This is a genomic window from Bacillus sp. A260 (assembly GCF_009861435.1).
In the GTDB taxonomy this organism is placed as follows: Bacteria; Bacillota; Bacilli; order Bacillales; family Bacillaceae_G; genus Bacillus_A; species Bacillus_A cereus.
Map to the genome: position 1 here is coordinate 32,501 of NZ_CP046398.1, position 47,500 is coordinate 80,000.

Consider the following 47,500-nt stretch of genomic DNA (forward strand, 5'->3'; position numbering starts at 1 on the left):
GTAACTATAACGGTCCTAAGGTAGCGAAATTCCTTGTCGGGTAAGTTCCGACCCGCACGAAAGGTGTAACGATTTGGGCACTGTCTCAACCAGAGACTCGGTGAAATTATAGTACCTGTGAAGATGCAGGTTACCCGCGACAGGACGGAAAGACCCCGTGGAGCTTTACTGTAGCCTGATATTGAATTTTGGTACAGTTTGTACAGGATAGGCGGGAGCCATTGAAACCGGAGCGCTAGCTTCGGTGGAGGCGCTGGTGGGATACCGCCCTGACTGTATTGAAATTCTAACCTACGGGTCTTATCGACCCGGGAGACAGTGTCAGGTGGGCAGTTTGACTGGGGCGGTCGCCTCCTAAAGTGTAACGGAGGCGCCCAAAGGTTCCCTCAGAATGGTTGGAAATCATTCGTAGAGTGCAAAGGCATAAGGGAGCTTGACTGCGAGACCTACAAGTCGAGCAGGGACGAAAGTCGGGCTTAGTGATCCGGTGGTTCCGCATGGAAGGGCCATCGCTCAACGGATAAAAGCTACCCCGGGGATAACAGGCTTATCTCCCCCAAGAGTCCACATCGACGGGGAGGTTTGGCACCTCGATGTCGGCTCATCGCATCCTGGGGCTGTAGTCGGTCCCAAGGGTTGGGCTGTTCGCCCATTAAAGCGGTACGCGAGCTGGGTTCAGAACGTCGTGAGACAGTTCGGTCCCTATCCGTCGTGGGCGTAGGAAATTTGAGAGGAGCTGTCCTTAGTACGAGAGGACCGGGATGGACGCACCGCTGGTGTACCAGTTGTTCTGCCAAGGGCATAGCTGGGTAGCTATGTGCGGAAGGGATAAGTGCTGAAAGCATCTAAGCATGAAGCCCCCCTCAAGATGAGATTTCCCATAGCGTAAGCTAGTAAGATCCCTGAAAGATGATCAGGTTGATAGGTTCGAGGTGGAAGCATGGTGACATGTGGAGCTGACGAATACTAATAGATCGAGGACTTAACCATATAATATGTAGCAAATGTTATCTAGTTTTGAAGGAATATACCTTCAATAGTTTGGTGATGATGGCAGAGAGGTCACACCCGTTCCCATACCGAACACGGAAGTTAAGCTCTCTAGCGCCGATGGTAGTTGGGACCTTGTCCCTGTGAGAGTAGGACGTCGCCAAGCAACTAAAAACACAAGTCATTTGACTTGTGTTTTTTTGTATTGTTAAAAAGAATGGGAAAGAAGTAATGGAAATACAAACACGTTGCCCAAGAGTTAATCATATTATATAAAAGATGGGTGTATATTTTTCTGTAAATTGTTAAGGATTAGAAGTATAAAATAGGTTCACTTAAATAGGGAGGGAAGATTATGAAATTACAAAGTGAAGTTTGTATTGTTTGTGAGACAAAAAGAAAAGAAGGTATATATGTTTATAATAATTTAATATGCCATGAATGTGAAAAGGATATGGTGAATACAGAGACAGATGATCCGAAATATATATATTATTTAAAGCAGCTTCGAAAATTAGAAGTATCATATTTTTAAATAGGCATATGCCTATTATTTTTTTTGTTCTGTATAATAGATAGAGAATGAATAATAAGGAAGAGATGTAGATGAATCAAAATCGTATGCCTTTATATGAGGCGTTAATAGAGTTTAAAGAAAGAGGGCCGTTATCCTTTCATGTTCCTGGTCATAAGAATGGTTTAAACTTCCCTCAGGAGGCAATAAGAGAGTTTAAAGGTATTCTATCTATTGATGTAACTGAATTAGCAGGACTAGATGATTTGCATAGTCCGTTTGAATGTATAGATGAGGCACAACAATTATTGGCTGAAGTTTATAATACAAAGAGAAGTTATTTTTTAATTAATGGTTCAACAGTCGGGAACTTAGCAATGATTTTGTCTTGTTGCGGGGAACATGATATTGTTCTTGTACAAAGAAATTGTCATAAATCAATTATTAATGGTTTAAAACTTGCGGGAGCAAATCCCATTTTTTTAGATCCATGGATTGATGAAGCTTATAACGTACCAGTGGGAGTTCGTAATGAAATTATTAAGAACGCAATTGGAAAGTATCCAAATGCGAAAGCACTTATTTTAACGCATCCTAATTATTATGGTATGGGGATGGATCTAGAGGCAAGCATCGCTTTTGCACATGCACATAAAATCCCTGTTTTGGTAGATGAGGCACATGGGGCACATCTATGTTTGGGAGAACCATTTCCGAAGTCAGCATTAACATATGGTGCAGATATTGTAGTTCATTCTGCACATAAAACATTACCCGCAATGACAATGGGTTCCTATTTACATATAAATAGTCATTTAGTAGACGAAGATAAGGTTACTACTTATTTAAGTATGCTACAATCTAGTAGTCCATCGTATCCAATTATGGCTTCCTTGGATATAGCACGCTTTACAATGGCGCGTATAAAAGAAGAAGGTCACAGTGAAATTGTTGAGTTTTTACGAAGATTTAAGGAACAATTACGTTCTATTCCCCAAATCACCATTTTAGAATATCCGTTGCAAGATGAGTTAAAGGTCACCGTACAAACTCGTTGTCAGTTATCAGGGTACGAATTACAGTCTGTATTTGAAAAGGTCGGTATATATACAGAGATGGCTGATCCGTACAATGTCCTATTTATTTTACCCTTACAAGTAAATGAGGGATATATGAAGGTTATAGAGATGATCCGAGTAGCATTGCAACATTATGAGGTGAAAGACAAGAGGGAATCTATTCGTTATACTTATAATGGTGAATTCTCTCTTTTACCGTATACGTATAAACAACTAGACGGATATGAAACAAAGATAGTATCTATAGAAGAGGCTGTTGGAATGATAGCGGCGGAAATGGTGATTCCGTATCCACCTGGAATTCCATTAATTATGTATGGAGAGAGAATTACTTCAGAGCATAAAGAGCAAATTATGTATTTAGAAAGAGCAGGAGCTCGTTTTCAAGGTAATACGAAATATATGAAAGTGTATGATATAGAAAGTAGGTTTTAGGATGAAGGGATTATTTGTAACAATTGAGGGCCCAGAAGGTTCAGGTAAAACAACGTTAATTAAAAGCTTATTGCCATATTTTGAACAAAAAGCACAGAAGGTAATGGCGACAAGGGAACCAGGCGGTATTGCAATTTCTGAGGACATTAGGACGATTTTACATAAACAAGAATATACGATGATGGAAGCACGTACAGAAGCGCTTCTTTATGCTGCTGCGCGCAGACAACATTTAGTAGAAAAAGTTATGCCAGCACTTAATGAGAACTACCTCGTGTTATGTGATCGTTTTATAGATAGCTCTTTAGCATACCAAGGCTATGCAAGAGGATTGGGTATGGATAAGGTATTTGAAATAAATCGTTTCGCAACAGAGGACTGTATGCCTAGTTTAACAATTTATCTAGACATTGAGCCTGAGGTTGGTTTGGCTCGGATTGAAAAAGATGCAGGACGTGAAGTAAATCGACTAGATATGGAAGATATCTCTTTCCATAAACGTGTGCGCGAAGGGTATTTACAAGTTGTAGAACGTTTCTCGGATCGTATTGTATTGGTAAATGCTGATCAACCGATGGAAAAACTTATAGAAGAAGTTGTTCAGATTATAGAAGATAAATTGTTATAATAGAAGGAAAGAATGAAATAAGTGAGGTATGCATTATGACGAAGACGTGGGAGCAGCTTTCTGCTATACAACCCATCGGTGTAAAAATGTTGATGAATAGCATTGCAAAAGAGCGTATATCCCACGCTTACTTGTTAGAGGGAGGGAAAGGGACAGGAAAGTTTGCGACAGCAATTCAAATGGCAAAGAGTTTCCTCTGTTCTGAGCGGAATGGAGTAGAGCCCTGTCATGTATGTACAAACTGTAAGCGAATTGATTCAGGTAACCACCCTAACTTACATATTGTAAAACCAGACGGATTATCTATTAAGAAGCAGCAAATTCATGATTTACAAGAAGAGTTTTCAAAAACAGGATTAGAGGCAAATAAAAAATTATATATTATTGAGCACGCAGATCGTATGACAGCAAATGCGGCAAATACACTTTTGAAATTTTTAGAAGAACCAAGTAGTGATACAACTGCTATTTTACTTACTGAACAAAGTCATCAAATTTTAAATACGATTTTATCTCGCTGCCAAGTTGTTACGTTTAGACCGTTACCTACGGAATCTTTAATTAGAAGATTACAGGATGAAGGGATTACAGCATCTTTATCGACACTTGCTGCTCAACTTACAAATAGTTTTGATGAAGCTTTAGCTTTATGTAGTGATGAATGGTTTGCACAAGCACGAGCTTTAGTGATAAAATTATGTGAAGCGCTCGAAAAAGATAAAACCTCTATTTTTTTTGTACAAGAAAAATGGGGAAAACACTTTGGAGAGAAAGAACAATTACAGCAAGGTTTAGATATGTTACTCCTTATTTATAAGGATTTATTATATGTTCAACTTGGAGAAGAAGATCGTCTTGTTTTTCATGAGCAGAAAGAGATATTTGAATCGTTTTCCTATGCTCAGAAGCGCATTGTATCAGCTCTCTTTAATATATTAGAGGCAAAAAATAGAATCAACGCTAATGTAAATGCGCAGCTTGTGTTCGAACAGTTAGTGTTGCGGTTGCAGGAGGGATGACCGTTTTGTATGATGTAGTAGGTGTTCGCTTTAAGAAGGCCGGAAAGGTATATTACTTTGATCCAAACCAGTTCGATATCTCTGAAAATGAGTTTGTCATTGTAGAAACGGTAAGAGGTATTGAATACGGAAAAGTAGTTATTACCAAAAAACAAGTTGATGAAAACGACGTTGTATTACCGCTAAAAAAGGTTATTCGTATTGCAAATGAAAATGATCGTACCATTGTTGAAGAGAACAAATATGCTGCCAAAGAAGCATATCAAGTCTGTCAACAAAAGGTAGTAGAGCATAATCTTGATATGAAACTTGTAGATGTAGAGTATACATTCGATCGTAATAAGATTATTTTCTATTTTACTGCGGATGGTCGGATCGATTTCCGCGAACTAGTGAAGGACTTAGCCGCAATTTTTAGAACAAGAATTGAACTAAGACAAATTGGTGTTCGTGATGAAGCGAAGATGCTAGGTGGTATTGGTCCATGTGGTCGTATGCTTTGTTGTTCTACTTTTTTAGGGGATTTTGAACCTGTATCCATTAAAATGGCAAAGGATCAAAATTTATCATTAAATCCTGCAAAAATCTCTGGTTTATGTGGTCGCTTAATGTGTTGCTTAAAATATGAGAATGATGAATATGAGGCAGCAAAGGAACAACTTCCTGATTTAGATCAACGTATACAAACCCCGCATGGTACTGGCCGTGTTATCGGATTAAATATTTTAGAAAGATTAATTCAAGTGGAACTAGTAGACAAGGAACGGATAGTAGAATATACGTTAGATGAGTTAGTGAATAAAGGGGTCGTTTCGAGTCAAACCACAGATTAATGAGGTGGGTGCTTGTGGAGAAAAAAGATATTTTTGAATCGGTTTCTAGTATGGAAGAGCAAATTGGACATTTATATAAACAGTTGGGAGAGTTAAAACAGCATCTTGCAGAGTTGTTGGAAGAAAACCAGCATATAAAAATGGAAAATAACAATTTGCGACACCGTTTTGAAGAAGTGCAGAATAAAGAAAAACAAAAAACTCAAAAACGTAAAGAAGTGAAGCCGAAAACAGATATTGGTGAAGGCTATGACAATTTAGCCAGACTATATCAAGAAGGTTTTCATATTTGCAATCTACATTATGGAAGTGTACGTAAAGAGGGAGATTGTTTGTTCTGTCTTTCATTCTTAAATAAAAAGTGAAATTACCTTTCCAATTATAATTGGAAAGGTAATTTTTTATACATGAAATAGGGTAGGTTAAGGGTAAGAAAAGGAGCAGTATATGAATTTATATGAAGATGAACGTTTAGATTACTTATTAGCACAAGACATGAAGATTATACAAAGCCCATCAGTATTTAATTTTTCTTTAGATGCCGTTTTACTCGCAGATTTTGCATGGGTACCAATTCAAAAGGGGAATTTACTTGATTTGTGTACAGGTAACGCGGTTGTTCCCCTTCTATTAAGTACAAGAACAAAAGGAAATATTACTGGTGTGGAAATTCAAGAACGCTTATATGATATGGGAGTAAGAAGTGTTCAATACAATGGGTTGGAAGAAAGAATTCACCTCATACATGGAGATTTGAAAGATATGCCAGAGAAACTTGGGCGTCATCAATATGATGTTGTTACATGTAATCCACCATATTTTCAAACACCTCAAACTTCAGAGAAAAATATGAATGAACATTTAGCGATAGCTCGTCATGAAATTATGTGTACATTAGAAGATGTTGTATCTGCAAGTAGTCAGTTAGTAAAACAAGGTGGGAAAGTAGCGTTTGTACATCGTCCAGGGCGATTACTAGACATTGTCACATTAATGCGTAAATATAAAATTGAACCAAAGCGTGTGCAATTTGTTTATCCTAAGGTTGGAAAAGAAGCAAATACATTGTTAATTGAAGGAATTAAGGATGGAAATGCAGATTTGAAAATTTTACCGCCTCTCGTTGTATATGAGAACAATAACGAATATACAAAGGAGCTACGTTCAATTTTATATGGAGAAGAATAAGCACTTTTTTTATGTGGTAGAGTGCTCTGATGGAAGTTATTATGCTGGATATACAAACCATATAGAAAAGAGAATTCAGACTCATAATAGTGGCAAAGGGGCTAAGTATACACGCGTCAGGCTTCCTGTCGTTTTAAAATATGTAGAGACCCACGATGATAAGCGTACAGCTATGCAAGCGGAGTATTACTTTAAGCAATTAACGAGAAAACAAAAAGAGGCATATATGCAAAAAGGAGAACGCTATGTGGCAACAAAAAAGCTTTCAACAAAATGAAAAGGGAGTTTTATATTTAGTACCAACTCCTATTGGAAATCTAGAAGATATGACATTTCGTGCAATCCGAATTTTAAAAGAAGTTGATTTAATTGCTGCTGAAGATACGAGACAAACGAAAAAACTTTGTAATTATTTTGAAATTGAAACACCTGTCACGAGTTATCATGAGCACAATAAAGAAGTAAGTGGGAAGAAACTATTAGAGAAATTAGAGGATGGAAAGAATGTAGCACTTGTTAGTGACGCTGGTATGCCGTGTATTTCTGATCCAGGTTACGATATTGTCGTTGAGGCAGTAGCTGAGCAATATCATGTAATTCCGCTTCCTGGAGCAAATGCAGCCCTTACAGCATTAATTGCATCCGGTCTTGAAACAAAGCAGTTTTATTTCTATGGTTTCTTGCAGAGAAACAAAAAGGAACGGAAGATGGAGTTAGAAAAGCTACGTTATGTACAAATTACAATGATGTTTTATGAAGCACCTCATCGTTTAGATGATACTTTAATTTCGATGCAGGAAGTGTTGGGAAATAGAGAGATTGTATTATGTCGAGAGTTAACGAAAAAATTTGAGGAATTTATTCGAGGAACAATCGAAGAAGCAATTGAGTGGACGAAGCAAAATGAAGTACGTGGTGAGTTTTGTATTTTAGTAGCTGGTTCAACAGAAGAACCTGCTCCAGAAGAACAATGGTGGGAATCTCTTTCGGTATATGATCATATTGAATATTATATAAATGAAAAAAGTATGAATTCAAAAGAAGCGATTAAAACAGTCGCTAAAGATCGAGATTTGTCGAAAAGAGATGTATATCAAATCTATCATGTCGATAAAAAATAAGCTTCTCATAATTGAGAAGCTTATTTTGCTGTTTCGATATAATCTTGAAGTTCGTTTAAGATTTGCTCAGCGCCTTCTTTGCTTAAGATGATTTTACCTTCAGCTAAAGAAAGGTTACCGTCAGATACTTCACCAGTTACTTGGCAAGTCATGTTTGGTTTATATTTCTTTAAGATGATTTTTTCGTCATCAACATAGATTTCAAGAGCGTCCTTTTCTGCAATACCTAAAGTACGGCGTAATTCGATTGGAATTACTACACGACCTAATTCATCAACTTTACGAACAATACCAGTAGATTTCATAATTTTTTTCCTCCTAAATAAATAGTTTATAAGTTTCGAGTCTATTTTTAGATTCGTCATTTTTCGACAAAATACCCTATGGACATATGATACCAATCATTTACATTTCCGTCAATTCTTAAATTCTATATTTTTTAAAAAGATTTATAGATTTCTTATTTCTTATATATAATAGATTGAGAGGAAATTCCACAATTATTTACATTATTTTCTGAAAAAATAATAAATTAAAAGTGGATATTGTATATTTTTTTGAAATATGAGCAATAGATGATAAAGATATTGAGCATTAAGACCTAAATTGAAAATTAGGTTGGCGTAAAGAAGATAAGTTAGATTTGGGCTGCTCGTAAAAGCCCAATTAACGTGGGCTAATAATTAGTGGGGAGGAACAAAAACCCTACTGATTAAAGTTTCACTTTATATATGAGTTTTTGATATACTGTTTATAAATACATATGAGGTTATTCGGGAGGTCCAAAACAATGACAGAGGAAAATAAGTCCTTTTATATTACTACCCCAATTTATTATCCAAGTGGAAAATTACACATTGGACATGCTTATACGACAGTAGCAGGAGATGCGATGGCACGATATAAGCGTATGCAAGGTTATAATGTGCATTATTTAACAGGAACTGATGAACATGGACAGAAGATCCAAAAGAAAGCAGAAGAGTTAAATATTACGCCACAGGCATATGTTGATAACATTGTTGCAGGAATTAAAGAGCTTTGGGAGAAGATGGATATTTCTTATGATGATTTTATTCGTACAACTGAAGATCGTCATAAAGATGTTGTCGAAAAAATCTTTAAACAATTAGTAGATCAAGGTGACATTTATCTTGATGAATATGAAGGTTGGTATTCTGTACAAGATGAGACGTTCTATACAGAGCATCAACTAGTAGAGCCAATTATGGAAGGCGACAAAGTAGTTGGAGGAAAAAGCCCAGATAGTGGTCATGATGTAGAACTTGTTCGTGAAGAATCTTATTTCTTTAGAATGGGTAAATATGTCGACAGACTATTAAAGTTCTATGAAGATAATCCACATTTCATTCAGCCGGAGTCTCGTAAAAATGAAATGATTAATAATTTTATTAAACCGGGATTAGAAGATTTAGCAGTTTCTCGTACTTCATTTGACTGGGGAGTTCGTGTTCCTGGTAACCCAAAACACGTTATTTACGTATGGGTTGACGCATTATCTAACTATATTACGGCGTTAGGTTATGGAACAGCAAATGAAGAGAAATATAAAAAATTCTGGCCTGCAGATGTGCATTTAGTTGGGAAAGAAATTGTTCGTTTCCATACAATTTATTGGCCGATAATTTTAATGGCATTAGATTTACCTCTTCCGAAGAAAGTCTTTGCTCATGGCTGGATTTTAATGAAGGATGGAAAGATGAGTAAGTCAAAAGGAAACGTAGTAGATCCAGTTACATTAATCGATCGTTACGGATTAGATGCATTACGTTATTACCTACTTCGTGAAGTTCCATTTGGATCTGATGGTGTATTTACACCAGAAGGATTTGTGGAGCGTATTAATTTCGACTTAGCAAATGACTTAGGTAATTTATTAAATCGTACAGTAGCTATGATTGATAAGTACTTTAACGGAGAAATCCCTGCATTTAAAGCAAATGTGACGGAATTTGATGAAACGTTAGTAGCGTTTGCACAAGATACTTTGAAAAAAGTAGAAGAAGCAATGGAGAATATGGAGTTCTCTGTAGCGTTAGGATCTATTTGGCAACTAGTTAGTCGTACGAATAAATATATTGATGAAACACAACCATGGGTATTAGCAAAAGATGAGAATGATCGTGAAAAGTTAGCCTCTGTAATGGCTCATTTAGCAGAAGTACTTCGTCAAACAGGTATTATGCTTATGCCATTCTTAACAGTAGCACCAAGCAAGATGTTTGCTCAGCTTGGCCTTACTGATGAAGCTCATAAATCTTGGGAAAGTCTATCTACAATTGGCTGCATTCCAGCTGGAACAAAAGTAGAAAAAGGAAACCCAATTTTCCCTCGTTTAGAAATGGAAGTGGAAGTAGAGTACATTAAAGAACAAATGAAAAGCTCTGCTCCTAAAGTAGAAGAGAAAAAAGAAGAAGAACCGAAGGCAGAAGAAATTACAATTGATGATTTCTTTAAAGTAGAATTACGCGTAGCTGAAGTACTATCTGCTGAACCTGTGAAAAAAGCAGACAAGCTGTTAAAAATTCAACTAGACTTAGGTACAGAAAAGCGTCAAGTTGTTTCTGGAATTGCAAAATTCTATTCGCCGGAAGACTTAAAAGGTAAAAAGGTTATTTGTGTAACAAACTTAAAACCTGTAAAATTACGCGGTGAATTATCGCAAGGTATGATTTTAGCGGGTGAAGAGAATGGCGTATTGTCATTAGCATCAATTGACCAAAATCTACCAAATGGTACAAAAATCAAGTAATTAAGACAAGAAAAGAGATGTTTCACGTGTAACATGTGTGAAGCGTCTTTTTTCTTTTTACACTCTCTATTTTTGCATTAAGATTGTAGTATTGTTATCGTTAAGTTATTAAAGAACTTATTTTTGTAGAATAAACTTGATTTCAATATAAAAGGAGTTATGTATTATGTTGTTTGATACACATTCACATTTGAATGCAGAGCAATTCGAAGGAGATTTGCAAGAGGTTATTGCCCGAATGAAAGAAGCGGGAGTTACTTATACAGTTGTTGTTGGTTTTGATGAAGTAACGATAAAAAAGGCGATGGAATTAGCTGAAGCCTATGATTTTATTTACGCTGCGGTTGGGTGGCACCCAGTTGATGCAATCGACATGACAGAAGAACATTTAGCTTGGTTAGAAGAACTTGCTTCTCATCCTAAAGTCGTTGCACTTGGAGAAATGGGCTTAGATTATCACTGGGATAAGTCTCCAAAAGAAATACAGAAAGAAGTATTCCGTAAACAAATTGCATTAGCGAAAAAAGTAAAATTGCCGATTATTATACATAACCGCGATGCAACTCAAGATATTGTTGATATTCTAGAAGAAGAGAATGCAGCTGAAGTAGGAGGCATTATGCATTGCTTTAGCGGCAGCGTAGAGGTAGCAGAGCGATGTGTTGATATGAACTTTTTAATTTCGTTAGGTGGACCAGTTACATTTAAAAACGCTAAGAAGCCGAAAGAGGTTGCTACGGAGATTCCATTAGAGAAATTGTTAATAGAGACGGATTGTCCGTATTTAACACCGCATCCATTTCGAGGGAAACGAAATGAACCGAGTTATGTAAAACTCGTGGCAGAAGAAATTGCGAATTTAAAAGGAATTTCTTATGAGGAAGTAGCAGAAATGACAACTAAAAATGCAAAAGTTTTATTTGGTGTTGAATAAAAAAGAATGGGGAAACCTGTTCTTTTTTATTTTGAGAAAAACTAGTAGAAGTGATGAAGAAAATAAATGTGAATGATGAAGTGTTACAATAAGGACAGAGAACAAAGATTTTTCTATTCTATTTTTTAAAATATAAGAATGGGGAAAATAATAATGGAAAAGTCGTCATTTTTTTGTTTTACTAAGTAGAGACGAAATGAGTGTGGAGGCAAGCATGAAAATAAAAGAGATTATCGTTGTAGAAGGTAAAGATGATACAGTTGCGATTAAGCGTGCTGTTGATGCGGATACAATTGAAACGAACGGTTCAGCAATCGGTGATCATGTTATTGAGCAAGTTAAATTAGCGCAGCAAAAAAGGGGCGTTATTATTTTCACAGATCCGGATTATCCTGGAGAGCGTATTCGAAAAATTATTTCTGACAAGGTTCCTGGCTGTAAGCATGCCTTTTTACCGAAGGAAGAAGCGCTTGCTAAAAGGAAAAAGGGTGTTGGGATCGAACACGCTTCTAATGAGTCGATTCGCCGCGCTCTAGAGAATATACATGAAGAAATGGAAGCTTACACAAGTGAAATTAGTTGGAGTGATTTAGTCGATGCAGGCTTAGTGGGCGGAGAAATGGCAAAGAGCCGCAGAGAAAGAATGGGTAAGCTATTAAAGATTGGTTATACAAATGCAAAACAGTTACATAAACGATTACAGATGTTTCAAGTTTCAAAGGAATCATTTGCAGAAGCTTATAAGCAAGTAATACAGGAGGAAAAAAAATGAAGGATATCGCAACGCCAAATCGTACAAAAGACATTGTTGAAAAGTATGGATTTTCATTCAAAAAAAGTTTAGGACAAAACTTTTTAATTGATACAAATGTATTAAATCGTATTGTCGATCATGCAGAAATTGGTTCAGAAAGTGGTGCAATTGAAATTGGACCAGGTATTGGTGCATTAACAGAGCAATTAGCAAAGCGTGCTAAAAAAGTAGTGGCTTTTGAAATTGATCAAAGACTATTACCAATTTTAGATGAGACGTTAGCGCCATATGGTAACGTTACAGTTATTAATAAAGACGTACTAAAAGCAGATGTACATGAAGTATTTAATGAGCAATTTGAAGAAGGGCAAGATGTAATGGTAGTAGCTAACTTACCATACTATATTACAACGCCAATTTTATTTAAATTGCTTGAAGAAAAGTTACCAGTTCGTGGATTTGTTGTTATGATGCAAAAAGAAGTTGGAGATCGTTTAGCTGCTAAACCTGGAACGAAAGAGTATGGTTCTTTATCGATTGCTATTCAGTATTATACAGAAGTTGAAACAGTTATGACTGTACCGCGTACAGTGTTTGTACCACAGCCAAATGTTGATTCTGCAATTATTCGCCTTCTAAAGCGTCCGAAACCGGTTGTAGAGGTGACAGATGAAACATTCTTCTTTGAAGTAGTACGAGCAAGTTTCGCACAGCGCCGTAAAACTTTGATGAATAATTTATCAAATAATTTAAATGGTTTCCCGAAAGATAAGGAATTATTGGATCGAATTTTAACAGAAGTAGGAATTGATCCAAAGCGAAGAGGCGAAACGCTATCTATTGAAGAGTTTGCAACATTAAGTAATGCATTAGTTCTTCATAAATTATCATAAGAATATGAAAGGGACAGTTCAAGTTGAACTGTCCCTTTTGTCACCTTTCTCTCTTTAAATTCATACTTTAAAAACAGGTAAGATGGCCTAATGAGTTTGGAGGTAGGAGAATGGTTTTACATGTTGGAGAATTAGTGGAACGATATTCTCATAAGAGGGATATTCTTTTTCGTATTATAGAAATAAAAGGCGAGATAGCTATATTGTTTGGAGAGGAAATTAGACTGGTGGCGGATGCGCCACTTGAAGATTTAATTAGTATAGATCAAAGAGAACATAAAAAAAGGGTGAAGCGTGAGAAAGAAACAATGGAGCGCACGTATCGTTTGTTTCAACAAGATTATGTACTGATGAAACAAAGGCATGAACATACTTCAACTGGTGGATACACAAGTGAGGTGAATTATTTTCAAATGCCGGGACGTGTATTGCATATAGATGGAGACCCTTTATATTTGCGCAAGTGCTTAGATTTATATAATAAAATTGGCGTTCCTGTTCAAGGTATTCATTGTAAAGAAACGGAGATGCATGAAAAAGTAGTAGACTTAATAGATCACTTTCGCCCAGACATTCTCGTTATTACAGGGCATGATGCATATACAAAATCAAAAGGAGTGAAGGGAGATTTAGCGGCATATAGGCATTCAAGACATTTTGTACAGGCTGTTCGTGAAGTGCGAAAAAAATATCCATCATTGGATCAACTTGTTATTTTTGCTGGGGCATGTCAATCACATTTTGAGGCACTAATTCGTGCAGGGGCCAATTTCGCTAGTTCACCATCTAGAATTAATATTCATGCACTAGATCCTGTATATGTAGTTGGTAAAATTAGTTTTACTTCATTTATGGAGAGAGTCAATGTATGGGATGTCGTACGTAATACAATTACTGGTGAAAAGGGACTAGGTGGAATTGAAACGAGAGGGATTTTACGAACGGGATTACCTTTTCAACATTACGAAGAGTAAGCAGGATACATATGTATCTTGCTTTTTTGTATGGAAGGATTTAAATGAATTTGGATAAAAAGAGGTAAGAACGTGCAGACTACGTAATGATACTTTTACAATATAGTATTTCTTCTATCTATTCAAACGCAGGATGATATTAGCTGTGAATCGCGGTTAATAATTAGGATAGATATATCGTGCTTTAAGTGTTCAATCTAAATTACAGCGAGGTGTAGCGAAGTATATGTCAAAACGTTTAGATGAAATTAAAAGCGAATTAGATCACCATCTTGGACAGCGACTTATGTTAAAAGCAAATAGTGGAAGAAGAAAAACTGTGGAGCAATCAGGTGTACTAGCAGAAACATACCGTTCCGTTTTTGTTGTACAATTAGATCAACAAGAAGATGCGTTGCAACGTGTATCTTATAGTTATGCAGATGTTTTAACAGAGACAGTAGAGTTAACATTTTATGGAGACCCTCATAATGAGGTCATTTTATAATTTGTATATCATTACATATATTCCCATAAATGAAAAGCTATATTATTTTGCATACTAACTATACCGTAGCAAAATAAGGAGGGACTCTGCATTGAGTAGACGAAGAGGTGTCATGTCAAACCAGTTTAAAGAAGAGCTAGCAAAAGAGCTTGGCTTTTATGATGTTGTTCAGAAAGAAGGATGGGGCGGAATTCGTGCGAAAGATGCTGGTAACATGGTGAAACGTGCTATAGAAATTGCAGAACAGCAATTAATGAAACGAAACCAGTAGTTGTAAGATACTTTCTATGCTACGGTAGCCGAGGAGACATTCCTCGGCTTTTTGTACTCTAAAAGGTGCCATCATTTTACATAAGTAGTTTCATTCTGAATGCTTTTCGTTATAATTAGGGAAGTGTCATCGTCTTACTATAAATTTATGGTAAAATAAACGATAAAAGATTGAGTACATAGAGTGGGTGAATAGATTGAAGCTACTAGTGAAAGCACCAGCAAAGATTAATCTGTCGTTAGATGTACTGGGAAAAAGACAAGACGGATATCATGAAGTGAAAATGATTATGACAACCATTGATTTAGCAGATCGTCTAGAACTAACGGAATTAGCAGAAGACCGTATTGAAATTTTATCCCATAATCGGTATGTCCCAGACGACCAACGAAATTTAGCTTATCAGGCAGCGAAATTATTAAAAGAGAAGTTTAATGTAAAAAAAGGTGTATCTATTACTATTGAAAAAACGATTCCAGTAGCAGCTGGATTAGCAGGTGGAAGTAGTGATGCAGCAGCGACATTACGTGGTCTTAATAAATTATGGAATTTAGGGCTTACAATTGATGAGTTAGCAGAGCTTGGCGCAGAAATTGGATCAGATGTATCGTTCTGTGTATACGGAGGCACAGCAATTGCCACTGGAAGAGGAGAGAAAATTGAGCATATAAAGACTCCGCCTTCTTGTTGGGTTATTTTAGCGAAACCACATATAGGTGTATCTACTGCTGATGTGTATGGAAATTTAAAGTTAAATCGAGTTACACATCCGAATGTAGATAAAATGGTTGATGTCATAAATTCTGGTGATTATAAAGGAATTTGTGATACTGTTGGTAACGTTTTAGAAGATGTAACATTTGGAATGCATCCTGAAGTTGCCCGTATTAAATCACAGATGAAGCGATTTGGAGCGGATGCTGTATTAATGAGTGGAAGTGGTCCAACTGTATTTGGACTTGTACACCATGATTCACGAATGCATCGCATTTATAACGGATTAAAAGGATTTTGTGAACAAGTCTATGCGGTACGTTTATTAGGAGAGCGAGAAACGCTTGAATAAAGACGTATAATACGTTATGATTTGTTTAGAATATTCGTGATTTGAGGTGAGAGTATGAAAATTAGAAGAAGTACAAGATTAGTCGATATGACTTATTACTTGCTACAAAACCCTCGTCAGCTAGTATCTCTCACTTTTTTTGCTGAAAGGTATCAATCGGCTAAGTCTTCCATTAGTGAAGATTTAGTTATTATTAAGCAAACGTTTGAACAACAAGGGGTCGGCACATTGCAAACGATACCAGGAGCAGCAGGAGGAGTGAAATATATACCGTATATAAGTGAAGAAGAGGCAGATCTAATTATTGATGAGCTTTGTGGCTTATTTGAAAACCCAGATCGTATTTTGCCTGGCGGTTACTTATACATGACAGATTTATTGAGTAATCCTCGCCATATTAATGGCGCAGGTCGTTTGTTTGCTTCTGTTTTTGCTAGGCAACCAATTGATGCAGTTATGACGGTGGCAACGAAGGGGATTCCACTTGCTTATGCAGTGGCAAATTACTTAGATGTACCAGTTGTAATTGCAAGGAAAGATAATAAGGTAACAGAAGGTCCGACTGTTAGTATTAACTATGTGTCGGGTTCTTCTAAACGAATTCAAACAATGACGTTAGCAAAACGCAGTCTTCCAGAAGGGTCGAATGTTTTAATTATTGATGACTTCATGAAAGCTGGCGGAACAATTCAAGGTATGATGAGTATGTTAGAAGAGTTCAAGGCTAATGTTGTTGGTATTGGTGTATTAGTAGAATCCACAGATATTGAAGAACGACTAATTAATAATTTTGTATCATTAATTCGTCTATCGGAAGTTGATGTGAAAGAAAAAACGATTCAAGTGGAAAAAGGGAATTATTCTCTTGCGCCATTTGATGAAGGGCTTGTAGAGGCGGAATAAAAGATAGAGCAGATAGCTCTATCTTTTTTTATTTTATTTATAGATTATAAAATAGATGGACAAACTGCCTTTCGTACACTATTTTTAAAGAGTAAAATAAATAATAAAAGGGTGAAAAGTATGAAAGTTGTTCAAACAAGCAAGGCACCACAAGCAATTGGACCTTATTCACAGGGGATTATTGTAAATAACATGTTCTATAGCTCAGGACAAATTCCATTGACGGCAAATGGGGAGCTTGTAACAGGAGATGTAACAGTACAAACAGAACAAGTATTTCAAAATTTACAAGCGGTATTAGAGGAAGCAGGTGCTTCATTTGATACAGTCGTAAAAACAACAGTATTTTTAAAGGACATGGATGATTTTAATGCTGTGAATGAAGTGTATAGCTCTTATTTCTCTACTCATAAACCAGCTCGATCTTGTGTGCAAGTAGCAAAATTACCGAAAGATGTTTCCGTTGAAATTGAAGTAATCGCCCTAGTTAAGTAACCTTTTGTAAGCGATAACCTCCACTAATCTCTATATTCAACTACTTTAAAAATTTTTATCTTAAAAATTTTTAAAAAATTAAAGGGAAAATAGAAAATTTGTGGAATTTATACAAATATATCGCTTATTTAGAAAAGGGTGGTGAACACAAGATGGAAGTGACTGACGTAAGATTACGCCGCGTAAACACAGAAGGCCGCATGAGAGCAATTGCCTCTATTACTCTAGACCATGAATTTGTTGTTCATGATATTCGTGTAATTGATGGTAATAATGGATTATTTGTAGCAATGCCAAGTAAACGTACTCCAGATGGAGAGTTCCGTGACATTGCACATCCAATTAATTCTGGTACACGCTCTAAAATTCAAGATGCGGTTTTAACAGAGTATCATCGTTTAGGCGAGTTAGAAGAGGTTGAGTTTGAAGAAGCGGGTGCTTCGTAAAATTCGAATGAAAAGGGCTTTTGACAAAAAGCCTTATAATTTTGTAGCAAACTCCTGTAAGCATTTACAGGGGTTTGTTTTTTTTTGCTTTATATTTGGAAACTGCATAATTTATTAACATAAAAAGAAGAAACTACTAATTTTTTCAAAATCATTTTAAATAGTATAGCTTATTTCTTAAAAAAGATACTAAAGAGTAAAACATCTTATAAGAATTATGGTAAAATTTAATAGTTAAAATGTGTTTCTTGAAATATATGATGATTTAGGATAATATCTTTAATGGATAAATAGGTTGCGATGGAGGGTCTATATGTCAAACAGATTTGCAGTGATTCTAGCTGCAGGTAAAGGCACACGTATGAAGTCTAAGCTATACAAAGTGCTGCATCCTGTATGTGGAAAACCTATGGTACAACACGTAGTCGATCAAGTATCTCAATTAGGATTGCAGAAACTTGTAACGGTTGTTGGACATGGTGCTGAAATGGTACAAGAACAGCTAGGGAACGTAAGTGAATTTGCATTACAAGCAGAACAACTTGGTACAGCACATGCTGTAGATCAAGCTGCAAGTGTACTTGCAAATGAAGAAGGAACAACTTTAGTTATTTGTGGTGATACGCCTCTAATAACTGCTGAAACAATGGAAGCATTACTTCAGCAACATAAAGAAGCAGGAGCAATGGCGACGGTGCTAACAGCATACATAGAAGAGCCTGCTGGATATGGCCGTATTGTTCGTAATGAGAATGGTCATGTTGAAAAGATTGTTGAGCATAAAGATGCAAATGAGAAAGAATTAGCTATTAAAGAAATCAATACAGGTACGTATTGTTTTGATAATAAGGCTTTATTTGCTTCACTTTCTAAAGTTTCAAATGATAACGTGCAAGGTGAATATTACCTTCCAGATGTTATTGAGATTTTAAAAAATGAAGGTCATATCGTATCAGCTTATCAAACAGAGCAGTTCGACGAAACGTTAGGTGTTAACGACAGAGTCGCTCTATCGCAAGCGGAAATTATTATGAAAAACCGTATCAACCGAAAGAACATGGTAAACGGTGTTACAATTATTGATCCAAGTAACACTTATATTTCTGCTGATGCAGTTATCGGTAGTGATACAGTTCTTCATCCAGGAACAATTATTGAGGGGAACACTGTAATTGGCTCTGATTGTGAAATTGGACCGCATACAGTAATTCGCGATAGTGAAATTGGAGATCGTACGACAATTCGACAATCTACTGTACATGATAGTAAGCTTGGTACAGAAGTATCGGTTGGTCCATTTGCACATATTCGCCCAGATTCAGTTATTGGAGACGAAGTACGCGTTGGAAACTTCGTGGAAATCAAAAAAACTGTCTTTGGTAATAGAAGTAAAGCTTCACACTTGAGTTATATCGGGGATGCACAAGTTGGAGAAGACGTGAATCTTGGTTGTGGTTCAATTACGGTGAACTATGACGGTAAGAATAAATTCAAAACTGTGATTGGTAATGGGGTATTTATTGGATGTAATTCAAACCTTGTTGCTCCAGTAACAGTTGAAGATGGTGCTTATGTGGCAGCAGGCTCTACAATTACAGAGAATGTTCCATCAAAAGCATTATCGGTAGCACGTGCACGTCAAGTTAACAAAGAAGACTATGTTGATCAATTGCTGAATAAGAAAAAATCATAATGTGGAGGGTTAATCTAGATGTCGACTCAATATCTAAATTCTAATTTGAAAGTATTCTCTTTAAACTCTAATAAGGAACTTGCTGAGCAGATTGCAAAGCATATTGGAGTAGGGCTAGGAAAATGTTCTGTTGATCGTTTTAGTGATGGAGAAGTTCAAATTAACATTGAAGAAAGTATCCGTGGTTGCGATGTATTCATTATTCAATCTACAAGCTTCCCAGTAAACGAACATATCATGGAATTACTTATTATGATTGATGCATTAAAACGTGCATCTGCGAAAACAATTAATATTGTTATTCCTTACTATGGTTATGCGCGTCAAGACCGTAAAGCGCGTTCTCGTGAACCAATTACATCGAAACTTGTAGCAAACTTGCTTGAAACAGCAGGTGCAACTCGTGTAATCACTCTAGATTTACATGCTCCACAAATTCAAGGGTTCTTTGATATCCCAATCGACCACTTAATGGGTGTACCGATTCTTTCAGATTACTTTGAAACAAAAGGTCTTAAAGATATCGTAATCGTGTCTCCTGACCATGGTGGTGTAACTCGTGCAAGAAAAATGGCAGATCGTCTAAAAGCGCCAATCGCTATTATTGATAAGCGTCGTCCTCGCCCGAACGTATCAGAGGTAATGAACATTATCGGTAATATTGAAGGTAAAACAGCGATTTTAATTGATGACATCATTGATACAGCTGGTACAATTACATTAGCAGCAAACGCTCTTGTTGAGAACGGTGCTTCTGAAGTATATGCTTGCTGTACACACCCAGTATTATCTGGTCCAGCAATTGAGCGTATTCAAAATTCAAATATTAAAGAGTTAGTTGTAACGAACTCTATCGTATTACCAGAAGAGAAGAAAATCGACAAAGTACATGAACTTTCAGTTGCTCCATTAATCGGAGAAGCAATCATTCGTGTATACGAAGAAGAATCTGTGAGTGTATTATTCAATTAATTGGATAGAATGAGACGTAACCAAAATTGGTTACGTCTTTTCGTATCGAAAAAAGAAAGTAGTGGTACAAGAATGAAATTGATAGTAGGACTTGGGAACCCAGGTAGAGAATATGAATTAACAAGGCATAATATTGGATTTATGGCCATTGATGAACTTGCGAAGCGTTGGAACATTTCTTTGAATGAACAAAAATTTAAAGGTGTATTTGGTGCAGGGTTTGTTAATGGAGAAAAGGTAATCTTATTAAAGCCGCTAACATACATGAACTTATCTGGGGAAAGTATTCGTCCACTCATGGATTATTATAAAATTGATGTTGAGGACTTCGTTGTTATGTACGACGATTTGGACATTCCTGTAGGTAAATTGCGTCTTCGCATGAAAGGTAGTGCTGGTGGACATAATGGTGTAAAGTCAACGATTTCGCACCTAGGAACACAAGAATTTCAACGTATCCGTATGGGAATCGATCGCCCGAAAAATGGAATGAAGGTAGTCGATTATGTATTAGGACGCTTTACATCTGAAGAGATTCCGGATGTTAACCATTCTATTGAAAAAGCAGCGGATGCATGTGAAGAGTGGCTAAATAAGCCTTTTCTCCAAATCATGAATACTTTCAATAGTTAAAAATGAGATTGGGAATATTTCTCTTTTGTTTTACCCATACTAGTAGTAATTGAATTTTTAGGAGGCTAGTATGGAAGGGTATTATTATTGCAGACACTGCGGAGGTAATGTAGGCTCCATTAACGCAGAAAAAGTATATAGCGACGTTTTATTTCAACTAACAGAGCAAGAAGTAGTAGAAATGATTCATTTTCATGAGAATGGAAATATATATATAAAAACGATTTGTGAATCGTGTCAAGAAACGCTCGCATCTTATCCTGAGTATTATGAGTATGAAAAATTTCTGCAATAAAATGTTGTCGCTTTGGCATGTCCAAAGCATTTTTCTGTTTTCCTTTTCCAAAATATTTGCATAAAATAGAATGACTTGCTCTTTATGTTGAGAGGAGTTTTAAAAATGATAGGTTTATTAGAGCAATTTTATAAAAATGAAGAGATACAATCGGTTATTAATGGATTAGAAGATGGGTTAAAAGAACAACTTATATCAGGGATGGCAACGTCTTCTCGTTCGTTATTAATGGCGGCTTTATATAAAAAAACAAAAAAATCACAATTAATCGTGACACATAACTTATACCAAGCACAAAAAGTACATGAAGATTTAGTGGCATTACTTGGTGAAAAAGATGTGTGGCTATATCCAGTGAATGAACTGATAGCATCGGAAATTGGGGTTGCAAGTCCAGAATTGAAGGCGCAACGTATAGAAGTGTTAAATCGCTTGGCTGCGGGAGAGAATGGAATCATTGTAGCGCCAGTGGCAGGATTGCGTAGATTTTTACCAATAAAAGAATTGTGGAAGCAAAAGCAAGTTGAAATCAATCTAGGGCAAGAGATTGATTTAGATGCGCTCTTGCATACTTTACATCATATTGGCTATGAACGTAAGTCGATGGTAGAAGCTCCAGGGGAGTTCAGTTTGCGTGGGGGAATATTAGATATTTATCCTTTAACTGAAGAACTACCATTTCGTATTGAATTCTTTGATACAGAAGTCGATTCTATTCGATTATTTGATGTGGATGAACAGCGTTCTCAAGGTAAAAAAGAAAGCGTTAGGTTTGGTCCGGCAACAGAGTTTTTATTTTCACAGGAAGAATTAAAATCAGGAATTCAGCATCTTGAAGAAGGTTTAACTAAGACGATGCAAAAACTTTCTGATGATAAACTAAAGACTACAGTGCTTGAGACGGTAAGTCATGAAATTGAGATGTTGAAAAACGGGCAAAGTATAGAACAGATGTTTAAATACTTATCTATTTTCTATAAAGAACCTGCTAGTCTGATAGATTATTTACCAGAAGACGGTGTTGTAATTTTAGACGAGATTTCCCGTATTCAAGAAACAGCATCGCATCTTGAAACAGAAGAGGCGGAATGGTATATATCACTTCTTGGTGAAGGAACAATTATTCAAGATTTATCTTTCTCTCACCCATTCGAGGGGTTTCTTCATCATAAAAAAAGAAGTTTTGTATATTTAACGTTATTCTTGCGTCATATCGCACACACACATCCGCAAAATATTGTTAATGTAACATGTAAAACAATGCAAGATTTCCATGGACAGATGAATTTGTTAAAAACAGAAATTGATAGATGGAATGAAGGGTATTTTACGACTGTTGTACTTGGAACAGATGATGAACGTGTGAAAAAATTACAACATATTTTAAGTGATTATGATATTGAGGCAGATATTGTAGAAGGTACAGATATCTTATTGCCTGGAAGGTTACAAATTGCTGTAGGTGATTTACATGCAGGATTTGAAATGCCGATGCAAAAGCTTGTTGTCATTACTGAAAAGGAGCTTTTTCATAAGAAAGTTAAAAAATCACAACGTAAACAAAAGTTATCGAATGCTGAACGTATTAAAAGTTATTCGGAATTAAAAGTTGGAGATTATGTAGTTCACGTAAATCATGGTATAGGTAAATTTTTAGGTATTGAGACATTAGAGATTAATGGTGTTCACAAAGATTATTTAAATATTAAATATCAAGGTAATGATAAGCTATACGTTCCAATTGAACAAATTGATCAAGTCCAAAAATATGTGGGATCTGAAGGTAAGGATCCGAAAGTTTATAAATTAGGCGGTAATGATTGGAAAAAGGTTAAAACGAAAGTTGAAAAATCTGTACAAGACATTGCGGATGACCTAATTAAACTATATGCTGAGCGCGAAGCTTCAAAAGGCTATGCATATACGCCAGATACGGCAGAACAACAAGAGTTCGAATCCTCTTTCCCATATCAAGAGACAGAGGATCAGTTACGTTCTATTGACGAGATTAAAAAAGATATGGAACGCGGACGCCCGATGGATAGGCTCCTTTGTGGTGACGTAGGGTATGGAAAGACTGAAGTGGCTATTCGTGCGGCATTTAAAGCAATTATGGATGAAAAACAAGTTGCAATTTTAGTACCGACAACGATTCTTGCGCAGCAACACTATGAAACAATTCGAGAGCGTTTTCAAGATTATCCGATCAATATAGGCTTATTAAGTAGATTCCGTACGAGAAAACAACAAAATGAAACAATTAAGGGCTTAAAGGATGGAACAGTAGATATCGTAATCGGAACACATCGTATTTTATCTAAAGATGTTACGTATAAAGATTTAGGGCTTCTTATTATTGATGAAGAACAAAGATTTGGTGTAACACATAAAGAAAAAATTAAACAATTGAAGGCAAATGTTGACGTATTAACATTAACGGCAACTCCGATTCCGCGGACGCTTCATATGTCTATGCTTGGTGTGCGCGACTTATCTGTTATTGAGACACCACCAGAAAATCGTTTCCCAGTCCAAACGTATGTAGTCGAGTATAATCCAGCGTTAATGCGAGAGGCAATAGAGCGAGAGCTTGCAAGAGGTGGTCAAGTTTACTTCCTATATAACCGTGTAGAGGATATTGAAAGAAAAGCAGATGAAATTTCGATGTTAGTTCCAGATGCCCGCGTAACGTACGCACATGGGAAAATGAACGAAAGCGAATTAGAGTCTGTTATGCTATCATTTTTAGAAGGACAGCATGATGTTCTTGTAAGTACAACAATTATTGAGACGGGTGTAGATATTCCGAATGTAAATACGTTAATTGTATTTGATGCAGATCGTATGGGATTATCACAGTTGTATCAGCTTCGTGGGCGTGTTGGACGTTCTAATCGTGTTGCGTATGCATACTTTGCATATAAACGTGACAAAGTGCTGTCAGAGGTTGCAGAGAAGCGTCTACAAGCAATTAAAGAGTTCACGGAACTTGGATCTGGTTTCAAAATTGCGATGAGAGATTTATCTATTCGTGGAGCAGGTAATTTGTTAGGGGCAGAACAGCATGGATTTATTGATTCTGTCGGATTTGATCTATATTCGCAAATGTTAAAAGATGCAATTGAACAGCGTAGAGGAACAGATGGGGCTGAAAATATAGTTAATGTTGAAATTGACTTAGAGGTAGATGCATATTTACCAGATGCTTATATTTCAGATAGTAAGCAAAAAATTATGATGTATAAACAATTTAGAGGTGTTTCTGCAATTGAGGATATTGAAGAATTGCAGGAAGAAATGATCGATAGATTTGGCGATTATCCACAAGAAGTTGGTTATTTATTACAAATTGCAAATATTAAAGTGTTGGCAATGAAAGAACAAATTGAATTAATTAAGCAGAATAAATTTGAAGTAACATTCCTGTTTTCTGAACAAGCAAGTCAAAATATTGATGGTGGAAAATTATTCATGCTCGGAAATAGTTTTGGACGTATGATCGGTTTAGGAATGGAAGGATCACAATTGAAAATTGTTATGAAAACAAATGGCTTAGAGACATCGAAGTGGTTAACAATTGCTGAAAATTTATTAAAAGGCTTACCAGATGTAAAAAAAGAAGTAATAAATGCCTAAAATAAGATAAAAAAATACAATTCGACGTGCATAGAAGAACTAATGTGTAAAATACTATGTCTAACAGTTGGTGATTTTTACATGAACAGGTAAATTCACCACTTTGATCATCAGTAGAAAGTGAGGCAGCATTAGAATGAAAGCAACTGGAATCGTACGTCGAATTGATGATTTAGGCAGGGTAGTAATCCCGAAGGAAATTCGTAGAACTTTACGTATTCGAGAAGGAGACCCACTAGAAATATTTGTTGATCGCGATGGAGAGGTAATTTTAAAGAAATATTCTCCAATTAGTGAGCTAGGTGATTTTGCAAAAGAATATGCTGATGCTTTATATGACAGCTTAGGACATAATGTGCTTGTGTGTGATCGAGATTCTATCATCGCAGTATCAGGCGTATCGAAAAAAGAATACTTAAATAAAAGTGTTGGCGATTTAATTGAAAAAACGATGGAAGAACGAAAGTCTGTTATTATGACGGATGAAAGTGATATTTCCATTATTGATGGTGTAACAGAAAAGGTTCATTCTTATACAGTTGGACCGATTGTTGCAAACGGAGATCCGATTGGAGCCGTCATTATTTTTTCAAAAGAAGCCATTATAAGCGAGATCGAGCATAAAGCGGTTAATACTGCTGCCAGTTTCTTAGCGAAACAAATGGAACAGTAAGGGTATATTGATTTTAGAAGTAGCAATCTTTCCTAATTATGATCTTTCTTTTTGAGAAATCAATTATTTGGAGATATATGTATATTGAATGAAGGTAGCACTTTGCTACCTTTTTTCGTTGAATATTTTTAACATTTAGGAACTCATTATTACCCGTGTTGGTAAGGGAGTTTGTTCTTTTCTTTATGATATAATACGAGAGGTGAGAATAGAAAAAGGAGTTTTCTTGTATGGAAGCGAAGAAGTATCAAGCCTTTTGGCGTGGGGCTATTATATTAACGATTGCAAGTTTCGTTACAAAAGTATTAAGCGCTTTTTACCGTATTCCATATCAAAATATAGCGGGGGATATTGGGTTTTATATTTACCAACAAATTTACCCGTTTTATGGATTTTGTTTAATTTTAGCTACTTATGGATTTCCTGTTATCATTTCGAAAATGGTTGCAGAACGACTAGAGCGGGGAAAACAAAAAGAAGCAGAAGAAATTATTTGTGTATCTTTTTGGTTCTTATTAGGGATTGGTTTTATAGGCTTCTTTACACTGTTTTTTGGGGCCGAAACAATTGCGGTAGCTATGGGCGATATACACTTAGATAAGTTACTACGTGTTATTTCATTTTCATTCTTATTGATGCCATTTTTGTCTGTAGCAAGAGGGTATTTTCAAGGATTCAATAATATGATGCCAACGGCTGTTTCGCAAGTAATAGAACAAACAATTCGAGTTTCTATTATTGTATTTTTATCGCTATTCCTAATTGCTCACGGATTTGATTTATATACAGTTGGTGCAGGGGCTATGTTAGGCTCAATTGCGGGTGGACTTATTGGGATTATTGTACTTATATTGTATATGCGTCAAGATTTTCGTTCTATATTCTTCAAAAGTGCAGCGAGAATTAAGGGTAAAAGGAAGATAGTTAAAATCCTTTTTTGGCAGGGGTTAGCGATTTGTGTTAGTAATTTAGTGCTTATTTTTATACAGATGGCTGATTCAGTGTCCTTTTACAGCTTACTTATTGGTGCGGGAGAACAGGCTGAAAATGCAAAGGTATTAAAGGGTGTTTATGATAGAAGTATTCCGCTAATGCAATTAGGTACTGTTGTGACGACTTCTTTCTCGTTGTCACTTATTCCGATTATTACAGCGGCGAAGGAAAGAGGAGATCTTTCCTTTATTCAAGAAAAGGTAAAGTTAGCAATGAAAATAACATTTGTTATTGGACTTGCAGCAGCTATTGGACTAACTTGTATTATTCAACCTACCAATATTATGTTGTTTGAAAACAGTGATGGATCAGATGTTTTATCTATTTTATCGTTATCTATTTTATTTAGTTCATTGTCAATTACGACAGCTTCTATTTTACAAGGATTAGGGCAAACGTTTAAGCCAGCGTTATTTGTTGTATTTGGAGGTTGCTTAAAGTTAGCGTTAAATTATATATTCATGCCTTATTTTGGTGTGAAAGGTGCAGCTTTTGCGACTTTATGTGCGTTAATTATAATCTCTGGATTAAATAGTTTGTTGCTTACGAGAGCTGTATCAGGGTCACTTATCAATAAGCGAAATATGTTAGGGATAGTAATTAGTGGTATCTGTATGGGGTTTGTATTAATGATGTTCACACGTGTGTTACAGATGTCTGGATTAGTAATTAATACGGAACATAGAGGAAGCGCGACGCTTGAAGCGTTGTTAGGTGTAGCCATCGGCGGATTGACATATATGTTTTTTATTTTGAAATTACATGTATTTACAAAAAAAGAATTAGGAACCGTTATGAAACAAGAGAAAAAAGAAGGTTCATTGAAGAAGAGTGGATAGAGGTGACTGGTTGTGAGTGGAATCATTACTATTTTAGGTTTAGGAGCTGGTGAATTAGATCAGCTAACGATGGGTGTATATCGAAAAATAAAAGAAGCAGACCATCTGTTTGTTAGAACGAAGGAACATCCAGTTATAGAAGAATTGGAGAAAGAAGGCGTACAATATACGTCTTTTGATGCTGTATATGAAGCGCATGATACGTTTGAAATTGTATATGAAACAATTGCGAATAAATTGCTAGAACAAGCTGAAGGTACAGAAATTATCTATGCTGTTCCCGGGCATCCACTTGTAGCAGAAAGAACAGTTCAGCTACTGTTAGAAAAAGGAGAAGTTTCAAATGTTGAAGTGCGAATTGAGGGTGGACAAAGTTTCCTTGATCCTATGTTTGCAAGTCTAAAGATTGATCCGATTGAAGGATTCCAATTACTTGATGCTACATCATTTGAAAGAGGGCAATTAGAACTGCGTCAACATTTAATCTTTTGCCAAGTATATGATGCATTCGTTGCATCTGATGTGAAATTAACATTAATGGAGATGTTACCAGATGATTATGAAGTGTATATCGTAACAGCTGCAGGAACTTCATTTGAACAAGTAAAGAAGGTACCGTTGTACATGTTAGATCATGAAACGGAATTGAATAATTTAACGAGTGTGTACGTGCCGCCAGTTCAGGAGCGTGCGTCCTTGTATCAACAGTTTGATGTTCTTAGAGAAATTATTGCGGAACTTCGTGGTCCAAATGGTTGTCCGTGGGATAAAAAGCAAACACATCAATCATTAAAGAAATATTTAATTGAGGAAGCTTATGAAGTGTTGGAAGCAATCGATGAAGAGGATGATGATCACTTAGTAGAAGAATTAGGTGATATATTATTACAAGTTATGCTTCATGCTCAAATCGGAGAAGATGAAGGTTGGTTCTCTATAGATGATATCATTCGAACTCTATCTGAGAAAATGGTTCGTCGCCATCCGCATGTGTTTGGAAATACGGATGTAAACAGCGCTGATGAAGTGATTGCAAATTGGGAAGAAATTAAAAAACAAGAAAAAGGATTCGTGAAAGAATCTGTTTTAAATGGCGTTCCAAAAAGTTTGCCGCAGTTACTACGCGCCTATGAAATTCAGAAGAAAGCTGGTAAGGTTGGATTTGATTGGGTTGATGTGCAACCGATGATAGAGAAAGCTTTGGAAGAATGGCAAGAGTTCCAACAAGAGGTTACAAATATGGATGAGGAAAAGATGCTGGGTGAGTTTGGTGATTTACTATTTGCATTTGTTAATATAGCTCGTCATTACAAAATAGATCCAGAAGAGGCGTTACGTTCAACTAATGAGAAATTTACTGGTCGTTTTTTATACATGGAGGCAAAAGTAGCTGAAATGAATAAAGAGATGAAAGATTTATCATTAGAACAGTTAGATGTTTTATGGGAAGAAGCGAAACAAACAGAGCGTTAATAGGGGGATTTGATATGCGTCTAGATAAGTTTTTAAAAGTATCACGTTTAATTAAAAGAAGAACATTAGCGAAAGAAGTAGCTGATCAAGGAAGAATATCTATTAATGGTCAAGTGGCAAAAGCGAGTTCTGATGTGAAAGTAGCTGATGAATTAACAATTCGTTTTGGTCAAAAAATAGTGACTGTGAAAATAAATGAATTAAAAGAAACAACTAAAAAAGAAGATGCAGCAAATATGTATAGCTTAGTTCGTGAAGAAAAAGTAAAAGCGGAAGAAGGCTTGTTCTAAAATCATGTATCCCCTCATACATTACTATTAGCTAGTAAAAACCTATGGGGGGATTTACGTGAATAATGGTTACTCACCTACGTCTTCTAATCAACAAAATGTTTCTGTAGAGCATGACATTATTATGCGTGGCAGGCGTATAATCGATATTACCGGTGTGAAGCAGGTAGAGAGTTTTGATAGCGAAGAGTTTTTACTAGAGACCGTAATGGGTTTTTTAACGATTCGTGGTCAAAATTTACAAATGAAAAATTTAGATGTGGAAAAAGGTATTGTGTCGATTAAAGGGAAAGTTAATGAGATGCTGTATATTGATGAAAATCAAGGGGAAAAAACTAAAGGTTTCTTTAGTAAGTTGTTTAAATGAGCTTAACAATTCAGTTGTATACAATGCTTTCAATGATTGGGATGGGTGCTTGGATTGGAGCGTCTTTAGATACATATCAACGTTTTTTAAAGCGCCAAGAACGTAAACGTTGGCTTGTATTTATACATGATATATTATTTTGGATTGTCCAAGCATTATTCGTCTTTTATGTATTGCTTCTCGTAAATGAAGCTGAGCTACGTATATATGTGTTTTTGGCATTATTATGTGGTTTTGCGGCATATCAAAGCTTATTGAAGGCACTATACATGAAGCTGTTAAATTTTCTCATCTATATTTTTATGCAAACAACATATTTTTTTGTTCGAATTATACAGCTACTCATGATAAAACCTGTTATTATTATAGCGCAGCTATTTATTGCATTTATATTATTCTTATTTCGTATACTGCTTTCAATTGGACATGTGTTATGGAAAATGGTGATTTGGATATTACTTTTCATATGGAAAGTTTTTTTCTGGCCTGTTCGATTTATTGCTTCGCTCATATGGAAACTTCTCCCTAATCGTGTTAAACTTTTTATAGTGAAACATATAGGGTTCCTGCAATATATAGCAAAATTGAAGGGACATATCTTCCAACTATGGGAGCATATAAAAAAGAAGTTAGGGGGACCTCGGAAATGAGGGAACTGAGACAAAGAACAATCGAAAAACAGAGTCCAAATCCTGTTAAAGAGCATATAATACAAACGGATGAGAACAGGAAGCGACTTTATCGCCGTTTAGCGGTTTTTCTTGTCTTTACTTTTACAATTATTGCGAGTATTAGTGTAACGTTTTATCAACAAAACAGTTCCATTAAAGCAAAAGAAGCAAAAGTTAAGGACATGAAAAAAGAACTGGATTCATTAACGAATAAAGAAAAAAGTCTAAAAGACGAAGTTCAAAAGTTAAATGATGAAGAGTACGTATTAAAGATTGCTAGAAGGGATTATTTCTTCTCTGGTAAAGGGGAGATAATTTTTCCTGTTTCTAAGTAGAGTATGTCTTATTGACACTATATTTTAGGATTATATATAATAAAGTAAAATTTGACTTTTTAACCACTAAGGAGGAGCATTTTTTTTATGTCAATCGAGGTAGGCAGCAAGTTACAGGGTAAAGTAACAGGTATTACAAATTTTGGGGCTTTTGTGGAGCTGCCAGAGGGCTTAACGGGTCTTGTTCATATTAGTGAAGTTGCTGATAACTATGTAAAAGATATTAACGATCACTTAAAAGTGGGCGACCAAGTAGAAGTAAAAGTTATTAATGTTGAAAGATGGAAAGATTGGTTTATCTATCAAAAAAGCGAAAACGTGAAAAACAGAAGGAGATCGTCCACGTGGTGAATACCAACGCGGTGGTGATCAACAACGTTCTGGACGTCCACAACGTAATAATCGCTCTTTCAACAGAGATAATCGCGGTGGCGGTAACGACCGAGCTCCGAAAGAAACATTTGAGCAAAAGATGGCACGCTTCTTAAAAGATAGCGAAGATCGTTTAACTTCTTTAAAGCGTAACACAGAGTCTAAACGTGGTGGCCGTGGCGCGCGTCGCGGATAATAAGGACGTTTAGTTTTTAACATATAGAGAGGTACCCAGAGTAATGTCTCAGGGTGCTTTTTTATATGTAAAAAATATTTTCAAAAAAGTTTTTGAGATGTGTTGACTTTAATTAGTATCTGATGTAAGATACTAATTGTCCGTTAAATAAGACGACATGGCGGTGTAGCTCAGCTGGCTAGAGCGTACGGTTCTACCCGTGAGGTCGGGGGTTCGATCCCCTCCGCCGCTATATTTAATTTAACGGCCCGTTGGTCAAGTGGTTAAGACACCGCCCTTTCACGGCGGTAACACGGGTTCGAATCCCGTACGGGTCATCTAAAAAGATCATGCAAATTTGCATGATCTTTTTTTGTTAAATAAATTAAGATATACAACACTTCTACAAAATCACCCTATATTTTCTGAATGTTTAATTAAAATCTCGAAAATAACTTACATACCCTGTATATCTGTAGAGTTATTTCGAATAAAAAGTCGAACGATTATAAAAGTGAAAACTGTTGTTTTGACAAAAAAACCAACAATCATCTTTTATAATGACAGTAATTAAACTATGCAGGTGGTGTTAAAAATATGCCTAAAGCAGGAAGGAATACTATGAATACAAGTGCATTGGCAATGAATGAGAGTCAGCTTGATGGAATAAAGTGGGACGAGTAAGTTGCGAATGAAATTTGAGCAAGTTTTCTTTAGATGGGGATTTATTATTGTTGTTATTGGTTTTCTTTTGGGACGAGCATATATATTAACAAATTTTTACCGTTTGCACTGCCATTTTTTGCTGCTGTTTATGTTATGAAGCGGGATAAGATGCCGCTAGCATTTTTAGCTCTAATGGGAGGAGCTCTTTCAGTATCGATAGATAATTTGTTTTTTACCTTTGCATCTATCTTTACCTTCTTCATTTATAATATCTTCTTTAGTCGATTTACACGTAAAACTGTTGGACTTGTTCCATTTCAAGTATTTATCTCCGCATTAACCGCACACTTAGTTGTTGTATATTTTGCACAACAAACTGTCACCATGTACGATTTACTCGTTAGTACCATTGAGGCTGGGCTTAGTTTGTATTAACTATGATATTTTTACAAAGTGTCCCACTTTTAGTGGAAAGGAAAGGAAAACAACAGGCATTAGAGACGGAAGAAATTGTTTGTTTGATTATATTACTAGCATCTGTTTTAACGGGTACAACAGATTGGTTTGTATATGATGCTTCTATTCAACATATTTTTACAAGGTATTTAGTGCTAGTATTTGCATTTATTGCGGGTGCTGCCACAGGGTCTACAGTGGGGGTTGTAACAGGACTAATATTAAGTTTAGCAAATGTGTCTAGCTTGTCTCAGCTTAGCCTTCTTGCTTTTTCTGGATTGCTTGGTGGATTGTTAAAAGAAGGAAAGCGTTTAGGTGTTAGTTTAGGTTTATTAATTGGGACAAGCTTAATTACATTATATGTAGACAAACAGACAAATATTGTAACAACTTTAATTGAGTCAGGTGTAGCGATTGTTATCTTCTTATTAACACCGAAGCTTGTTTTGGATCGTATTGCTAAATTTATGCCAGGTACACAAGAGCATTCGCAAGATCAACAACAATTTTAAGAAGGATGCGTGATGTTACAGCAAATAAAATCAACCAATTTGCAAATGTATTTGCTGCTTTATCTAATAGCTTTTCTGTATATGGGTATGTAGAGGAAGAAGATAAAGAGACAGAAGCAGATTTGTTTTTGAGTACAATTACTGCGAAAACATGTCAAACATGCTTTAAAAAGGATCAATGCTGGGTAGTGAATTTTGATAAAACGTACGATTATATGAAACAAATAATGAATGAAACGGAAGGAGGAACCCTGCAACATAATCGTAAATTAGTTCGTGAGTGGGACAAGCATTGTGTGAGAGGGAAAAAAGTGACGGATTTAGTAGCCGGTGAATTAGATCACTTCTATGAGGGACAAAAATTACGAAAACAAATGAAGGAAAATCGTAGAATAGTAGCGGAGCAACTATTAGGTGTATCAAAGGTTATGGAGGATTTTGCTAAGGAGATACAACGAGAGCGTGAAAATCATCAAGTGCAGGAAGAACAGATTATGCAAGCGTTCCGAGATTTTGGTGTCGAAGTAGAGCATGTTGATATTTATTGTTTAGATAGAGGAAGTATTGATATTGAAATGTTAATTCCAGTTGCATCTAATGAACATGGTGAGTGTGAAAAGTTAGTTGCACCGATGCTTTCAGATATCCTTAAAGAAAATATTGTCGTTAAACATGAAGAAAAGTCTTCTTATCCAAATGGCCATAGTTTAATATCATTTGGTTCGGCGAAGACGTATTCTCTTGATACAGGATTGGCTACAGCTGCAAAAGGCGGTGGATTTGTTTCGGGTGACTCTTATGCGATGATGGATTTAAGTGTTGGTAAATATGCACTTGCGATTAGTGATGGTATGGGTAATGGGCAAAGAGCTCATATGGAAAGTAAGGAAACGGTGAAATTATTACAAAAAATACTCCAATCAGGCATTGATGAAGAAATAGCAATTAAGTCTATCAATTCAATTCTTTCTTTGAGAACGACAGAAGAAATGTTTACGACATTAGATTTAGCTATGGTAGATTTGCGGGATGCGAGTGCAAGGTTTTTAAAGATTGGATCAACGCCGAGTTTTGTTAAACGCGCAAATAATATTTTGAAAATTGAAGCAAGTAATTTGCCGATGGGAATCATCGAAGATGTTGAAGTTGATGTGGTGGGTGAACAATTAAAAACGGGCGATATTCTTATTATGATGAGTGATGGGATTTTTGAAGGAGCACAGCATGTGGAGAATCATGAATTGTGGATGAAACGAAAAATTAAAGAATTGCAAACCGAAGACCCGCAAGAAATTGCTGATATCATTATGGAAGAAGTGATTCGCTCTTGTGATGGTTATATAATGATGATATGACTATTGTAGTGGCAAAAGTGAAGAAAAATATGCCGAAGTGGGCTACGATTCCGATTGTAGGAATGCAAGCGCAGTAAAATGTAAGTGGAATGTTTATCTATAATTTGATTTTAAAAACCTAGGTGAATACCTAGGTTTTTTTGTGGGAAAAGGTAATGTTATTAATTTTGTGAATATACACGGAGGATGTAAGATAAAAATGTAATTTTTGTATATCTTTTTTTTGCACAATGTTTGTAAAAGTTGTACCATTGTAGACAAGGTGACTAAGGTTGCTGTTCTTGTTTAATGAAAGGTGATTGCGAAGTTGAAAGATACATTTGTTGAAAAAGTAGATGACTTTGTAAAGCAGCATGATGTATTAAAGAATGATTCAACAATTGTTGTGGGGGAGTTTCTGGTGGTCCTGACTCGTTAGCGCTTTTATATTATTTATTAGAAAAAAGAGCGAAAAACAGTTGGAAATTGTAGTTGCTCATGTGGATCATATGTTTAGAGGTGATGAATCTTATGAGGATTTACAGTTTGTGCAGGGCCTTTGTGAAGAACTGGGAATTATTTGTGAAACGATAAGGATTAATGTATCACAATATCAACAGCAATACGGAATGAATGCACAGGTTGCTGCGAGAGAATGCAGATATGCATTTTTGGAAAGAATAATGAAGAAATATGATGCAAGATATGTTGCTCTTGGACATCATGGAGATGATCAAGTCGAGACAATTTTAATGCGTCTTGTAAGAGGGAGTACTCCGAAAGGATATGCAGGAATTGCAGTGAAGCGTCCTTTTCATAATGGATATTTAATTAGGCCGTTACTTGGCGTAACGAAGGAAGAAATTGTTGATTACTGTAATAAGCTAAATTTAATGCCACGTATAGATCCGAGTAATAAAAAGGAAGTATATACAAGGAATCGATTACGTAAATATGTCCTTCCTCATTTGAAAGAAGAAAATCCACAAATGCATGAGAAATTCCAAAAATTTAGCGTGCAGATGCAAGAGGATGAGGCTTATTTGCAGGAATTAGCTTTTGAGAAAATGAATAAAGTAATTACAAAAAAAGTGATAAACAAATTAGCTTATCAATTCCTGCCTTTGAATCCATGTCTATGCCTTTACAAAGAAGAGGGATTCAACTAATATTAAACTATCTTTATGAATATAAGATTCCATCTTCTCTTTCTTCTATACATATTGACAAGTTGATTGAGTTTTTTAAGCGGACACAACCTTCAGGTTCACTTGATTTTCCGGGTGATTTGAAAATTGTTCGTTCATACGAGGAGTGTAGCTTTAGATTTAAACAAGAAATTGTCTCTCCTTTTTCACAAGATTTATTAGTACCCGGGACCATTACGCTATTGAACGGGGATGAATTTGTAACAGAGGTGAGCGAAGATATACCAAGTAACATGAATGAAACAGTATTTGTTGCTAAGTATAATGATATATCATATCCACTTCGTATTCGTTCTAGAGAAAATGGAGATCGCATGTCAATACAAGGTATGAATGGCACGAAAAAGATAAAAGCTATTTTTATCGAAGCGAAAGTACCGAAAAAAAAGAGAAGAATGGCCGGTCGTTTGTGATGCAAGTGGGACTATTATTTGGGTACCCTTGTTGAAACGATCTGCATTTGCAATTTCGAAAGAGATGGCAAAGAAGGATAAATATATGATTATTCACTACAAAAGCAAGGAGTCTTCCGGGAGGATAATGAAATGATGAATCAAGATATCGAAAAAGTATTAATTTCTGAAGAGCAAATACAAGAAAAGGTGCGCGAACTAGGTGCAATTATTGCAGAGGATTATAAAAACACAGTACCTCTTGCAATTGGTGTATTAAAAGGCGCAATGCCATTCATGGCAGATTTATTAAAGAGAACATACATATCTTGAAATGGATTTTATGGCTGTATCTAGTTACGGTCACTCTACAGTTTCAACAGGCGAAGTGAAAATTTTAAAAGATCTTGATACTTCTGTAGAAGGTCGCGATATTTAATCGTCGAAGATATTATTGATAGTGGTCTTACACTAAGCTACTTAGTAGACTTATTCAAATATCGTAAAGCGAAGTCTGTAAAAATTGTTACATTATTAGATAAGCCAACAGGCCGTAAGGTTGATCTGAAAGCGGATTATGTTGGATTTACTGTTCCACATGAATTTGTAGTAGGATATGGATTAGATTATAAAGAGCAATACCGTAATCTTCCTTATGTAGGCGTATTAAAACCAAGCGTTTACTCAAATTAATTAAATATAGGCTTCACAATTGTATAGGAAAGTTTTTCTATGTTACGATTTACTATAGTGTTTATGCCGTGAGAGGAGGTTAGGAATGAATCGTATCTTCCGTAATACCATCTTTTATTTACTGATTCTTAGTAGTAATTGGAATCGTGAGCTATTTTAATGGTTCGACACAAAAAACGACATCAGTTAGCTACGACAAATTCATTACTAAACTAGAAAGCGGTGAAGTGCGTTAATGTGCAACTTCAACCGAAAATGGGTGTATTTGAGGTACAAAGGACAATTTAATAACTCTAGCCAAGGAGAAACAATTTGTTTACTTATGCACCAAATACTGAGGAATTACAAAGAAAATTAATGATAAAGTGCGAAAGGTGCCGAAGTTAAGTATCAACCAGCAGAAGAAAACAAGTGCTTGGGTAACATTCTTTACTTCAATCATTCCATATTGATCATCTTTCATTTTATTCTTCTTCTTATTAAACAAAGCTCAAGGCGGCGGTAGCCGTGTTATGAACTTCGGGAAAAGTAAGGCGAAGTTATATAATGATGAAAAGAAAAAAGTTCGTTTCAGAGATGTTGCTGGTGCGGATGAAGAGAAACAAGAACTTGTTGAGGTAGTTGAATTCTTGAAAGACCCTCGTAAGTTCTCTGAAGTTGGTGCTCGTATTCCAAAGGGTGTCCTATTAGTTGGACCTCCAGGTACAGGTAAAACTTTATTAGCACGTGCTGTTGCAGGTGAGGCTGGCGTTCCATTCTTCTCTATCAGTGGTTCTGACTTCGTAGAGATGTTTGTCGGTGTCGGTGCATCACGTGTACGTGATTTATTTGAAAATGCAAAGAAAAATGCTCCTTGTATCATTTTCATTGATGAAATTGATGCAGTAGGTCGTCAACGTGGCGCAGGTCTTGGTGGTGGTCATGATGAGCGTGAGCAAACATTGAACCAATTACTTGTTGAAATGGATGGATTCGGTGCAAACGAAGGTATTATTATCGTTGCTGCGACAAACCGTCCAGACATTCTTGACCCAGCGTTATTACGTCCAGGTCGTTTTGACCGTCAAATTACAGTAGATCGTCCAGATGTAAATGGCCGTGAAGCTGTACTGAAAGTACATGCGCGTAATAAACCACTTGATGAGCATATTAATTTAAGAGCAATTGCGACTCGTACACCAGGATTCTCTGGTGCGGATCTTGAAAACTTATTAAACGAAGCTGCTTTAGTAGCTGCACGTCAAGATAAGAAGAAAATTGATATGAGTGATATCGATGAAGCGACGGATCGTGTTATTGCAGGTCCAGCTAAGAAAAGTCGTGTTATCTCTGAAAAAGAACGTAATATCGTTGCTTTCCATGAAGCAGGTCATACTGTAATTGGTGTTGTTCTTGATGAAGCAGATGTCGTTCATAAAGTAACAATTGTCCCTCGTGGTCAGGCTGGTGGATATGCGGTAATGCTTCCGAAAGAAGATCGTTACTTCATGACGAAACCAGAGTTACTTGATAAAATCACTGGTTTACTTGGTGGCCGAGTAGCTGAGGAGATTGTATTTGGTGAAGTGAGTACAGGTGCTCATAATGACTTCCAACGTGCGACTGGTATTGCAAGACGTATGGTTACGGAATTTGGTATGAGTGACAAACTTGGACCGATGCAATTTGGTAGCTCGCAAGGTGGTCAAGTGTTCTTAGGAAGAGACTTCCACTCAGAACAAAACTATAGTGATGCGATTGCACATGAAATCGATATGGAAATGCAATCAATTATGAAAGAATGTTATGCTCGTGCAAAACAAATTCTTACTGAAAACCGTGATAAACTAGATATTATCGCACAAACGTTACTTGAAGTAGAAACGTTAGATGCAGAGCAAATCAATCATTTATGTGATTACGGCAGATTGCCAGAACGTCCAACATCTTCAGATGATGTGAAAGTAAACATCAACATGAAGAAAGACGATGAAGATAAAGAAGATAAGTAAGAAGTGAAGGAGTGACTATCGTCACTCCTTTTTTGTTTGTTAAAATCTTTGTTAATTACTATTGAGAACTTAGTGGATAAAGTAATTTAAGTAAAACTAGTATTAAAAATTGAAATAGAGAGCAATCTTTTTGTAAAATGATGAGGATAGGAAAGCTGATTATATAAGTATGTGTGATATGATGTTTTTATAAGTTTTATACATACTGCACAAATATAGATTAAATAAGATAAGTGGTGAGAATATGATTTTTGTATTGGATGTAGGGAACACAAATGCTGTACTAGGTGTGTTTGAAGAGGGGGAACTTCGTCAGCATTGGCGCATGGAAACAGATCGTCATAAGACAGAAGATGAATATGGAATGCTTGTAAAGCAATTGCTTGAGCATGAGGGTCTTTCGTTTGAAGATGTGAAAGGTATTATTGTGTCTTCAGTCGTACCACCAATTATGTTTGCTTTAGAGCGCATGTGTGAAAAATATTTTAAAATTAAACCGCTTGTAGTAGGGCCTGGGATAAAAACAGGACTAAATATTAAATATGAAAATCCGCGTGAAGTAGGCGCAGACCGAATTGTAAATGCAGTAGCAGGAATCCACTTATATGGAAGTCCGCTCATTATTGTTGATTTTGGTACGGCTACTACATATTGTTATATTAACGAAGAAAAACATTATATGGGTGGAGTTATTACGCCAGGAATTATGATTTCAGCAGAGGCTTTATATAGCAGAGCAGCAAAACTTCCTCGTATCGAAATTACAAAACCAAGCAGTGTTGTTGGGAAAAATACAGTAAGTGCGATGCAATCTGGTATTCTTTATGGTTATGTTGGACAAGTGGAAGGTATTGTTAAGCGTATGAAAGAAGAAGCTAGACAAGAACCTAAAGTTATTGCAACAGGTGGATTGGCAAAATTAATTTCCGAAGAATCGAATGTAATTGATATTGTAGATCCGTTTTTAACGTTAAAAGGTTTGTATATGTTATATGAACGTAATGCAAATTTACAGCATGAGAAAGGTGAATAAATACGTATGAAAGATTATTTAGTAAAAGCGTTAGCATTTGATGGAGAAGTGCGTGCGTATAGTGTACGTACAACAAATACAGTAAGTGAGGCGCAAAGACGTCATGATACATGGAGAACAGCTTCAGCGGCACTAGGGCGTTCTTTGACTGCGGGTACAATGATGGGCGCAATGTTAAAGGGTGAGCAAAAGTTAACGATTAAGGTAGAAGGTAACGGTCCAATTGGCCCTATCTTAGTAGATGCTCATGCAAATGGAGATGTACGTGGTTATGTAACGAATCCGCATGTTGATTTTGAAGGAACAGAACAAGGGAAGTTACGTGTATATCAAGCGGTAGGTACAGAGGGGTTTGTAACTGTAATTAAAGATATTGGAATGCGTGAGCCGTTTATTGGTCAATCTCCAATCGTTTCAGGAGAATTAGGAGAAGACTTTACGTATTATTTTGCAGTTTCTGAACAAACGCCTTCTTCTGTAGGTGTTGGTGTTCTTGTAAATGGAGATGATAGCATATTAGCGGCAGGTGGATTCATCCTTCAAATTATGCCGGGTGCGCAAGATGAAACGATTTCATTTATTGAAGACCGTTTACAAAAGATTCCACCTGTATCAACGTTGATTGAACAAGGTCTTTCTCCGGAAGAGCTACTATATGCAGTTCTTGGAGAAGATAAAGTAAAAGTATTAGAAACAATGGATGTTCAATTTAATTGCACATGCTCACGCGAGCGTATTGAGAGTGTATTAATTAGTTTAGGTAAAACAGAGTTAGAGCAAGTTCGTGAAGAAGAGGAAGAGACAGAAGTTCACTGTCATTTCTGTAATGAACGATACAAGTTCTCTAAAGAAGATATTACAAATTTAATCGAGAATTTGTAATAAGGGAATTAAGAGGAGCAATCCTCCAAATGAATTGACAAACAGGGAATTTTCTGACAAAATCTAAATATAGATAAAACCAATAAAAATACTCGGTGTTAGGAGTGACAGGAATGCGAGTGGCACAATCAGTTTCAGAATTAATCGGGAAAACGCCGATCGTTAAGTTGAACCGCATCGTAGAATCAGACAGCGCAGATATATACTTAAAATTAGAATTTATGAATCCGGGGAGTAGTGTTAAAGATCGTATCGCATTAGCTATGATTGAAGATGCTGAAAAAAAGGGATTATTAAAAGAGGGCGATACAATCATTGAGCCGACAAGTGGTAACACAGGAATTGGTTTAGCGATGGTAGCGGCTGCTAAAGGATATAATGCAATCTTAGTAATGCCAGAAACAATGAGTATTGAGCGTCGTAATTTATTACGTGCTTACGGTGCGGAATTAGTATTGACTCCAGGGCCTGAAGGAATGGGTGGAGCAATTCGTAAAGCGACTGAATTAGCAAAAGAACATGGCTACTTTATACCACAACAGTTCAAAAACCAATCGAATCCAGAAATTCACCGTTTAACAACAGGTCCAGAAATTATTGAACAAATGGGCGACCAATTAGATGCGTTTATTGCAGGTATTGGTACAGGTGGAACGATTACTGGTGCTGGTGAAGTACTGAAGGAAGCGTATAAAGATATTAAAATTTATGCAGTAGAACCTGCAGATTCACCAGTATTATCTGGTGGGAAGCCAGGTCCACATAAAATCCAAGGAATTGGGGCGGGATTTGTTCCGGAGACGTTGGATGTAGAAGTATATGATGAAATTATTCAAGTGAAAACAGAGCAAGCATTTGAATATGCGAGAAGAGTGGCTAAAGAGGAAGGTATTTTAGTTGGTATCTCTTCAGGCGCAGTTATTTATGCAGCAACAGAGGTTGCGAAAAAGTTAGGAAAAGGGAAAAAGGTACTTGTTATTATCCCGAGTAACGGTGAACGTTATTTAAGTACACCACTTTATCAATTTGAATCCTAATTAAACGCGATTGAAAAAGCACCCTTGAAAAAGGGTGCTTTTTCTTTTGGGATTGGAAATAGGAAAAGAGTGAATGACTAGAAAACTTCATGTAAAATAAGAGGTAGTATAATTAAATTATTTTCACTAGCCTTCGAGTATAATCAATCTCTATATAAATAACTTATGTAGTTTGAGCTGGTTTATCTAAGAGGGTGGGATAAAAGAAGACGGGGTGTTGATATGCAACGAAGAAAATCTTTAGCGCTTTCTATTCCATATCAGTTAGATTTCTTTAAGCAATATAAATTTCTTTCTCAGGGTAAATCGCAACATATTTTGTTAGAAAGCGGCCGTGGCGGTCGTTATAACATTGTAGGGCTGAACCCAGTAGCGGTAATCCGAGGGAAGGGTGAAACGTTACATATAAGTGAAAGTGGTAAGGAAACAATAAAACGAGGGAATCCGTTAGATTTAATGCAAGAATATATGGAACAATGGAAGACGGACTATAACCCAGAGTATCCGCCTTTTCAAGGTGGTGCAATTGGCTATTTCAGTTATGACTGTATCCGTTATATTGAAAAGCTGCCTTCTCTTGCGGAAGATGATATTGATATACCTGACATCTTCTTTTTATTATTTGATGACGTATTTGTCTATGATCAAAAAGAACAAGTGTTATGGGTTATTACGCATTATGTAGATAAATATGAAGAGGCGAAAGAACGGCTAAATGAGTGGAAGAGTCTTTGGATGACAGAAGCGCCTGAAGTGACCGTGCCCTTTGAAAGTCCTGAAAAGAAAAGTGAAGCAGTTGCTTTTACTGAAGCTGGCTTTATGAAGGCAGTTGAATGTATTCAAGAATATATTGGAGCGGGTGATGTGTTCCAAGTAAACTTGTCGACGAGACAAGAAAGAACGTTACAGACACACCCACTAGAAATTTATACAAGTCTTCGTGAAATTAATCCATCTCCATATATGGGTTACCTGGAGCTTGGGGATTTTCAAATCGTTAGTGGATCGCCAGAGTTGTTAATTAAGAAACAAGGAACTGAAGTAAGTACAAGACCAATTGCTGGAACGAGATCTAGAGGCGCGGATGAGCAAGAGGATGAAGAATTAGCAAGAGAATTAATTGAGAACGAAAAAGAAAGAGCAGAGCATGTAATGCTTGTGGATTTAGAAAGAAATGATTTAGGACGTGTTTGTAAATATGGCACTGTAGAAGTAGATGAATTTATGGTAATTGAGAAATACTCACATGTTATGCATATTGTTTCTAATGTGCGTGGTGAGGTGGAAGAAGATAAAGATGCTTTTGATTTAGTGAAGGCTGTATTCCCTGGGGGAACAATTACTGGTGCCCCAAAAATACGTACGATGGAAATTATTGAGGAATTAGAACCTGTTCGAAGAGGGATTTATACAGGTTCAATCGGTTGGATTGGTTATTCTGGAGATACAGAATTGAATATTGTAATTAGAACACTTCTTGCTAAAGATGGAAAAGCTCATGTACAAGCAGGGGCGGGAATTGTAATTGATTCAAATCCGGAAAATGAATATAAAGAGTCGTTAAAAAAGGCGATTGCTTTATGGCGTGCAAAAGAACGTAGTGAAGAAACGGTTAGGTGAGAGAAATGATATTAATGATTGATAATTATGATTCTTTTACATTTAATTTAGTGCAGTTTCTTGGAGAACTTGGACAAGAGCTCGTTGTTAAACGTAACGATGAAGTGACTATTTCAGATATTGAGAATATGAAACCAGATTTTCTAATGATTTCTCCAGGTCCGTGCAGTCCTAATGAAGCTGGGATTAGTATGGAAGTTATTAAATACTTTGCTGGAAAGATTCCGATTTTTGGTGTTTGTCTAGGGCATCAATCCATTGCACAAGTGTTTGGTGGAGAGGTTGTCCGTGCAGACCGATTAATGCATGGAAAAACGTCGCTTATGCATCATGATGGAAAGACGATTTTTTCGGATATTCCTAATCCGTTTACTGCGACGCGCTATCATTCCCTTATTGTTAAGAAAGAGACGTTACCCGATTGCTTAGAGGTAACATCTTGGACAGAGGAAGGGGAAATTATGGCACTTCGTCATAAGACATTACCGATAGAGGGTGTGCAATTCCATCCAGAATCTATTATGACTTCTCATGGGAAAGAGCTGTTGCAGAATTTCATTCGTAAATACAGTCCAAGTGTGACATTATGTTAATTTACGTAAATGGTCAGTATGTAGAAGCAAGTGAAGCGAGAATTTCTCCTTATGATCATGGTTATTTATATGGTCTTGGAGTTTTTGAAACGTTTCGTATTTATAATGGTCATCCTTTCTTATTGGATGATCATTATAACCGTTTAATAGAGGCGCTGGATACATTGCAAATTAAATGGACAATGACAAAAAATGATGTGATGCTTATTTTGAAAGATTTACTCGCTAAGAATGAATTGAAGCATGCATATGTACGTTTTAATGTATCGGCGGGTATAGATGAAATAGGATTACAAACGGAAATGTATGAAGAGCCTTCTGTTATTGTTTTTATAAAACCTTTAACAGCTCCAGGGGATGTAGTGGAAAAAGAAGGTGTTATTCTAAAACAAGTGCGAAATACACCGGAAGGGACATTTCGCCTGAAGTCTCATCACTATTTAAATAATATTTTAGGGAAGCGTGAAATTGGAAATGTTGTGAGTAAGGAAGGTATTTTCCTCACTGAAGCAGGTTATGTTGCAGAGGGCATTGTTTCGAATCTATTTTTTGTGAAAGGTGATGTTTTATATACACCTTCGTTAGAGACAGGGATTTTAAATGGTATCACTCGTGCGTTTATTATAAAGAGTGCTGAAGAATTAAATATAGAAGTAAAGGAAGGTTTCTTTACAAAAGATGAGCTACTTTCAGCGGATGAAGTCTTCGTAACAAACTCCATTCAAGAAATTGTTCCGCTTTATCGTATAGAAGCGCAGGATTTCCCGGGTAAAGTAGGAGTGGTTACAAAAAGTTTAATGTACCTTTATGGAATGCAAAGAGAGAAATTATGGAGCAGAAATGAATTACGAAGAGGAGATGTGTAGTTTGAAGTGGGATTATGATTTGCGCTGCGGCGAATATACATTGAATTTAAATGAAAAAACATTAATTATGGGGATTTTAAATGTAACACCAGATTCGTTTTCTGATGGTGGGAGTTACAACGAGGTAGATGCTGCGGTACGTCACGCAAAAGAAATGCAAGGTCAAGGTGCTCATATTATTGATATTGGTGGCGAATCTACTCGCCCAGGTTTTGCTAAAGTATCAGTAGAAGAAGAAATAAAGCGAGTTGTCCCGATGATTCAAGCAGTTTCAAAAGAAGTAAAATTGCCTATATCTATCGATACATATAAAGCTGAAGTTGCAAAGCAAGCAATTGAGGCTGGTGCTCATATTATTAATGATATTTGGGGAGCGAAGGCGGAGCCAAAAATTGCTGAAGTCGCAGCTCATTATGATGTACCCATCATTTTAATGCATAACCGCGATAATATGAATTATCGTAATTTAATGGCGGATATGATTGCTGATTTGTATGACAGTATTAAAATTGCTAAAAATGCTGGTGTGCCAGATGAGAATATTATTTTAGATCCAGGTATCGGTTTTGCTAAAACACCTGAGCAGAACTTAGAGGCGATGCGTAATTTAGAACAGTTAAATGTGCTAGGTTATCCAGTTCTCTTAGGTACTTCGAGAAAGTCCTTTATTGGGCACGTATTAGATTTGCCAGTGGAGGAACGCCTTGAGGGAACAGGAGCTACCGTTTGTCTTGGTATTGAAAAGGGCTGTGAGTTTGTTCGTGTCCATGATGTGAAAGAAATGGCGCGTATGGCTAAAATGATGGATGCGATGATTGGTAAGGGGGTAAGGTAATTGGATAAAATTTATATCCATGATATGGAGTTTTATGGTTATCATGGTGTGTTCCCAGAGGAGAATAAATTAGGTCAGAGATTTAAAGTTGACTTAACGGTGGAGTTGGATTTAAAGCGTGCAGGGGAAAGTGATGACTTAGAGCATTCGGTCAATTATGGAGAGCTTTTCGAATTATGTAGAAAAGTTGTTGAGGATAGAAAGTATAAGCTTGTGGAGAGTATCGCTGAAAATATTGCTGCAGATATATTAAAACAATATGAAAGTATTTCACGCTGTACAATTAAGGTAATTAAGCCGGATCCACCGATACCGGGTCATTATCGTGCTGTAGCAGTAGAAATTACGAGAGAACGTCCATGAACAATATAGCTTACATTGCATTAGGGTCAAATATTGGAGAGCGTTATACGTATCTAACTGAAGCGATTCAGTTTTTAAATAAAAATCCTTATATTCAGGTTGATGATATTTCATCTGTATATGAAACTGAGCCAGTTGGCTATACTGACCAAAGTTGCTTTTTAAATTTAGTTATAAAAATTTCTACCAATTTATCACCACAAGAGTTATTGAAAGTAACACAAAAAGTAGAAAATGACCTAGGAAGAAAAAGGGAAATTAGGTGGGGGCCGAGGACTATCGACCTTGACATTTTACTTTATAATCAAGAGAATATTGAAGCAGAGAATCTTATTGTTCCGCATCCGCGGATGTTTGAAAGAGCTTTTGTTATCGTTCCGTTGTTAGAGATTAATCAAGACATAAAACAAAACATTTCACGTTCACAAGTAGAAGAAATGAAAAGGCGAGAGGGAGTAACGGTATGGAAGCAGAAAAATGGGGAAGACGCATTCGTGCTTTTCGAAAGTTAAAAGGCTATACACAAGAAGGTTTTGCTAAAGAACTAGGGGTATCTGTATCTGTTTTAGGTGAGGTTGAGAGAGGGAATAGATCGCCTTCTCAAGATTTTGTAGTAGAAGTTGCTAAGGCATTAAATGTTTCGATAGAGGAATTAATGCCAAAGTGATTGTACAGGAAGGAGTAGGTTGATTGTTAAAGATTGCAAATATCGAGATGAAAAATCCGGTTGTACTAGCACCGATGGCGGGAGTGTGTAACTCTGCATTCCGTTTAACAGTAAAAGAATTTGGTGCCGGCTTAGTTTGTGCTGAAATGGTAAGTGATAAGGCAATATTACTTAATAATAAAAGAACATTAGATATGTTATATATCGACGAGAGAGAAAAGCCATTAAGTTTACAAATTTTTGGTGGAGAGAAAGAAACTCTTGTAGATGCTGCGAAATATGTAGATAAATATACGACAGCAGACATAATTGATATTAATATGGGTTGTCCAGTGCCGAAAATCGTTAAATGTGATGCGGGGGCAAGGTGGCTTTTAGATCCGAATAAAATATATGAAATGGTAGCAGCGGTTGTAGATGCTGTAGAAAAGCCGGTTACAGTTAAAATGCGTATCGGTTGGGATGAAGAACATATTTTCGCAATAGAAAATGCTAGGGCTGTTGAGCGTGCTGGTGGCCAAGCTGTGGCGGTTCACGGACGTACACGAGTGCAAATGTATGAAGGAAGAGCGGATTGGGATATTATTAAACAAGTAAAACAATCTGTAAATATCCCGGTTATCGGAAATGGTGATGTCGCAACGCCGCAAGATGCAAAGCGTATGCTTGATGAAATTGGTGTAGATGGTGTTATGATTGGTCGTGCGGCTCTTGGAGATCCGTGGATGATTTATCGTACGGTAAAGTATTTGGAGACAGGTGAATTAATGCCGGAACCAACAGTGCGCGAGAAAATTGATGTATGTATGTTACATCTAGATCGTCTTATTGACTTAAAGAACGAAAGTGTCGCTGTAAGAGAGATGAGAAAACATGCAGCTTGGTATTTAAAAGGTGTTCGTGGTAATGCGAGTGTACGTAATGGTATTAATGCTTGTAACACACGGGAAGACCTTGCGAATGTGTTAGGTACATTTGTAGAAGAAGTGGAAGCGAAACAACAAACAATTTACGTTGGTTAATAATGGACATAGGAGATTGACATTCTTCTATACACTTCCTATAATTACGTGAAAGAAAGAAGAGCTGCCAGTTAGTTGCTGGCAGTTTTTCTAGTTGAGTAGAAAATGCT

44 protein-coding genes, 2 tRNA genes, 2 rRNA genes and 5 pseudogenes (1 of these 53 only partly in view) are annotated in these 47,500 nt (G+C 36.4%); 52 read left to right on the top strand and 1 reads right to left on the bottom strand.

Annotated elements, in window-relative coordinates:
* The 11 genes from GD442_RS00165 to rsmI form a co-directional block, all read left to right on the top strand.
* Positions 1-990, top strand: a 23S ribosomal RNA gene (locus tag GD442_RS00165); it begins 1,932 nt to the left of the window's first position.
* A gap of 50 nt (positions 991-1,040) precedes the next feature.
* A 5S ribosomal RNA gene (gene rrf / locus GD442_RS00170) occupies positions 1,041-1,156 on the top strand.
* A gap of 189 nt (positions 1,157-1,345) precedes the next feature.
* Positions 1,346-1,525: a sigma factor G inhibitor Gin gene (locus GD442_RS00175; protein ID WP_000776278.1), complete on the top strand. Its 180-nt coding sequence runs from the start codon at positions 1,346-1,348 to the stop codon at positions 1,523-1,525.
* Between the two features lie 71 nt (positions 1,526-1,596).
* Positions 1,597-3,018 carry an aminotransferase class I/II-fold pyridoxal phosphate-dependent enzyme gene (locus tag GD442_RS00180; protein ID WP_017657146.1) on the top strand — a complete coding sequence of 474 codons (1,422 nt, stop codon included), beginning with the start codon at positions 1,597-1,599 and terminating at the stop codon, positions 3,016-3,018.
* A 1-nt stretch (position 3,019) separates the two neighbouring features.
* Positions 3,020-3,646, top strand: a complete 627-nt coding sequence (gene tmk, locus GD442_RS00185) for a dTMP kinase (protein ID WP_000677218.1) — start codon at positions 3,020-3,022, stop codon at positions 3,644-3,646.
* A gap of 35 nt (positions 3,647-3,681) precedes the next feature.
* Positions 3,682-4,665, top strand: coding sequence for a DNA polymerase III subunit delta' (gene holB, locus GD442_RS00190; protein ID WP_048538417.1), 984 nt, complete (start codon positions 3,682-3,684; stop codon positions 4,663-4,665).
* Between the two features lie 5 nt (positions 4,666-4,670).
* Positions 4,671-5,498 (top strand): PSP1 domain-containing protein, encoded by an 828-nt coding sequence (locus GD442_RS00195; protein ID WP_048538418.1) that lies wholly within the window; start codon positions 4,671-4,673, stop codon positions 5,496-5,498.
* A gap of 14 nt (positions 5,499-5,512) precedes the next feature.
* Positions 5,513-5,863, top strand: coding sequence for a DNA replication initiation control protein YabA (yabA, locus tag GD442_RS00200; protein WP_000412063.1), 351 nt, complete (start codon positions 5,513-5,515; stop codon positions 5,861-5,863).
* 82 nt (positions 5,864-5,945) lie between these two features.
* A complete protein-coding gene (locus GD442_RS00205; RefSeq protein ID WP_001055366.1) occupies positions 5,946-6,686 on the top strand; it encodes a tRNA1(Val) (adenine(37)-N6)-methyltransferase in 741 nt (246 codons plus the stop codon).
* Complete coding sequence (locus tag GD442_RS00210; protein ID WP_000414350.1) at positions 6,673-6,963, top strand: GIY-YIG nuclease family protein; 291 nt, start codon at positions 6,673-6,675, stop codon at positions 6,961-6,963. Before GD442_RS00205 ends, GD442_RS00210 begins: the two co-directional genes overlap by 14 nt.
* Positions 6,932-7,807 carry a 16S rRNA (cytidine(1402)-2'-O)-methyltransferase gene (gene rsmI / locus GD442_RS00215; RefSeq protein WP_074553640.1) on the top strand — a complete coding sequence of 292 codons (876 nt, stop codon included), beginning with the start codon at positions 6,932-6,934 and terminating at the stop codon, positions 7,805-7,807. The genes GD442_RS00210 and rsmI overlap by 32 nt, the downstream gene beginning before the upstream one ends.
* Before the next feature lie 20 nt (positions 7,808-7,827).
* Here rsmI and GD442_RS00220 read toward each other — a convergent pair whose 3' ends face one another.
* Complete coding sequence (locus tag GD442_RS00220) at positions 7,828-8,112, bottom strand: transition state genes transcriptional regulator AbrB (RefSeq protein WP_000843036.1); 285 nt, start codon at positions 8,110-8,112, stop codon at positions 7,828-7,830.
* Between the two features lie 485 nt (positions 8,113-8,597).
* On the opposite strand from GD442_RS00220, the gene metG reads away from it, so the two are divergent.
* The 41 genes and pseudogenes from metG to dusB all read left to right on the top strand — a co-directional run bounded on the left by metG (position 8,598) and on the right by dusB (position 47,390).
* Positions 8,598-10,580 carry a methionine--tRNA ligase gene (metG, locus tag GD442_RS00225; protein ID WP_000134140.1) on the top strand — a complete coding sequence of 661 codons (1,983 nt, stop codon included), beginning with the start codon at positions 8,598-8,600 and terminating at the stop codon, positions 10,578-10,580.
* Between the two features lie 166 nt (positions 10,581-10,746).
* Positions 10,747-11,514, top strand: coding sequence for a TatD family hydrolase (locus GD442_RS00230; protein ID WP_000895851.1), 768 nt, complete (start codon positions 10,747-10,749; stop codon positions 11,512-11,514).
* A 214-nt stretch (positions 11,515-11,728) separates the two neighbouring features.
* On the top strand, positions 11,729-12,286 hold the full coding sequence (gene rnmV / locus GD442_RS00235; protein ID WP_000692835.1) for a ribonuclease M5: 558 nt from the start codon (positions 11,729-11,731) through the stop codon (positions 12,284-12,286).
* Positions 12,283-13,161, top strand: coding sequence for a 16S rRNA (adenine(1518)-N(6)/adenine(1519)-N(6))-dimethyltransferase RsmA (gene rsmA / locus GD442_RS00240; RefSeq protein WP_000651548.1), 879 nt, complete (start codon positions 12,283-12,285; stop codon positions 13,159-13,161). Before rnmV ends, rsmA begins: the two co-directional genes overlap by 4 nt.
* 110 nt (positions 13,162-13,271) lie before the next feature.
* On the top strand, positions 13,272-14,135 hold the full coding sequence (yabG, locus tag GD442_RS00245; protein ID WP_000242868.1) for a sporulation peptidase YabG: 864 nt from the start codon (positions 13,272-13,274) through the stop codon (positions 14,133-14,135).
* Positions 14,136-14,361: 226 nt separating this feature from the next.
* Positions 14,362-14,622 (top strand): biofilm formation stimulator Veg, encoded by a 261-nt coding sequence (gene veg, locus GD442_RS00250; RefSeq protein WP_000044347.1) that lies wholly within the window; start codon positions 14,362-14,364, stop codon positions 14,620-14,622.
* A gap of 91 nt (positions 14,623-14,713) precedes the next feature.
* Positions 14,714-14,893 carry an acid-soluble spore protein SspF gene (sspF, locus tag GD442_RS00255; protein ID WP_002094215.1) on the top strand — a complete coding sequence of 60 codons (180 nt, stop codon included), beginning with the start codon at positions 14,714-14,716 and terminating at the stop codon, positions 14,891-14,893.
* Between the two features lie 196 nt (positions 14,894-15,089).
* The gene (gene ispE / locus GD442_RS00260; RefSeq protein ID WP_000772104.1) at positions 15,090-15,959 is read left to right on the top strand and encodes a 4-(cytidine 5'-diphospho)-2-C-methyl-D-erythritol kinase; all 870 of its coding nucleotides are present in this window, start codon (positions 15,090-15,092) and stop codon (positions 15,957-15,959) included.
* A gap of 54 nt (positions 15,960-16,013) precedes the next feature.
* Complete coding sequence (gene purR, locus GD442_RS00265; protein ID WP_000702466.1) at positions 16,014-16,862, top strand: pur operon repressor; 849 nt, start codon at positions 16,014-16,016, stop codon at positions 16,860-16,862.
* A 120-nt stretch (positions 16,863-16,982) separates the two neighbouring features.
* Positions 16,983-17,357, top strand: coding sequence for a RidA family protein (locus tag GD442_RS00270; RefSeq protein ID WP_000869815.1), 375 nt, complete (start codon positions 16,983-16,985; stop codon positions 17,355-17,357).
* Positions 17,358-17,509: 152 nt separating this feature from the next.
* A complete protein-coding gene (gene spoVG / locus GD442_RS00275; RefSeq protein ID WP_000454041.1) occupies positions 17,510-17,803 on the top strand; it encodes a septation regulator SpoVG in 294 nt (97 codons plus the stop codon).
* A 313-nt stretch (positions 17,804-18,116) separates the two neighbouring features.
* Positions 18,117-19,496: a bifunctional UDP-N-acetylglucosamine diphosphorylase/glucosamine-1-phosphate N-acetyltransferase GlmU gene (glmU, locus tag GD442_RS00280; protein ID WP_000071041.1), complete on the top strand. Its 1,380-nt coding sequence runs from the start codon at positions 18,117-18,119 to the stop codon at positions 19,494-19,496.
* Between the two features lie 18 nt (positions 19,497-19,514).
* Positions 19,515-20,468 (top strand): ribose-phosphate diphosphokinase, encoded by a 954-nt coding sequence (locus tag GD442_RS00285; protein ID WP_000107420.1) that lies wholly within the window; start codon positions 19,515-19,517, stop codon positions 20,466-20,468.
* Between the two features lie 72 nt (positions 20,469-20,540).
* A complete protein-coding gene (gene pth, locus GD442_RS00290; protein ID WP_000767702.1) occupies positions 20,541-21,101 on the top strand; it encodes an aminoacyl-tRNA hydrolase in 561 nt (186 codons plus the stop codon).
* Between the two features lie 70 nt (positions 21,102-21,171).
* Positions 21,172-21,396 carry an anti-sigma-F factor Fin family protein gene (locus GD442_RS00295; protein ID WP_000399438.1) on the top strand — a complete coding sequence of 75 codons (225 nt, stop codon included), beginning with the start codon at positions 21,172-21,174 and terminating at the stop codon, positions 21,394-21,396.
* 105 nt (positions 21,397-21,501) lie between these two features.
* On the top strand, positions 21,502-25,032 hold the full coding sequence (gene mfd / locus GD442_RS00300; RefSeq protein WP_159365027.1) for a transcription-repair coupling factor: 3,531 nt from the start codon (positions 21,502-21,504) through the stop codon (positions 25,030-25,032).
* Between the two features lie 136 nt (positions 25,033-25,168).
* Positions 25,169-25,705: a stage V sporulation protein T gene (spoVT, locus tag GD442_RS00305; RefSeq protein WP_000648302.1), complete on the top strand. Its 537-nt coding sequence runs from the start codon at positions 25,169-25,171 to the stop codon at positions 25,703-25,705.
* A 230-nt stretch (positions 25,706-25,935) separates the two neighbouring features.
* Positions 25,936-27,537: a putative polysaccharide biosynthesis protein gene (locus tag GD442_RS00310; RefSeq protein ID WP_074553638.1), complete on the top strand. Its 1,602-nt coding sequence runs from the start codon at positions 25,936-25,938 to the stop codon at positions 27,535-27,537.
* 12 nt (positions 27,538-27,549) lie between these two features.
* On the top strand, positions 27,550-29,010 hold the full coding sequence (gene yabN / locus GD442_RS00315; RefSeq protein WP_000014239.1) for a bifunctional methyltransferase/pyrophosphohydrolase YabN: 1,461 nt from the start codon (positions 27,550-27,552) through the stop codon (positions 29,008-29,010).
* 14 nt (positions 29,011-29,024) lie between these two features.
* The gene (locus GD442_RS00320; protein WP_001234876.1) at positions 29,025-29,300 is read left to right on the top strand and encodes an RNA-binding S4 domain-containing protein; all 276 of its coding nucleotides are present in this window, start codon (positions 29,025-29,027) and stop codon (positions 29,298-29,300) included.
* 58 nt (positions 29,301-29,358) lie between these two features.
* Positions 29,359-29,667, top strand: coding sequence for a sporulation protein YabP (yabP, locus tag GD442_RS00325; RefSeq protein WP_001059104.1), 309 nt, complete (start codon positions 29,359-29,361; stop codon positions 29,665-29,667).
* Positions 29,664-30,317, top strand: a complete 654-nt coding sequence (gene yabQ / locus GD442_RS00330; protein WP_000059772.1) for a spore cortex biosynthesis protein YabQ — start codon at positions 29,664-29,666, stop codon at positions 30,315-30,317. The genes yabP and yabQ overlap by 4 nt, the downstream gene beginning before the upstream one ends.
* A complete protein-coding gene (gene divIC, locus GD442_RS00335; protein WP_001208739.1) occupies positions 30,314-30,673 on the top strand; it encodes a cell division protein DivIC in 360 nt (119 codons plus the stop codon). Before yabQ ends, divIC begins: the two co-directional genes overlap by 4 nt.
* 87 nt (positions 30,674-30,760) lie before the next feature.
* Positions 30,761-31,241, top strand: a pseudogene (locus GD442_RS00340) (S1 domain-containing RNA-binding protein).
* A gap of 159 nt (positions 31,242-31,400) precedes the next feature.
* Positions 31,401-31,473: transfer RNA gene (locus tag GD442_RS00345), tRNA-OTHER, on the top strand.
* A 13-nt stretch (positions 31,474-31,486) separates the two neighbouring features.
* Positions 31,487-31,558, top strand: a tRNA-Glu gene (locus GD442_RS00350).
* A 259-nt stretch (positions 31,559-31,817) separates the two neighbouring features.
* A pseudogene (gene spoIIE / locus GD442_RS00355) lies at positions 31,818-34,286 on the top strand (stage II sporulation protein E).
* A gap of 230 nt (positions 34,287-34,516) precedes the next feature.
* Positions 34,517-35,945: pseudogene (tilS, locus tag GD442_RS00360) on the top strand (tRNA lysidine(34) synthetase TilS).
* Positions 35,942-36,481: pseudogene (gene hpt, locus GD442_RS00365) on the top strand (hypoxanthine phosphoribosyltransferase). Before tilS ends, hpt begins: the two co-directional pseudogenes overlap by 4 nt.
* Before the next feature lie 85 nt (positions 36,482-36,566).
* Positions 36,567-38,472: pseudogene (gene ftsH, locus GD442_RS00370) on the top strand (ATP-dependent zinc metalloprotease FtsH).
* Between the two features lie 244 nt (positions 38,473-38,716).
* Complete coding sequence (locus tag GD442_RS00375; protein WP_000578368.1) at positions 38,717-39,505, top strand: type III pantothenate kinase; 789 nt, start codon at positions 38,717-38,719, stop codon at positions 39,503-39,505.
* A gap of 6 nt (positions 39,506-39,511) precedes the next feature.
* Positions 39,512-40,387: a redox-regulated molecular chaperone HslO gene (gene hslO, locus GD442_RS00380; RefSeq protein WP_000656372.1), complete on the top strand. Its 876-nt coding sequence runs from the start codon at positions 39,512-39,514 to the stop codon at positions 40,385-40,387.
* Between the two features lie 113 nt (positions 40,388-40,500).
* Positions 40,501-41,424 carry a cysteine synthase A gene (cysK, locus tag GD442_RS00385; protein WP_001261712.1) on the top strand — a complete coding sequence of 308 codons (924 nt, stop codon included), beginning with the start codon at positions 40,501-40,503 and terminating at the stop codon, positions 41,422-41,424.
* Between the two features lie 222 nt (positions 41,425-41,646).
* Positions 41,647-43,044: an aminodeoxychorismate synthase component I gene (gene pabB / locus GD442_RS00390; RefSeq protein WP_001189728.1), complete on the top strand. Its 1,398-nt coding sequence runs from the start codon at positions 41,647-41,649 to the stop codon at positions 43,042-43,044.
* A gap of 5 nt (positions 43,045-43,049) precedes the next feature.
* A complete protein-coding gene (pabA, locus tag GD442_RS00395) occupies positions 43,050-43,637 on the top strand; it encodes an aminodeoxychorismate/anthranilate synthase component II (protein ID WP_000602294.1) in 588 nt (195 codons plus the stop codon).
* Positions 43,631-44,503, top strand: a complete 873-nt coding sequence (gene pabC, locus GD442_RS00400) for an aminodeoxychorismate lyase (RefSeq protein WP_000909884.1) — start codon at positions 43,631-43,633, stop codon at positions 44,501-44,503. The genes pabA and pabC overlap by 7 nt, the downstream gene beginning before the upstream one ends.
* Positions 44,478-45,338, top strand: coding sequence for a dihydropteroate synthase (gene folP / locus GD442_RS00405; protein WP_002164656.1), 861 nt, complete (start codon positions 44,478-44,480; stop codon positions 45,336-45,338). Before pabC ends, folP begins: the two co-directional genes overlap by 26 nt.
* Positions 45,339-45,701, top strand: coding sequence for a dihydroneopterin aldolase (folB, locus tag GD442_RS00410; protein WP_000358062.1), 363 nt, complete (start codon positions 45,339-45,341; stop codon positions 45,699-45,701).
* Positions 45,698-46,213, top strand: a complete 516-nt coding sequence (gene folK / locus GD442_RS00415; protein WP_001059450.1) for a 2-amino-4-hydroxy-6-hydroxymethyldihydropteridine diphosphokinase — start codon at positions 45,698-45,700, stop codon at positions 46,211-46,213. Before folB ends, folK begins: the two co-directional genes overlap by 4 nt.
* Complete coding sequence (locus GD442_RS00420) at positions 46,165-46,368, top strand: helix-turn-helix domain-containing protein (RefSeq protein ID WP_000387031.1); 204 nt, start codon at positions 46,165-46,167, stop codon at positions 46,366-46,368. Before folK ends, GD442_RS00420 begins: the two co-directional genes overlap by 49 nt.
* Positions 46,369-46,391: 23 nt before the next feature.
* Positions 46,392-47,390, top strand: a complete 999-nt coding sequence (gene dusB / locus GD442_RS00425; protein ID WP_000912256.1) for a tRNA dihydrouridine synthase DusB — start codon at positions 46,392-46,394, stop codon at positions 47,388-47,390.
* Positions 47,391-47,500 lie beyond the last annotated feature (110 nt).

Coding starts and splice junctions, on each gene's coding strand:
- GD442_RS00310 (WP_074553638.1), top strand. CDS start 25,936: ATGGAAGCGAAGAAGTATCAAGCCTTTTGGCGTGGGGCTATTATATTA.
- pabA (WP_000602294.1), top strand. CDS start 43,050: ATGATATTAATGATTGATAATTATGATTCTTTTACATTTAATTTAGTG.
- GD442_RS00220 (WP_000843036.1), bottom strand. CDS start 8,112: ATGAAATCTACTGGTATTGTTCGTAAAGTTGATGAATTAGGTCGTGTA.
- GD442_RS00320 (WP_001234876.1), top strand. CDS start 29,025: ATGCGTCTAGATAAGTTTTTAAAAGTATCACGTTTAATTAAAAGAAGA.
- GD442_RS00295 (WP_000399438.1), top strand. CDS start 21,172: ATGGAAGGGTATTATTATTGCAGACACTGCGGAGGTAATGTAGGCTCC.
- spoVG (WP_000454041.1), top strand. CDS start 17,510: ATGGAAGTGACTGACGTAAGATTACGCCGCGTAAACACAGAAGGCCGC.
- veg (WP_000044347.1), top strand. CDS start 14,362: ATGTCAAAACGTTTAGATGAAATTAAAAGCGAATTAGATCACCATCTT.
- GD442_RS00205 (WP_001055366.1), top strand. CDS start 5,946: ATGAATTTATATGAAGATGAACGTTTAGATTACTTATTAGCACAAGAC.
- pabC (WP_000909884.1), top strand. CDS start 43,631: ATGTTAATTTACGTAAATGGTCAGTATGTAGAAGCAAGTGAAGCGAGA.
- folK (WP_001059450.1), top strand. CDS start 45,698: ATGAACAATATAGCTTACATTGCATTAGGGTCAAATATTGGAGAGCGT.
- GD442_RS00285 (WP_000107420.1), top strand. CDS start 19,515: ATGTCGACTCAATATCTAAATTCTAATTTGAAAGTATTCTCTTTAAAC.
- rsmI (WP_074553640.1), top strand. CDS start 6,932: ATGTGGCAACAAAAAAGCTTTCAACAAAATGAAAAGGGAGTTTTATAT.
- yabQ (WP_000059772.1), top strand. CDS start 29,664: ATGAGCTTAACAATTCAGTTGTATACAATGCTTTCAATGATTGGGATG.
- pabB (WP_001189728.1), top strand. CDS start 41,647: ATGCAACGAAGAAAATCTTTAGCGCTTTCTATTCCATATCAGTTAGAT.
- purR (WP_000702466.1), top strand. CDS start 16,014: ATGAAAATTAGAAGAAGTACAAGATTAGTCGATATGACTTATTACTTG.
- GD442_RS00230 (WP_000895851.1), top strand. CDS start 10,747: ATGTTGTTTGATACACATTCACATTTGAATGCAGAGCAATTCGAAGGA.
- spoVT (WP_000648302.1), top strand. CDS start 25,169: ATGAAAGCAACTGGAATCGTACGTCGAATTGATGATTTAGGCAGGGTA.
- yabG (WP_000242868.1), top strand. CDS start 13,272: ATGGTTTTACATGTTGGAGAATTAGTGGAACGATATTCTCATAAGAGG.
- pth (WP_000767702.1), top strand. CDS start 20,541: ATGAAATTGATAGTAGGACTTGGGAACCCAGGTAGAGAATATGAATTA.
- hslO (WP_000656372.1), top strand. CDS start 39,512: ATGAAAGATTATTTAGTAAAAGCGTTAGCATTTGATGGAGAAGTGCGT.
- GD442_RS00270 (WP_000869815.1), top strand. CDS start 16,983: ATGAAAGTTGTTCAAACAAGCAAGGCACCACAAGCAATTGGACCTTAT.
- GD442_RS00180 (WP_017657146.1), top strand. CDS start 1,597: ATGAATCAAAATCGTATGCCTTTATATGAGGCGTTAATAGAGTTTAAA.
- GD442_RS00210 (WP_000414350.1), top strand. CDS start 6,673: ATGGAGAAGAATAAGCACTTTTTTTATGTGGTAGAGTGCTCTGATGGA.
- holB (WP_048538417.1), top strand. CDS start 3,682: ATGACGAAGACGTGGGAGCAGCTTTCTGCTATACAACCCATCGGTGTA.
- GD442_RS00175 (WP_000776278.1), top strand. CDS start 1,346: ATGAAATTACAAAGTGAAGTTTGTATTGTTTGTGAGACAAAAAGAAAA.
- GD442_RS00420 (WP_000387031.1), top strand. CDS start 46,165: ATGGAAGCAGAAAAATGGGGAAGACGCATTCGTGCTTTTCGAAAGTTA.
- glmU (WP_000071041.1), top strand. CDS start 18,117: ATGTCAAACAGATTTGCAGTGATTCTAGCTGCAGGTAAAGGCACACGT.
- folP (WP_002164656.1), top strand. CDS start 44,478: ATGAATTACGAAGAGGAGATGTGTAGTTTGAAGTGGGATTATGATTTG.
- divIC (WP_001208739.1), top strand. CDS start 30,314: ATGAGGGAACTGAGACAAAGAACAATCGAAAAACAGAGTCCAAATCCT.
- mfd (WP_159365027.1), top strand. CDS start 21,502: ATGATAGGTTTATTAGAGCAATTTTATAAAAATGAAGAGATACAATCG.
- rsmA (WP_000651548.1), top strand. CDS start 12,283: ATGAAGGATATCGCAACGCCAAATCGTACAAAAGACATTGTTGAAAAG.
- tmk (WP_000677218.1), top strand. CDS start 3,020: ATGAAGGGATTATTTGTAACAATTGAGGGCCCAGAAGGTTCAGGTAAA.
- GD442_RS00375 (WP_000578368.1), top strand. CDS start 38,717: ATGATTTTTGTATTGGATGTAGGGAACACAAATGCTGTACTAGGTGTG.
- rnmV (WP_000692835.1), top strand. CDS start 11,729: ATGAAAATAAAAGAGATTATCGTTGTAGAAGGTAAAGATGATACAGTT.
- cysK (WP_001261712.1), top strand. CDS start 40,501: ATGCGAGTGGCACAATCAGTTTCAGAATTAATCGGGAAAACGCCGATC.
- metG (WP_000134140.1), top strand. CDS start 8,598: ATGACAGAGGAAAATAAGTCCTTTTATATTACTACCCCAATTTATTAT.